Origin of the sequence: Staphylococcus sp. HMSC057A08 (genome assembly GCF_001812925.1) — a bacterium.
GTDB lineage: Bacteria > Bacillota > Bacilli > Staphylococcales > Staphylococcaceae > Staphylococcus > Staphylococcus hominis.
Genome location: NZ_KV810854.1, coordinates 303,553 through 351,211 on the forward strand (window position 1 = coordinate 303,553; position 47,659 = coordinate 351,211).

38 protein-coding genes and 1 riboswitch (1 of these 39 cut by a window edge) are annotated in these 47,659 nt (G+C 30.6%); of the genes, 13 read left to right on the top strand and 25 right to left on the bottom strand.

Features of this window, described 5'->3' with window-relative positions; all coding sequences use genetic code 11:
• On the bottom strand, positions 1-1,100 hold the 5' portion of the coding sequence (locus tag HMPREF2881_RS06110; protein WP_176744869.1) for an aspartate kinase. Its footprint begins 106 nt before the window's first position; 1,100 of the gene's 1,206 nt are visible here — the first part of the coding sequence; the start codon lies at positions 1,098-1,100; its stop codon lies beyond the left edge, outside the window.
• 77 nt (positions 1,101-1,177) lie between these two features.
• A riboswitch (Lysine riboswitch) is annotated at positions 1,178-1,353 on the bottom strand.
• 272 nt (positions 1,354-1,625) lie between these two features.
• Positions 1,626-3,230 (bottom strand): ABC-F family ATP-binding cassette domain-containing protein, encoded by a 1,605-nt coding sequence (locus HMPREF2881_RS06115; protein ID WP_002449802.1) that lies wholly within the window; start codon positions 3,228-3,230, stop codon positions 1,626-1,628.
• Between the two features lie 148 nt (positions 3,231-3,378).
• Here HMPREF2881_RS06115 and cvfB point away from each other — a divergent pair, with 148 nt between their 5' ends.
• The 6 genes from cvfB to phoU all read left to right on the top strand — a co-directional run bounded on the left by cvfB (position 3,379) and on the right by phoU (position 9,155).
• Positions 3,379-4,275, top strand: a complete 897-nt coding sequence (gene cvfB / locus HMPREF2881_RS06120; RefSeq protein WP_002449860.1) for an RNA-binding virulence regulatory protein CvfB — start codon at positions 3,379-3,381, stop codon at positions 4,273-4,275.
• Positions 4,276-4,509: 234 nt separating this feature from the next.
• On the top strand, positions 4,510-5,460 hold the full coding sequence (locus tag HMPREF2881_RS06125; protein WP_002449750.1) for a PstS family phosphate ABC transporter substrate-binding protein: 951 nt from the start codon (positions 4,510-4,512) through the stop codon (positions 5,458-5,460).
• A 182-nt stretch (positions 5,461-5,642) separates the two neighbouring features.
• Complete coding sequence (gene pstC, locus HMPREF2881_RS06130; protein WP_002449801.1) at positions 5,643-6,569, top strand: phosphate ABC transporter permease subunit PstC; 927 nt, start codon at positions 5,643-5,645, stop codon at positions 6,567-6,569.
• A 1-nt stretch (position 6,570) separates the two neighbouring features.
• Positions 6,571-7,491: a phosphate ABC transporter permease PstA gene (gene pstA, locus HMPREF2881_RS06135; protein WP_002449903.1), complete on the top strand. Its 921-nt coding sequence runs from the start codon at positions 6,571-6,573 to the stop codon at positions 7,489-7,491.
• A 77-nt stretch (positions 7,492-7,568) separates the two neighbouring features.
• Positions 7,569-8,498 (top strand): phosphate ABC transporter ATP-binding protein PstB, encoded by a 930-nt coding sequence (gene pstB, locus HMPREF2881_RS06140; protein WP_002449852.1) that lies wholly within the window; start codon positions 7,569-7,571, stop codon positions 8,496-8,498.
• Positions 8,499-8,504: 6 nt separating this feature from the next.
• Entirely contained in the window at positions 8,505-9,155 is a 651-nt protein-coding gene (gene phoU, locus HMPREF2881_RS06145) for a phosphate signaling complex protein PhoU (RefSeq protein ID WP_002449706.1), read from the top strand.
• Positions 9,156-9,254: 99 nt separating this feature from the next.
• Here the strand turns inward: phoU and pepF are convergent, their stop codons facing one another.
• The gene (gene pepF, locus HMPREF2881_RS06150) at positions 9,255-11,063 is read right to left on the bottom strand and encodes an oligoendopeptidase F (protein WP_002449848.1); all 1,809 of its coding nucleotides are present in this window, start codon (positions 11,061-11,063) and stop codon (positions 9,255-9,257) included.
• Positions 11,064-11,230: 167 nt separating this feature from the next.
• Between pepF and HMPREF2881_RS06155 the strand changes: the two genes are divergently transcribed.
• Entirely contained in the window at positions 11,231-11,575 is a 345-nt protein-coding gene (locus HMPREF2881_RS06155) for a hypothetical protein (protein ID WP_002449774.1), read from the top strand.
• A 78-nt stretch (positions 11,576-11,653) separates the two neighbouring features.
• Here HMPREF2881_RS06155 and HMPREF2881_RS06160 read toward each other — a convergent pair whose 3' ends face one another.
• From HMPREF2881_RS06160 to HMPREF2881_RS06210, 11 genes are all read right to left on the bottom strand, one after another.
• Positions 11,654-12,667, bottom strand: coding sequence for a siderophore ABC transporter substrate-binding protein (locus HMPREF2881_RS06160; RefSeq protein WP_002488546.1), 1,014 nt, complete (start codon positions 12,665-12,667; stop codon positions 11,654-11,656).
• Positions 12,668-13,869: 1,202 nt separating this feature from the next.
• Positions 13,870-15,129: an aminoacyltransferase gene (locus tag HMPREF2881_RS06165; protein ID WP_002449855.1), complete on the bottom strand. Its 1,260-nt coding sequence runs from the start codon at positions 15,127-15,129 to the stop codon at positions 13,870-13,872.
• An 18-nt stretch (positions 15,130-15,147) separates the two neighbouring features.
• Positions 15,148-16,410 carry an aminoacyltransferase gene (locus HMPREF2881_RS06170; protein ID WP_070653677.1) on the bottom strand — a complete coding sequence of 421 codons (1,263 nt, stop codon included), beginning with the start codon at positions 16,408-16,410 and terminating at the stop codon, positions 15,148-15,150.
• 343 nt (positions 16,411-16,753) lie between these two features.
• Positions 16,754-17,488, bottom strand: coding sequence for a tryptophan synthase subunit alpha (gene trpA, locus HMPREF2881_RS06175; RefSeq protein WP_002449850.1), 735 nt, complete (start codon positions 17,486-17,488; stop codon positions 16,754-16,756).
• Positions 17,481-18,695 (bottom strand): tryptophan synthase subunit beta, encoded by a 1,215-nt coding sequence (trpB, locus tag HMPREF2881_RS06180; protein WP_002449727.1) that lies wholly within the window; start codon positions 18,693-18,695, stop codon positions 17,481-17,483. The genes trpA and trpB overlap by 8 nt, the downstream gene beginning before the upstream one ends.
• Complete coding sequence (locus HMPREF2881_RS06185; RefSeq protein ID WP_002449778.1) at positions 18,676-19,326, bottom strand: phosphoribosylanthranilate isomerase; 651 nt, start codon at positions 19,324-19,326, stop codon at positions 18,676-18,678. Before HMPREF2881_RS06185 ends, trpB begins: the two co-directional genes overlap by 20 nt.
• Complete coding sequence (gene trpC / locus HMPREF2881_RS06190) at positions 19,323-20,102, bottom strand: indole-3-glycerol phosphate synthase TrpC (protein ID WP_002488522.1); 780 nt, start codon at positions 20,100-20,102, stop codon at positions 19,323-19,325. The genes HMPREF2881_RS06185 and trpC overlap by 4 nt, the downstream gene beginning before the upstream one ends.
• Positions 20,103-20,104: 2 nt before the next feature.
• Positions 20,105-21,109 carry an anthranilate phosphoribosyltransferase gene (gene trpD / locus HMPREF2881_RS06195; RefSeq protein WP_049417590.1) on the bottom strand — a complete coding sequence of 335 codons (1,005 nt, stop codon included), beginning with the start codon at positions 21,107-21,109 and terminating at the stop codon, positions 20,105-20,107.
• Positions 21,054-21,683: an anthranilate synthase component II gene (locus tag HMPREF2881_RS06200; RefSeq protein WP_002449807.1), complete on the bottom strand. Its 630-nt coding sequence runs from the start codon at positions 21,681-21,683 to the stop codon at positions 21,054-21,056. Before HMPREF2881_RS06200 ends, trpD begins: the two co-directional genes overlap by 56 nt.
• Complete coding sequence (locus HMPREF2881_RS06205; protein WP_002449722.1) at positions 21,680-23,089, bottom strand: anthranilate synthase component I; 1,410 nt, start codon at positions 23,087-23,089, stop codon at positions 21,680-21,682. Before HMPREF2881_RS06205 ends, HMPREF2881_RS06200 begins: the two co-directional genes overlap by 4 nt.
• A 487-nt stretch (positions 23,090-23,576) precedes the next feature.
• Complete coding sequence (locus tag HMPREF2881_RS06210) at positions 23,577-24,611, bottom strand: M42 family metallopeptidase (RefSeq protein WP_002488519.1); 1,035 nt, start codon at positions 24,609-24,611, stop codon at positions 23,577-23,579.
• Positions 24,612-24,746: 135 nt separating this feature from the next.
• Here HMPREF2881_RS06210 and HMPREF2881_RS06215 point away from each other — a divergent pair, with 135 nt between their 5' ends.
• Positions 24,747-25,838, top strand: a complete 1,092-nt coding sequence (locus HMPREF2881_RS06215) for a prephenate dehydrogenase (RefSeq protein WP_002449728.1) — start codon at positions 24,747-24,749, stop codon at positions 25,836-25,838.
• Between the two features lie 51 nt (positions 25,839-25,889).
• On the opposite strand, the gene HMPREF2881_RS06220 is transcribed toward HMPREF2881_RS06215, so the two are convergent.
• Positions 25,890-27,152 carry a Y-family DNA polymerase gene (locus tag HMPREF2881_RS06220; RefSeq protein ID WP_002488509.1) on the bottom strand — a complete coding sequence of 421 codons (1,263 nt, stop codon included), beginning with the start codon at positions 27,150-27,152 and terminating at the stop codon, positions 25,890-25,892.
• Positions 27,153-27,300: 148 nt separating this feature from the next.
• On the opposite strand from HMPREF2881_RS06220, the gene HMPREF2881_RS06225 reads away from it, so the two are divergent.
• Positions 27,301-27,486: a 2-hydroxymuconate tautomerase gene (locus tag HMPREF2881_RS06225; protein ID WP_002488535.1), complete on the top strand. Its 186-nt coding sequence runs from the start codon at positions 27,301-27,303 to the stop codon at positions 27,484-27,486.
• Between the two features lie 78 nt (positions 27,487-27,564).
• Here HMPREF2881_RS06225 and HMPREF2881_RS06230 read toward each other — a convergent pair whose 3' ends face one another.
• Positions 27,565-28,548, bottom strand: coding sequence for an LCP family protein (locus tag HMPREF2881_RS06230; RefSeq protein ID WP_002488549.1), 984 nt, complete (start codon positions 28,546-28,548; stop codon positions 27,565-27,567).
• A 140-nt stretch (positions 28,549-28,688) separates the two neighbouring features.
• On the opposite strand from HMPREF2881_RS06230, the gene msrA reads away from it, so the two are divergent.
• Complete coding sequence (gene msrA, locus HMPREF2881_RS06235) at positions 28,689-29,204, top strand: peptide-methionine (S)-S-oxide reductase MsrA (RefSeq protein ID WP_002449832.1); 516 nt, start codon at positions 28,689-28,691, stop codon at positions 29,202-29,204.
• Positions 29,205-29,241: 37 nt separating this feature from the next.
• Here the strand turns inward: msrA and mprF are convergent, their stop codons facing one another.
• The 6 genes from mprF to parE form a co-directional block, all read right to left on the bottom strand.
• Entirely contained in the window at positions 29,242-31,764 is a 2,523-nt protein-coding gene (mprF, locus tag HMPREF2881_RS06240) for a bifunctional lysylphosphatidylglycerol flippase/synthetase MprF (protein WP_002449787.1), read from the bottom strand.
• 205 nt (positions 31,765-31,969) lie between these two features.
• A complete protein-coding gene (locus HMPREF2881_RS06245; RefSeq protein WP_002455368.1) occupies positions 31,970-33,199 on the bottom strand; it encodes an AI-2E family transporter in 1,230 nt (409 codons plus the stop codon).
• Positions 33,200-33,262: 63 nt separating this feature from the next.
• Positions 33,263-34,117 carry a glucose PTS transporter transcription antiterminator GlcT gene (glcT, locus tag HMPREF2881_RS06250; RefSeq protein ID WP_002455369.1) on the bottom strand — a complete coding sequence of 285 codons (855 nt, stop codon included), beginning with the start codon at positions 34,115-34,117 and terminating at the stop codon, positions 33,263-33,265.
• A gap of 129 nt (positions 34,118-34,246) precedes the next feature.
• Positions 34,247-35,707: a glutamine transporter AlsT gene (locus HMPREF2881_RS06255; protein WP_002488512.1), complete on the bottom strand. Its 1,461-nt coding sequence runs from the start codon at positions 35,705-35,707 to the stop codon at positions 34,247-34,249.
• 209 nt (positions 35,708-35,916) lie between these two features.
• Entirely contained in the window at positions 35,917-38,316 is a 2,400-nt protein-coding gene (parC, locus tag HMPREF2881_RS06260; RefSeq protein ID WP_002449738.1) for a DNA topoisomerase IV subunit A, read from the bottom strand.
• Positions 38,313-40,301, bottom strand: a complete 1,989-nt coding sequence (gene parE / locus HMPREF2881_RS06265; protein WP_002455371.1) for a DNA topoisomerase IV subunit B — start codon at positions 40,299-40,301, stop codon at positions 38,313-38,315. The genes parC and parE overlap by 4 nt, the downstream gene beginning before the upstream one ends.
• A 216-nt stretch (positions 40,302-40,517) precedes the next feature.
• On the opposite strand from parE, the gene plsY reads away from it, so the two are divergent.
• Complete coding sequence (plsY, locus tag HMPREF2881_RS06270; protein WP_037555986.1) at positions 40,518-41,126, top strand: glycerol-3-phosphate 1-O-acyltransferase PlsY; 609 nt, start codon at positions 40,518-40,520, stop codon at positions 41,124-41,126.
• Between the two features lie 159 nt (positions 41,127-41,285).
• On the top strand, positions 41,286-41,585 hold the full coding sequence (locus tag HMPREF2881_RS06275; protein WP_002449780.1) for a HesB/YadR/YfhF family protein: 300 nt from the start codon (positions 41,286-41,288) through the stop codon (positions 41,583-41,585).
• Positions 41,586-41,633: 48 nt separating this feature from the next.
• On the opposite strand, the gene menI is transcribed toward HMPREF2881_RS06275, so the two are convergent.
• From menI to HMPREF2881_RS06290, 3 genes are all read right to left on the bottom strand, one after another.
• Positions 41,634-42,104 carry a 1,4-dihydroxy-2-naphthoyl-CoA hydrolase MenI gene (gene menI / locus HMPREF2881_RS06280; RefSeq protein ID WP_002449842.1) on the bottom strand — a complete coding sequence of 157 codons (471 nt, stop codon included), beginning with the start codon at positions 42,102-42,104 and terminating at the stop codon, positions 41,634-41,636.
• 195 nt (positions 42,105-42,299) lie between these two features.
• Positions 42,300-45,005, bottom strand: coding sequence for an aconitate hydratase AcnA (gene acnA, locus HMPREF2881_RS06285; protein WP_002449723.1), 2,706 nt, complete (start codon positions 45,003-45,005; stop codon positions 42,300-42,302).
• Positions 45,006-45,376: 371 nt separating this feature from the next.
• Complete coding sequence (locus HMPREF2881_RS06290; RefSeq protein ID WP_002449918.1) at positions 45,377-47,023, bottom strand: glycine betaine uptake BCCT transporter; 1,647 nt, start codon at positions 47,021-47,023, stop codon at positions 45,377-45,379.
• A gap of 215 nt (positions 47,024-47,238) precedes the next feature.
• On the opposite strand from HMPREF2881_RS06290, the gene mscL reads away from it, so the two are divergent.
• A complete protein-coding gene (mscL, locus tag HMPREF2881_RS06295; protein ID WP_002455375.1) occupies positions 47,239-47,595 on the top strand; it encodes a large conductance mechanosensitive channel protein MscL in 357 nt (118 codons plus the stop codon).
• Positions 47,596-47,659: the final 64 nt, after the last annotated feature.

Genomic DNA, 47,659 nt, shown 5'->3' on the forward strand with positions numbered 1-47,659 from the left:
ATATTAGAATTAATTAACGTAATAAATGCTTTTGAAGCTACACCAGACATATCACGCATTCCTGAACCAATTAATGAAATTTTGACGTACGCTTCATTAATTTTATAATCTAATGCATCAAATGTTGTAGAAAGTTCCTCTAAGATACTTGAAATTTGTTGTACATCACTATCTTTAATAGAAAAAGATAGTTGTAAACCTTCAACATTTACGATTTGAGAAATCATATCCACATTAACTGAACCTTCATCTAAAGCAGTAAATAATTGAGTTAGAAGTCGATTATCTGGAAGAGGATAACTAATTGTTACATGCATCATATGTGTATCTAATGCAACTCCAGTTACGGCTTTTTTTTCTAATATTTCTGTTCTTGGCATAATCCATGTTCCTTTCACATTTGATAACGTTCTACCTAAATACAAGGGGATATCATAATTTTTAGCAAGTTCTACACTTCTTGTTTCTAACACACCAGCACCTAAAGCGCTCATTTCCATCATTTCTTCATAAGACACATAATCTAAACGTTTTGCCTCACTCAACATTCTTGGATCAGTAGCATAAACGCCATCAACATCAGTGTAAATTTCACAAGGGATTTGATTACTAGCTGCTAATGCAACAGCAGTCGTATCTGAACCACCACGACCAAGCGTAGTTAACTCTAATTCGTCGTTCACTCCTTGGAAACCTGCTACAACTAAAACATCCTTGTCTTTAAATTCCTTGTTAAATGTTTCAGGATTAATTTCTGCAATTCGACTTTTTAAATGATGACCTACTGTTTTGATACCTGCTTGATATCCAGTCATAGCTCTAGCACTTACGCCAATATCATTTAATACCATCGACAAATAAGAAACTGTTTGTTGTTCACCAGTTGTTAATAATAGAGCAAGTTCTTCATCTTTTGGTGTTGTTGTAAGATGAGAAACATTTTCCATTAATTGATCTGTTGTTTTGCCCATAGCACTTACGACAACAATAAGTTGTTCACCGTCATCTACACGGCGTTTAAGCATTTCTGCAATATTTTTTATCTTTGTAAAATCGGCGACAGATGAACCACCGAACTTTAAAACACGTCGTTTCAAGATTTTACCTCCTAGAATTTAGGGGCACACGTCATAAAAAAGAGCAAGTTCGGAATGTGCGAACTTGCTCGTAATTTATATACAAGTGATGCACTCCATTATTAAATAATAATGACAAACTCTCAGCTCTTAACCACAAAGTCCAACGAACGCTTACTGCGGTTGCAATTCGTTTCGGCATCGCACCCTTTCTATATTAGCCGTGGCAGACAGTATTCTAATATATACTAATGATTGATGCGCCTCATCAATTTCTTATTCAATTACTATGTTTTTAATTATACATAAGCACCTTTTAACTGTAAACCGATTTTTGTGATTTTTTGAAATAAACTGAAAATTATTAAAGTAATATTACTGTTAAAGAAAAGAGATAGTAATAATAAGTAATTTGTGTAAATAATAACAATAATTCGAAAATAATAATATTTTATAAAAAAACTGTCGATAAAGTTCGTTATTTATCGACAGTTTTATACATATTTTAAATTTTAAAAATAGAAGATACCTTATTAAAATCCTGTTATTTTATTTTTGTAACACACCAATTTCTTTTAGATATTCTTCATATGGCAATTCTTTAGATAAACTACCTGGTTGGTTTAAGTCAATCACACGATTAGCGATTGTATTAATAAATTCAAAATCATATGAAGTAAAGATAATTGATCCTTTGAATGAAGCTAATCCATCATTAACAGCTGTAATGCTTTCTAAATCAAGATGATTCGTTGGCTCATCAAGTAGTAAAACATTGGCACTTGAAAGCATCATTTTACTTAACATACAACGTACTTTCTCTCCACCTGATAATACACTTGCTTTTTTCTTAACTTCTTCACCGCTAAATAGCATACGTCCTAAGAAGCCACGTAAAAATGTTTCAGTTTGTTCATCTTCAGGAGCATATTGACGTAACCATTCAACTAAATTCATATCTACGCCTTCGAAGAAATCAGAATTATCTTTAGGGAAATAGCTTAATGAAGTTGTCACTCCCCATTTAAATGAACCTTCATCTGGTTCCATTTCACCAGCAAGTATTTTTAATAGGGTAGTTTTAGCAATTTCACTATCGCCAATTAAAATAGCTTTATCATTTGGATTCATAGTGAATGAAATATTATCTAAAACTTTTTCACCATCAATTGTTTTTGAGATACCATCAACTACTAATAAATCGTTACCAATTTCTCTTTCTGGGGTGAATTTCACATAAGGATAACGTCTTGAAGATGGTTGAATATCATCAAGTTCAATTTTCTCTAATTGCTTCTTACGACTAGTTGCTTGTTTTGATTTTGACGCATTCGCAGAGAAACGAGCAATGAAGTCTTGTAATTCTTTAATTTTTTCTTCTTTTTTCTTGTTTTGTTCTTGAGCCATTTTTTGAGCAAGTTGACTTGATTGATACCAAAAATCATAGTTACCAACATAGACTTTGATTTTGCCAAAATCTAAATCTGCAATATGTGTACATACATTATTTAAAAAATGACGATCATGAGATACGACAATGACAGTATTTTCAAAGTTAATTAAGAAATCTTCTAACCAACTAATGGCAGGAATATCAAGACCATTGGTAGGCTCATCGAGTAATAAAACATCTGGATCTCCAAATAAACTTTGTGCCAATAATACTTTTACTTTTTGATTATTTTCTAACTCTGACATTTGCTTATCATGTAAATCTGGGGTAATACCAAGTCCTGATAGTAGGGAAGCTGCATCTGCTTCGGCATTCCATCCATTCATTTCAGCAAATTCACCTTCTAATTCAGCTGCACGAATGCCATCTTCATCACTGAAGTCAGGTTTCATATAAATTTCGTCTTTCTCTTTCATCACTTCAAATAGACGTTCATGACCTTTTATAACTACATCTAATACACGTTCATCTTCATAAGCAAAGTGATCTTGTTTTAATACTGCTAAACGTTCATCTTTCCCAAGAGAAACATGACCCGTTTGTGAATCAATTTCTCCAGATAAGATTTTTAAGAAAGTAGATTTACCTGCACCATTCGCACCGATAAGTCCATAACAATTACCTTCAGTAAATTTAATATTTACATCTTCAAATAGTTTACGATCACCAAAACGTAAACTTACATCCGTAACTTGTAACATTCATTTACTCCTTTATTCATCGTTTATCTAACGCAAAAAATTATATCATATAATGTTCCTATATTCGACCTTATATCATTTATGTCAATGATACTTTACAAAACTCATGTTATAATACTTAGAAATACACTGCTTAAAGGAGACAACTATGGCATTAGACAAAGATATCGTTGGTTCAATTGAATTTCTAGAAGTTCTTGGATTGGAAGGCTCTACTTATTTATTAAAAGGTCCAAATGGTGAACAAGTGAAGTTAAATCAGTCAGAAATCAATGAGGAAGATGAATTCGAAATTGGAGAAGAATATAGTTTCTTCATTTATCCAAACCGTTCAGGTGAATTATTTGCTACTCAAAATATGCCTGATATTACAAAAGATAAATATGATTTTGCAAAAGTATTAAAAACAGATAGAGATGGTGCAAGAGTAGATGTTGGTTTACCAAGAGAAGTGCTTATTCCATGGGAAGATTTACCTAAAGTTAAATCGTTATGGCCTCAATCAGGAGATTATGTATTAGTCACATTAAGAATCGATAGAGATCATCAAATGTTCGCGCGTTTAGCTAGTGAAACAATTGTGGAAAAAATGTTTACACCTGTATCTAATGATGATATGCAAAATCAAGTATTAAAAGCAAGACCTTATCGTTTATTACGTATCGGTACTTTTTTATTAACTGAGGATGGTTACAAAGTATTTGTACATGAGTCTGAACGTAAACATGAGCCAAGACTAGGCGAAGCTGTAGAAGTACGTATTATCGGGCATAATGAAAAAGGTGAATTGAACGGTTCATTCTTACCACTCGCACATGAACGTTTAGATGAAGATGGTCAAGTCATCTTTGATTTGTTAGTAGAGTATGATGGTGAACTTCCATTTTGGGATAAATCAAGTCCGGAAGCAATTAAAGAAGTATTCAACATGAGTAAAGGTTCATTTAAACGTGCAATTGGTCATTTATATAAAAGAAAAATTATAAATATTGAAACTGGAAAAATTACATTAACTAAAAAAGGTAAAACCCTTATTCAAGAATAATGAGTTCATGAAAAACGAGTTTCTTCTATATTATATAGATAGTTCAAAACCATTGAAAGGTAACACTTTCGATGGTTTTTTTATGGGTTTTATTTATATAAAACATAAGTTTTTTGATAAATTAACAAAATATTTACAATTACTCTATTTTACATTAACAAAAAGTATGTAATATAAGCATTGTAAGAAATACATATAACATTTTGGGTTATCTATAATTAGGAGGATGTTTTAATGAAGAAATGGCAATTAGTTGGTACAACTGTTTTAGGTGCTACTGTTCTTTTAGGCGCATGTGGCGGTGGAAATAGTGGCGGCAGTGGTTCAGGAGATGGAAAAGACCTTGAAGGTTCTGCAAAAGGTGAAGGTTCATCTACTGTTGCTCCAATCGTTGAAAAATTAAATGAAAAATGGGCTAAAGATCATCCAAGCGCAACTATTTCATCTGGTCAAGCAGGTACTGGTGCTGGTTTTGAAAAATTCATCGCTGGTGAAACAGACTTCTCACAAGCTTCTAGACCTATCAAAGATGAAGAAAAACAAAAATTAGAAGACAAAAACATTAAATATAAAGAATTTAAAATTGCACAAGATGGTGTAACTGTTGCTGTTAATAAAGATAATGACTTTGTAAAAGAATTATCTAAAGATCAATTGAAAAAAATCTACAGTGGCGAAGCTAAAACTTGGAAAGATGTAGATTCTAGCTGGCCTAACAAAGAAATCAAAGCTTTCTCTCCAAACTCAAGTCATGGTACTTATGACTTCTGGGAAGAAGAAGTTATGGATAAACAAGATATCAAAGCTCAAAAAAATGGAGATACTAACGTTATCGTTCAATCAGTTGAGAAAAACAAAGAAAGTATTGGTTACTTCGGTTATAACTTTTATAAACAAAATAAAGATAAATTAAAAGAAGTTAAAATTAAAGGTGACGATGGTAAATCTGTAGAACCTACTAAAAAGACTATCCAAGATGGTTCTTATCCTTTAAGTAGACCATTATTCTTATATGTTAAAGAAAAATCATTAGAAGATAATGATGTTATGAGAGAATTCTTGAAATTCACTTTAGATGATAAAGGTAAATCAGCTGAAGATGCTGGATACGTTGCTTCACCAAGCAAAGTTTATAAAGATGAAATTAAAGAATTAGATAAATACAAAAAAGATTCTGACAAATAATAATCATTATTAATATAAAGGGCTGGGAATTAACAACTCATGTAAATGTTACATGAGTTGTTCAGGATATATACATGGGTGATTGTTAAAGTGTTTTAAATTAATTTGAACTCATTCGTTACCTGATAATTTCCTGCTCTTTTTTAAAATCTATTGGGAGAAATAAAAAGAGAGGGTTACATATGGCTTCTAACACTAATGTTAGAGAGATGATAGCTAAAAATAACGCTAAAAAAGGTGGATTTTCTGATAAAATCGTGCCAATTATTTTAGGAATTATTGCTGCCATCTCTATTTTAACAACTATCGGTATACTATTTACGTTAATCACTGAAACAATCACATTCTTTACACGTGTTTCAATTACTGAGTTTCTTTTTACTAAAGATTGGAGCCCTACAAGTTCTGATCCTAAATATGGTATTTGGGCTTTAATTCTTGGTACTTTAAAAATCACTTTCATTGGTACTTTAGTGGCTGTTCCTATCGGATTAGGGGCTGCAATCTACTTAAGTGAATATGCAAGCGATAAAGCAAGACGTATTATTAAACCTATTCTTGAAATCTTAGCTGGTATTCCAACTATCGTATTCGGTTTCTTTGCTTTAACTTTTGTAACACCTTTATTAAGAACATTTATACCTCAACTCGATAGTTTTAACTCTATCAGTCCTGGTATCGTAGTTGGAATAATGATTGTTCCAATTATTACAAGTATGAGTGAAGATGCAATGGCTTCTGTACCTAATAAAATGCGGGAAGGTGCTTTTGGTTTAGGTTCAACTAAATTTGAAGTGGCAACTAAAGTCGTATTACCAGCTGCCGCTTCTGGTGTAATTGCTTCAATTGTACTTGGTATTTCTCGTGCTATTGGTGAAACAATGATCGTATCATTAGCTGCAGGTAGTTCACCGACATCATCTTTAACATTAACAAGCTCTATTCAAACAATGACAGGTTATATTGTTGAAATTGCTACAGGTGATGCGACATTCGGTTCAGATATTTACTATAGTATTTATGCAGTTGGCTTCACATTATTCATTTTCACATTAATTATGAACTTAATTTCATACTGGATATCTAAGCGTTATAGAGAGGAGTATTAATATGACAGCAACGACTGATCCAAGAGCTAAAGGTTTAGTTGACAAAAATAAAGTCGAAAAAAATCTATCTAGTCGTGATAAAAAAAATAGTCTTAATAAATGGCTATTCTTTGCATGTATTGTATTTGCTTTAATCGTTCTTGCCGCACTACTGATTCAAACACTTGTAAAAGGTGTAGGACATTTAACACCTGAATTCTTTACAAGTTTCTCATCTTCAACACCATCACAAGCTGGGATTAAAGGCGCATTAGCTGGTACATTATGGTTAATGATTACTATTATCCCAATTTCTATTATCTTAGGTGTTGGTACAGCAATTTATCTTGAAGAATACGCACGCGATAATATGTTTACAAGTTTCGTTAAAATTTGTATTTCTAACTTAGCTGGTGTCCCTTCAATTGTATTTGGTTTATTAGGTTTAACATTATTTGTACGTGGCGCTGGTATTGAATCATTATCTTTAGGAAATACTGTTATCGCTGCTGCTTTAACAATGTCATTACTTATCTTACCGATTATTATCGTTTCAAGTCAGGAAGCGATTCGTGCCGTACCTAATTCTGTAAGAGAAGCATCTTATGGTCTAGGTGGAAACAAATGGCAAACAATTAGAAAAGTGGTTTTACCCGCTGCTTTACCTGGTATTTTAACGGGATTTATTTTATCACTTTCACGTGCATTAGGTGAAACAGCACCATTAATCTTAATCGGTATTCCGACTATTTTCTTAGCAGTACCATCTGGTTTATTCTCAATGTTTACTGCTTTACCAACTCAAATTTATACTTGGGCTAAAATGCCACAAGCTGAATTCCAAAACGTGGCATCAGCAGGTATTATCGTATTACTTGTTATCTTATTATTAATGAACGGTTTAGCAATTTTCTTACGTAATAAATTTTCTAGAAAATATTAAGCATTTTATTATTAAAGTTATTTGGGATAGAGAGAAAGGTTTCTGCTTTCTCTCTTAAAATAAAAGGAGTTTTATATATGGCAAAAATCAATGTAGATGAAAAGAAAAAGAACGTTGAAGATGTTGTTGATCAACACTCAAATCACACTCATCCAACAAACGACACACAACATAACGACAATCAGTCGCAAAAGACAACAATTGTAACAACTAATAATGAAAATAAAAAAGATATTAAACCTGACAGTGAAAGAAAAGTAGTTTATTCAACTCAAAATTTAGATTTATGGTATGGTGAAAATCATGCTTTACAAAACATCAATTTAGATATCTTAGAAAATAATGTCACTGCGATTATCGGACCTTCTGGCTGTGGTAAATCAACGTATATTAAAACATTAAATCGTATGGTTGAATTAGTACCATCAGTTAAAACTGCGGGTAAAATTTTATACAGAGGACAAAATATTTTTGATAGCAACTATTCAAAAGAAAAACTAAGAACGAATGTAGGAATGGTATTCCAACAACCAAATCCGTTTCCTAAATCAATTTATGACAATATTACTTATGGTCCAAAAATCCATGGTATTAAAGATAAAAAATTACTTGATGAAATTGTTGAAAAGTCATTACGTGGTGCTGCAATTTGGGATGAATTAAAAGACAGATTACATACAAATGCGTATGGATTATCAGGGGGACAACAACAACGTGTTTGTATTGCTAGATGTTTAGCAATTGAACCAGATGTTATTTTAATGGATGAACCTACGTCTGCATTAGATCCTATCTCTACTTTAAGAGTTGAAGAACTTGTTCAAGAATTAAAAGAAAATTATTCTATCATTATGGTTACACACAACATGCAACAAGCTGCACGTGTTTCTGATAAAACAGCATTCTTCCTTAATGGTTATGTAAATGAATATGACGATACTGATAAAATCTTCTCTAATCCTTCAGACAAACAAACAGAAGATTATATTTCTGGTCGTTTTGGTTAATGCTTAATGAAAATTATTAGACAAAAATATGAAGGCCAATTGGACGATTTAATTAAAGAACTTCGTCGTCTTGGTCTTCGTGTTTATTCAAATGTTAACAATGCTATTGAATCATTGAGTGAAGATGATAGAAACTTTGCTAGACACGTTATTGAAAAAGATAAAGAAATTAACAAATTTGATTATGACATTAACGAACAAGTAATCATGTTAATTACGAAACAACAACCCATTGCTACTGATTTAAGAATGATGATAGCAGCTTTAAAAATTTCTACTGATTTTGAAAGAATGGGGGATAATGCTGCAAATATCGCTCATATTCGACTAAGAGTAAAAATTACAGATCATTATGTCTTAACACGTTTAAAAACAATGGGTAAACTTGCATTATTAATGTTAGAAGACTTAAATACTGCTGTTAAAAATGAAGATTTAACATTGATTAAAGAAATTATCGAACGTGATAAAGATATTGACGATTTATACGTGAATATTGTTAACACAACTTATCTAATTGATAATGATCCGTTTGTAGCTGGACAAGCGCATTTAGCTGCACGTAACTTAGAAAGAGTAGGGGATCATGTAAGAAATATAGCAGAAAGTGTTTATTATTACTTTACTGGTGAACATTTTGATAAATATGATCGTTAAACTACTTTATAGTTGATAGTTTTATTCAAACTAAAAAAATCAAAGTAAAGGAGTGAGACACTATTCATTTTGAATAGTGTCTCACTCCTTTATAATACATTAATTATGTTCGATTTCATTTGTAAGTATTTCTACTTCATCTACTAATTCTGAAATATACGCAATAGTAGATTTAAGTGGGGCATTTGTTGTTATATCAACGCCTGCTACTTTTGCAAGTTCAACTGGATTTTTACTTCCTCCAGCTTTTAACGTTTCTAACCATGCATCGACTGCTTTTTGTCCTTCTTTTTTAATTTTTTGAGAGACCACTGTGCCAATAGTTAATCCAGCTGAATACGTATATGAATATAATCCCATATAATAATGTGGTTGTCTCATCCAAGTTAATTCCATTCCATCAGTAAGTTCAACCGCATCACCAAAGAATTGTTCATAAACATTTCTCATTAACTTATTAAGAACCGGTGCTGTTAAAGATTCACCGTTATCAACTTTTTTATATACTTCTCTTTGATATGCTGCTTCTAGTAAATGCGTGACCATATTATGATAATATGTGCGAGATATGATTGAGCCAATCACCCATCGTTTAAAACGTGCATCATTACTATTACTAAATAAGTAGTTTGCCATTAGCATTTCATTCATTGTAGAAGGCGCTTCTACAAAATACATAGATGCTTCTGAATCTAATAAATGTTGATGTTTTTGTGACAATGTAAAATGACCAGCGTGACCCAATTCATGCGCTAATACGAAGGTTTCTGCCATTTTACCTGTCCATGAAATAAATACATATGAATGCGTAAAATAAGGGCTAGCACAATACGCGCCAGTATCTTTACCTTTATTTTGAGCAAAATCAATCCATTGATGATTATAAGCATTATCAACCATTTTAATATAGTCATCGCCTAAAACACCTAAAGCACCGTGAATATATTGTTTTGAGTCTTCTATTGAAATATCTGGTTCATAACTTGGATCAACTGATATTTTTAAATCTTCAAATCGCATTTTATCTAAGTTATGAATTCTTTGCAGTATTTTGGCATATTTTTGCATCACAGGTGCTAAATCACTCATGATGACATCAATTTGTCTATCATACATTTCACGTGTAACTTCTTGTTCTTGTAGTAAATAATCTATAACAGAATCATAGCCTCTTAAATTAGCCTCAATTTTTTCTTGTTGCACATGTTGATTATATGTTGCAGCTGTTGTGTGTTGATATTTACGTAATGCATTACTAAAAGCTTCGAAACTTTTACGTCTAAACTCTGGATCTGAACTGTCTTCATATTCGTTTTCAAAAGTTGCATAATCTAAAGGATACGTTTCATGATTATGTTCAAACGATTCAAACGCAATATCAAGCATTTTAGTTGTTCCATAGAGTTCATAAGCACTTTGAAAAGTAGGTGACAAACTAGCAAGCACTTCTTCAACTTCTGAAGATAATTGATAAGGTTTACGTTTTATTAATTTTTCTAGATAATGAGGACTATTGAACTGTTCTTTTAGCTCTTTTAATTTATCATCAGAGAGTATCATTATTTCAGATTCAACAAATGATAATAAACTAGATATCTTACCATAAGATGTTGATAGTTTGGCATTTAACGTTTGCGCTAATTCATTTGTAGTATCGACACTTAATCTAAGTTCAGCATAATTACCTAATCGATCAAATTGTATAAGTAAGTCTTCATATTCTTTAAGCGCATCTAGAATAATTTTAGTTTCTGATAAATTATTTTTATATTTTCGATTAAATTGATCGGATTTCTCTAATACATCATTTAAAGTATTATAAAATGCTTCATCATTCGTAAATAAATCTTCTAAATTCCATTTTTCATTATCTGGAACATGTTTTCTGAGTGGTAAGCCTGTGTTCATTTTATTCACTCCTAAATAGTTAGTCTCATATATATTATACATAATATTATTTGTAAACTCAGTTTTAAGCCTTTAGTCTGAGTCATTTTAATAATTAAGAAGGTATAATTATTTATAAAAGTATTGTATATTACATATTATAAAATATAAAAGTTGAGGCGTTTTTTATGACGATATTTGATATGCCAAATTATCTTTGGATTACAATCGTAGCAATGATGATATTAACTGTCTTTTGTACATTGGTACTGAAAAAATGGTTTTCAGCAACAGTAATTACCTTCGTTGTTTTAGCAATATTAGCTTTCTTTATTCCTAATTTTTATAATATAACGTTCCAGCCTTTATTAGGCTATGCGGCTTTTCTTGCCATTATAAGTTTAATGATTAGTTTCCTTTTATGGTATTTTACAAGAGGATGGCGCCGAGAACGTAAAGAAAAGCAATTGGAAAAAGAGATGAAAAAATATGATCACGACGAGTACATGTATCGCCGTCGTGATAGAAGATAAATATAAGGGAGTAGGATAGAATTCATTTTGAATTCGTTATCCCACTCCTATTTATATTATTAATGGTGTATAACATGATTATTTTTTAAAGGCTTTTTCAATTTTATTTAATTGATGAATAGTTGTTTCAATACCACCTTCACTAAAATACCAAGCGTTAGCTTCAAATTGATATACTTGGTGATTTTTTATTGCTTTCATATCTTTTATCACTTTATTATTTAAAGCAGAAGGTAACGTTTTGTCATCCGCATTTTTAGTTCGATTAATTACAAACAATTTATTAGGATTAATTTTATTTAAATACTCATTAGTAACTATATTACCAGCTGAATTTGCTTTCATTTTAGGATCAGCGTGATTAATTCCTAAATCTTTATTTAAGAAGCCCCCGAATCTACCAGTTGGTCCGAAGACACTAATGCCTTTATCATCAACATTTAAAAGTAATACGGTATCATTATTCATTACTTTTTTAGTCTCTTTCACTTCTTCACTTAATTTATGATTAAGCGCTTTTGCTTTTTCTTCTTTTTTGAAAATTTTACCAAACAATGTCGTATGTTCTTTAATTGATGAAATATAATGATCATTATCGGGACTAACAAATAAAATTTTAGCATTAGGCGCCGCTTTTTTCATTTCATCTATTGTTTTTGTATGTGATTGTCTAAATGAAGCAAAGATAACATTAGGCTTTGATTTAGCTAATTCATCATAATTAGGTCTTCCAGGATTGCCTAGATTTGTATATTTACTGTTTTTAAATTCCGAAAGGGAAGAAGGTAAGAATGAAGCACCTTGTCCTTTAGCAATAGAAACTATTTTATCTTGAAGTCCCATTTGTTGCATAATATCTAACGCGCCATAATCTAGTACTGCTACACGTTTTGGATTAACTGGTACTTTAACTGTTTCTGTTTTATTTTTGCCTCTACTATGTGTATGATTCTTATCCTTAAATTCATATGTATTTTTTACTGTAATGGTATTTTTACTAGATGAAGAATTTGAATCCGATTGCTTATTACATGCTGATAAAATTAAAATAACTGATAAAATTAATAGAATATATTTAAATAATTTTTGCATTTTCTTACCTCCTAGAGAACATTATAATAGAAAATGATAATCATTATCAATTAAATATTTACGTTTTATAACATTATTTTACCTAAAATATTACATATTCCTTTTATATTAGTAGTGATTTCTTTAATACATGTATTAGACTTAAAATAAGTGATCTTATTGATTATTCGATAATTTTAAAAGGAGTATATTGCTCATAATATTGGAAAGGTATATTTAATAAAATCGTCTTAATAAACGATAATCAAAATTATAAGAATGGATCATTTTTTATGATATAAAAGTCATTCTTTGAAATAATTGTTATTATAAATCATGGTCCATTATCATCGATAGACCGTAAATTGATAAGGTAGAACAGGTAATAAATTATTTATCTGCAAAAATAATTTGATATCTTACATTATGTAAACTAAATAAGCATTCAATAATTGATTCATTATCAAAATATATTGTGTCATAAATACCAACACTAGATTCATATTAGTATTTTCTACGTTATATATAACGTAGTTGATTTTTATTATAACAAATTATAACTAAGTCAATCGTTTTAGATAGATCAATGTTAACCAAAGAATGATAACTAAAATGTATCATTAAAGTGTCATTAAAATAGAATAGGTCCCCTAATTGTTATACACATAACTTCCTATAATATATATTATGTAAACTAAATTGTTGAAATCTGTATTTTTATATGAATATCTTCAATTTAAGCTTTTTAACAAAATACAGATATTTAAAGTTTTAATATATTCCTTAACTCATTTACATATGCCCATGCATTCTAATTTTATGAGTATTTATTTAAAGTTATTATTTTTCTACAGTTCGGTAATCAATATCTAAAGTATTGAATCATGGTTGTCGACATTACGATTCATACAATCATTCTTAATTATTTGATAAATCAATCAAAGCGGAATGATTTCTATTAGATTAGTTATTTGATGATATAATAACTATGTATTTATCATTTGAATTATAAAACACTATAAAATTTATTTTTTATAAAATATTAAAAATAAATTTCTTTTGATGTATCATTGATAAAAATGATTGATATGCTATTATTAATTTGTAGGATGCAACTTGTATTTACAACTTAGAATTTACCTACACTATTTATAATTAGTCTCTATCACTAATTATAAAAAAGCATACTGGCAAGATTGCCAATATGCTTTTTATTCTAATTGTTATTTTTTAATCTTCTTACGTATACGATTCAATGTTTTAAATAGCCAATATTTAGGTTTATTAATTGGTTTATAGAAGTCTCCAATTAACTCCTCGATATACACATTAAACCCTCTTTTAAAGCGATAAACACCATAATCTTCACTATTTTCAGTAAAATCACCAGATAAACCGTAAAAATTATATCGATCATATCCATGGTCAAAGCAATAATTCATCATAAACCAATGCATCATGTATGGTCCCATATAATTATTGTATTTTTCTGATGAGCCACCTGAGAAATAGTTTACTTCATAAGCATTTGCAAAGTATACTCCAGAAGCTAAGTTTAAAATTTGTCCATCAGTTTGACGTAATTCACTTGCATGTAAGAGCTCTTTTTGGTCATGTTCTATTTGTTTATCTAATTCAGCAATTTTTTTCAGCTGTTTGTCACTTTTATTGTCTTTAGACATCATTTGATCACGACGCGTTTCTTTATCATTTAAAGAGGTTTGCAATGATTTAATATAGTCATCTAAATCAATATATGCTAATGGCACTAATGCTTTATCGCCGTATGTATCTATAAAATTATAAAAATATTCATCTGTTTTTGAAACAAAACCGGTACGTGCTTCTGTTTCACGATACAAGTCTAAGAAAATGTTTAGTTCATCTCTTTTAAGAAATCTTACTTTTACTCCATAGTTTATCGCTTTATTTATATTTCTTTTACGTTGACTATCAAACTGCTTTTTCAATGATGCAGGTGTTTCACCTTTTAGATAATTTACACCCATCCATCTCACTTGACTAGAGCGATCATATTTCGTAGTGAAACCATGATGTTCGTAACCATGTGATTTAAATAAATTAACTAAAGCATCATTTTTTTCGTGACCTTCAACCGGATTGATATCTTTATCATAAATTTGATAAATCCAATATGGATCAAGTTTTACATATAAACATTGATGTTGGTGTAGGTATTTTTCTAATTCTCTTAGGTAAAAATCAACAAGACCTAAATCGGAATAATCCATCACCGGTCCACGATTTGAATAGTATACATAACTTCCCATAGTTGGAATTTTTGAGAAAAGACTTGCAGCAATCACTTTATTACTTTCATCTTTTACGCCTAATAACACAACTTCAAATCCGTCATTTTCTCTAGTTTTTATATTTTCAGTAACTTGAAAGTAATGACTCTCTAATGATGGATTTTGTACGAAGGTTTCATATTCTTTAACTGTTAACTCTGTAAATTTCATATTCGCACTATCCCCCTCTTAATTCAATCTTTTTTTAATTTTTTTAAGTGTTGTATATAGTGAATACATTGGTTTATTTATAGGTTTAACGAAATCACCAACATATTCAATTACATCTGCATTAAATCCTTTTTTAAATTTTACAACACCTGCATCTTCAGCATCATCTGTAAAATGACCACTAATCCCATAAAAATTATAACGGTCAATGCCATGATCAATTGCATAATTAATCATAGTCCATTGAACTGCATAACTTCCAGCGAAGTGTCTATATTTATTTGACGTTCCACCTGCATAATATACAACTTCAAATGGATTAATAAAGAAGAATCCAGCAGATATTGGTAATTCGTTACCATGTTCTAATTGAAGTTGTGTTGCTTCATCAATTTTTTGCTCATTTGCTTTTAATTGCTGTTCTAAATTTATTTTTTTATTTTGTGCTTTTTTGTTATCTGGTCGTTTTTCAATATCTTTTAGAGCTTTGTTTAAGTCTTTATTTAATGTCTGACGTTCTGCATGAAGTTCTTCAAGATATTCATCAAATTTTATATATGCGAGAGGTACTAATACTCTATCTTTAAAATGATCAAATCGATTATAGTAAAAACTATCCTCTCTATCAGAAAATTCTTTAGTCTCTGATGTATCTTCCATAAATGATCTGAAAATAGGTAATTCTTCTTTAGTAAGAAATCTTACTTTAACACCATTTTTTTGGACTTTTTTAGTATTTCTTTTTCGTAAACTATCCATTCCATTTAATACATCTTTAGCAGTTTTATCCTTTAAATTTAAAACTGAATGGAACCGAATTTGTAATATTGGATCAAATCCTGTTGTAAACCCTTCGTGTTGATATCCTAATTGTTTCATTTTATCGAAGAACCAATCATTCCCAGCATTTCCTGTAATATCACCATCATAATTACGATATTGATAAGGCAAATAAGGGTCTATACGTACATATAAACAATATTGTTGTTTTAAATATTTACTTAATTCGTTAAAGAAAAAGTGAACGAGTTCTTTGTTTTCATAATCAATGACTGGACCACGATTTGAATAAAAATATTTAAAAATTTTCATAACGGGTACAGCAGTTAGCATACAAGCAGCAATGACTTCATTATCTTTATTTTTAATTCCTACTAAATGAGTTTCAGTTTTCTCAGCAACTTTTAACTCATAATTTTCAGTCATCTGTGTAAAATGGCTATATGGCATTTTTTCAGTAAAATCGCCAAATTCTGTAGCTGTTAAATTTGTAAACTTCATTATCTCTATAACTCCTAATTTAGAATCTTTATTTAATTTGAGTTGACTAATTTTAAAATTTTAGCTTATGTATATGTTGTGAATACGCATCGGTCTAATCTCAATAAGTATACACTAGATAAGGTTAAAACTAAAATATAAACCTGTATACACTTCCAATTAACCTAAATGCGCTTAAATTCTTGGCTTCTATCTTCTCCAAATAATAAGAGCTGAAAAAGAATGATTTTCAGCTCTTAAATTCATATCTAATTTCATTTTAAATCAATTAATACTACATTGCTACTAATTCTTAAGTATTTCATGCTATGAATACTTTAAATAGCTTTTATTTTATACTATGCTAATAGTTATTTAAAATTTGTCTAATCTCCCTTAAGTATTCTCCTGTTTGATTTAAGTCATCATTTTCAAATCTTCGAACGATTTCACTTCCAATAACAACACCATCTACATCTTTTACCAAATCTTTTATATGGTCTGTAGTTCTTATTCCAAATCCTGCTACAACTGGAAGAGCTGTAAAAGATTTAATCATTTTTATCTGGTCTTTAAGCTTTGGATGAAACGTTCCATCTTCTCCTGTAGTAGCATTCATCGTTACAGTATAGATAAATCCTTCAGCATGTTTTGCTATATTTTGTATACGATTTGTATCTGCCGTCATTGCTATTAATGAAATTATTTTTACTACTCTATTATCATTTAATTGTTGTTTTAATTGTTCTATTAATTCAAATGGTAAGTCTGGAATAATTACTCCATAAACACCAATATCATCGCATTTTTTAAAAAAGGCTTTTTCTCCATAACTTAAAATAACATTATAGTATGTCATTAGGACATATTTACAATTAATTTCGTTTTGATGTTTATCTAACTCATCAAATATATAGTCGATTGTTATATGATTTTGAAGTGCTTCATGACCAGCTTTCATAATGATAGGTCCATCAGCTACAGGATCTGAAAATGGAATACCAATTTCTATAATATCTGCTCCACTTTTATCAAGTAATTTTACATTTTCTAAAAATTGTCTATTACCCATGATATAAGGAATAAATAATTTACTCATTTTTATCCTCCTTTCTTTGTTGGATATATTGTTGAATCGTTTCCATATCTTTATCTCCACGTCCAGATATTGTCACTACTAATATATCGTTTTGTTTCATTTGAGGTGCTAATTTTTCTACATAACTTAATGCATGTGCACTTTCTATAGCGGGGATAATACCTTCTATTTTGGTGAAGCGGACAAGTGCTTCCATTGCTTCTTCATCGCTAGCACATTCATAGGTTACTCTTCCAATATCATGATAATATGAATGTTCAGGTCCAATACCTGGGTAATCTAATCCTGCTGAAATAGAATGTGCCAATTCAATTTGTCCATGTTCATCTTGGATTAAATACATTTTTGATCCATGAAGCACACCAGCCTTTCCTTTCCCTATCGCAAGTGCATGTTGATTAGTATCCTTACCTCTGCCAGCTGCCTCCACCCCGTATAATTTCACATTATCTTTGATAAAAGGATAAAATGTTCCTATTGCATTAGAGCCTCCTCCTACACAAGCAACTACTGCATCTGGCAAACGATGTTCCTTCTCTAATAGTTGTGATTTTATTTCTTGACCAATTACACTCTGAAAATCTCTAACCATTGTTGGAAATGGATCCGGTCCTAAAGCTGATCCTAATAGATAATGTGTATCTTCTACGTGACTTACCCAATACTGTAGCGCTTTATTAACTGCGTCAGATAAAGTTCCTTGACCTTCATCCACAGCTTCAACTTTAGCTCCTAATAATTCCATTCTAAATACATTAAGTTGTTGCCTTTTGATGTCTTCTCTTCCCATAAAAACAATCAATTCCATATCAAATAATGCAGCCACTGTGGCACTTGCAACTCCGTGTTGTCCAGCTCCCGTTTCTGCAACAAGTTTATGTTTACCCATTCGTTTAGCGAGCAATGCTTGACCTATGGCATTATTGATTTTATGGGCACCAGTATGATTTAAATCTTCTCTTTTTAAATAAATTTTAGCCCCACCTAATGTTTCTGTGTATGATTTCGCATAAGTCAATGGTGTTTCTCTCCCAACATAATCCTTTAAATAATATGCTATCTCTTGTTGGAATTTAGGATCACTTTTGGCTTTTTTATACGCTCTCTTTAATTCAATGATAGCTGGCATTAATGTTTCCGGTACATATTGTCCTCCGTACTCACCAAAAAAACCTAGTTCATTTGCTTCAGTTTGTATCTGTTTCATATTCTAAGCTCCTTTTAACGTAATTTATAATTGTTTCCATTTTCAATTTATCCTTGCATTCATTTGTCTCTATACCACTGGATATATCATAGCCTTTATGTGATAAATTTAGCTTTTCAATCTGTTGAATAGCATTTATGTTTATTCCTCCTGCAATAAGATAAGGAATGTCTTGGCTTACTGATTCTAATATTTTCCAATTAAACGTTTGACCCGTACCACCCAATTGAATTGAAGGAGTATCAATAATAAATAAATCCACCCATGGCTTATATTGATTAATATCTCTATTCAAATTTTCTGTAGCCGGCAACGCTTTAATTATCTTAATATTCTTAAAATTCAATTTAACTTTTTGGATTAATTCAATTGCTTCATTACCATGAAATTGAATGGCATTCACATTGGTTTGTTGCAACAATGTATTTAATTCTTTATATGTAGGATTCACAACAACTATAACTCGATGAATGTGCTTTGCTACAAATTGATTTAAATAGTTAATTTGTTCTATATTTAAATGACGTTTACTTTTTGGATAATGAATAAAACCTATCATGTCTATGTCTAAGGAATTGACTTTTAAAATATCACTTTTTGTTTTAAAACCACAAAATTTTAGTATATTCATTTCTCTTTATTTAGTTTTAATGAAGGTAATAACGATGATATATTATTACTATTCATTAAAGCTCCTCCCACAAGTAATCCGTCTATTCCACTACTTACAATTTTTTTTACATCATTTAAAGTTGTAATACCACTTTCAGAAATATAGTAATAACCTTCTTTTTTCATTTCCAAAATGTCATTAGTATGTTCTACTTTAGTAATAAATGTTTTTAAATCTCTATTATTTACTCCAATGATTTTAGGTTTAATTTGATATGCGCGTTCTAACTCTTCTTTGTTATGGACTTCAACTAAGACTTCTAAGTTTTGAGACATTGCATAATGATATAAAGACTGAAGTGTATCATTGGTTAAAATATTTATTATTAATAAAATAATAGAAGCTCCAGCTCTCTTAGCAAGATCAATTTGAAGCGGATCAATGATAAAATCCTTACATAATACTGGTAAATGTGTGAGTTGTGTTAACGTTTGTAGACGTTCAAAACTTCCTCCAAAATATTTTTCATCGGTTAAAATTGAAATAGCATTTGCTCCATGATTTTCATATTTAGCAATTTGATGCTCTAAGTTAATGTCCTTGAATGCTTTTACAGAAGGACTTTTAGATTTTATTTCTGCAATAATACTCAATGTTGATTCTCTTTTCAAAGTGGTTTCTAGAGCTGACTTATAAGATACATCAACTTTTTTAATATGTTTTATTTTATCAGTATAATACCCATCACTTAGTAATTGTTTTTTATACTGTACAATCTCATCTAATATTGTCACTTTTATTCCCCTTTCATCAACTGATATTGTTTTAAGGCTTTGCCACTATCAATTAAATCTTTTGCTAAATCAACGCCCTTTTTAATACTATCCACTCTATTTGATATATATAAGGCTAATGCTGCATTCAGCACTACGACATTTCTTTTAGGGGAATGATCTTTTCCACTTAATATATCAATGGTAATGTTTTTATTTTCTTCAGGTGTACCACCTTGAAGTTCTATATTATTCGCATTAGCAATGCCGTAATCTCGTGCATTTAAAACATAATGTGAAATAGTTCCATCTTCATGCAATTCATATATTTCGTTATCCCCAGATAACGTTGCTTCATCCATTCTATTCGCGCCATGAAGTACGATACCTCTTCGTCGTCCTAAATCTTTCATAGTTTTAATAATCATGGATAATTGGGAAGCATCGTATACCCCCATTACTTGATAATCTAATTTAAAAGGATTGATTAATGGTCCGACAATATTGAAAATAGTTGGTTCATGAATGAGTTTTCTAATAGGTTGAATATATTTCATAATTGGATAAGATTCCATAGCACTGATAAATGCTAAATGCGTTTTAGATACTTGTTTGGCTACATTCGCTACTTTCGTAGTAGGAATGTGTAATTGTTGTAATAAATCGGTACTTCCAGAATTAGATGTAATGCTTTTATTTCCATGTTTAATGACTGGAACATCTGCACTTGCTACTACAAATGATACTGTCGTTGAAATATTGAAACTATTTGATTTATCTCCTCCTGTTCCACAAACACATATACTTCCTTTGTATTCAGGTTGAGTTGAATACATCGTATGAATAAGACTTTTCACTATATAAGTTAATTCTTTTTGTTGTATCGACTTATTTGTGAAAGCTTGTAATAACTTTACTTTATCTTGAGTATGACATTCTGGATTGATGAGATATTGAATAAATTCAGTAGTTTCATGTTGTGAGAGTGTTACATGGCTTTGAATTTGGTTGAGTAATGTTAAGGTCATCATATTTACCTCTTTCCTTTACGATATCGATAAAATTTTTAATTATTTGTTGTCCTTGGTCTGTTGCAAACGACTCGGGATGATATTGAATACCAAAATGTAATCCATTTTTTGTTTCATAAGATTGAATGCAATCTTTTGTTCTTCCAGTAATTATTAATTGTGATGGAAAAGAGATTTCATCACTTATTAATGAATGGTAACGCATTATATTAAATTGATTTGCTAAGTTGTTATATAATTTAGTTTGTTGAATAACTGTTAATATATCGACTTTACCATGCATGACTTTTTCACCTTGAATAACATGGCCACCGTAATAGCATGTTATTGCTTGTGCACCTAAACATACGCCCAATATCGGTAAAGATTTATACCTTTCAATAATATTTAATAGATGGTTACTATCTAAAGGATGACCAGGTCCTGGAGATATGATGAGACCATCACTTTGGTTAACGTAATTAAGCACATCTTTATCATCTGGATATTTAACAATGACGTCGTCTAATTGACTTACTATATCAACTAAGTTATATGTAAATGAGTCATAATTATCAATGATTAAAATCATGGTGTTACCTCCAATAAACTTTTTGCTTTTAATAATGTTTCTTCTAATTCTTTTTCTGGTACTGAATCATAAACCACCCCACATCCTGCTTCGACTTTCACGGTAGTATCATCGATTAACATTGTTCTTATTGCTAAGGCAAAATCTAAATTCTGATTGCAATTAATGTAGCCTACACCACCACTATATAGGCCACGTTTATATGGATATGTCTCATATATACGCCTAATTGCTCTAAGTTTTGGAGCTCCTGAAACAGTTCCTGTAGGTAATAAATTAGCAATTACTGTCATAGGAGATAATTCTCGCTTAATCTCACCTCTTACTTCGCTTACAATATGCATGACATGTTCATATTTTTCAATTTTCATTAATTTTGTAATTTTTGAACTACCGGTTCTACTGACTCTATGTATATCATTTCTGCCTAGATCAACAAGCATTCGATGTTCGCTTAATTCCTTTTCATCACTCAATAATTGCTCTGCATTTTGCTTATCTTCTTTTATGGTTTTACCTCTTTTAATTGTTCCAGCGATTGGATTCGTAATGACCGTCCCATCTTGTACAGCTACAAAACTCTCTGGAGAACTGCCTATAATAATTTGTGTAGTCATATTAATATAGTACATATATGGACTTGGATTACGTCTTTTTAAGTTTTGGTATAATTGATAACTTAATTGTAATGTATTATTTTTAAAATAATGATTGTAGCTATATATTCTAGATGGTACAACTTGAAACATATCGCCTTCTTTTATAAGTTCTTTCAATTGTTTTATAGTATTTATAAATTCATCATCTGATACATTTGGCATGATATTTGAAGGCGTAGGAGGATGAATATAATCATCTGTATAAGCTTTAATTTGAGATAGTGCCTTTACTCTATTTTTTACTCTTTCTTCTAAATCTTTCTGTTCTACTTCTGAGAATTGATTTGTAGCAATAACATATAATTCATCTTTATAATGATCAAATACATATACATCTTCTATCATGTGAAATTCAATATCATTGCTGTCCTTAATTTCTTGTATAGATTGCTGTTTTAACATTGGAAATTCATGTCTTATTAAGTCAAAACTACATGTACCAATAAAGCCAGATACAAATGGTAAATGTTTTAATTTTTCATCTGTAATCTGAATATTAAATTGATTGATATAATCTTTTAAGTATTCATAAGACTTTTCAGTAATTTCAATATTTTGTTTTTTTGTTTTTATCGTTAGTAAGTCGTTGTTTAACACAACAGAACCATAGCTTTCGAATGCTACAATAGAATATCTACCTTTAACTTGTTTTTGACTGGTACTTTCTAAAATAATTTTATTTTTCTTTAACTTTCCTAATACTTCGGGTGTAATATTAGCTCTAAGTATTTCATAATATATTTTCATTAAGCTTTAGTCCTTTCTCAAAAAAATATCAGCATCCTTATTTAAAAGGACGCTGACGCGCGGTACCACCTCAATTAACTAAATATTTTGAATTATCAAAATATTTAAAGTTCACTCATTTTTCATTTAATTTTTTATAAGTATAAACCCAATTTCATTATTAGTGATGTTAGTTTTCATCAACCACTAACTTTCTATGATTATCTAGCTAATAATTACTATATTTATACCAAAAAGACACCACGATTACGTTCCATAGATAAGGACGCGTTACCGTGGTGCCACCTTAATTAACATTACATGTTCACTTTACTGTTATTAAATTTAACCTTCTAAGTCCAATTCAAACATATGCTGTGCTAATTTACATCATCCATTAGCTTTCTATTTGCTACATCACATATCTTCTACTCAATTCTCAGAATTATTAAAATGTTATTATAATTCAGTATAATACATAAATAAATCTTCCTTGTCAATATTTATTTCAATTTATTGATGACAAGCAATAGGCATATAATAAGTTTTGAGCGGCATGTATAGAATCAATATGTGTTCGTTCCAGTGCATGAGAGGACTCAATACCAGCTCCAAATAACCCATGTTTAATATCTGCTCCTGCTTTTAATGCTGCAGACGCATCTGACGTATAATAAGGATAAATATCTATTTTATACGGAATATGATTAAATTTACATAAGTTTACTAGATGTGTTTTTAATTCTTTATGATAAGGTCCAGACGCATCTTTAGCACAAATAGATACTGTATATTCGTCAGAAGATTGTCCTTCTCCAAGTGCCCCCATATCAAGAGCAATAAATTCTACAATTTTATTAGAAATAGATGCATTCGCTCCATATCCTATTTCCTCATTATTAGAAATATAAAATTGAATAGTATGGGGTAATTTAATTTGTTCATTTTTTATTCTTTCTAATAAATCTAATATCATTGCTACACTTGCTTTGTCGTCTAAGTGTCGGGATTTAATAAATCCAGATGATGTTATTTCTGTTCTTGGATCAAAGCTAATAAAATTACCTACTTCTATTCCTAAATCTTCTGTCTCTTGCTTAGAAGACGTTTTTTCGTCTATACGGACTTCCATGTGTTCAATATCTCTTGGGATTTTTTCATTTTCGTGATATACATGAACACTTGTTTCATGTAAACATATTGTCCCAGTGTACGTTTCGCCAGAGTCTGTTTCAATCTGACAATATTCTCCTTCAATCGCATTATATTTAAACCCACCAATTAAATCAATTGTTAAACGACCGTCTTCTTTAATTTCTTTTACCATTGCACCTAAAGTATCTACATGAGCAGTAATACAACGTTGACGCTCATTATCTTCACCCTCAACTGTGATAATTAAAGCACCTTTATTTGTTAATTGAGTTGAATATCCTAAATGTTCTACTTTTTGTTTTACATAGCTTATTGCTTTATAAGCATTTCCCGAAGGACTATTAATATTAGTTAAGTTTTGAATTAATTCTAATATTTTTGATTCCATTCAACTTCCTCCTTTAACAATTTAAATATATTTTAACTTAGATAAATAGCGAACTCTAATGAATAGTATTGTTTAAAATGAATGACTCATTTAAAATATAGATATTCTGAATATTTAGAAATAAGGAGGGCTCATATGAAAAATATTTTATTTGTTGGTTTAGGATTAATCGGTGGAAGCTTAGCTAGTAATTTAAAATTTTATCAACCTGATCTTATAATTTCTGCCTATGATACTGATGTAACTCAATTAGATAAAGCAATGTCTATTGGTATAATTGATAAAAAGATTAATGATTATGCACTTGGTGTTAAGGAAGCGGATATTATTATCTTTGCTACCCCAGTTCACCAAACAGCAATATATCTAAATTCATTACCTAATTATGAAACCAAATCACATTTGATTGTAACGGACACAGGCAGTACAAAGCTTATCATTCAAAATTTTGAAAAACGTTTATTAGAATCAAATATTCATCTTGTTAGCGGACATCCAATGGCTGGTAGCCATAAATCTGGTGTGCTTAATTCTAAAAAGCATTTATTTGAAAATGCATGCTATATTTTAGTTTACGATGATGAACATAATACACAAGCAGCTAAAACATTACAAGACTTGCTCTCCCCTACACAAGCTAAATTCATTGTTACTAATGCAAAAGAACATGATTACGTAACGGGGATTGTCAGTCATGTTCCACATATTATTGCCTCCAGTTTAGTACACTTGAGTTCAAGCCATGCAAAAGATCATGCTTTAGTCAAACAGCTTGCTGCTGGTGGATTTAGAGATATTACAAGAATTGCAAGTAGTAATGCTGAAATGTGGAAAGATATCTTACTTAGTAATAAACAAAATATCATTAGTTTACTAGAGGATATGCAAACTAATATTAAGGATATGATAGTTAAACTTAAAAATGAAGAAGAACAACAAATATATCAATTCTTTGACGAAGCAAAAATATTTAGAGACCAATTACCTCTTAAGCAACATGGTGTAGTGAATGTTGGGTATGATTTATATATTGATATTCCAGATAAAACGGGTATGATTAATGAAGTTACTTCTACACTTAGTTTACATAATATTTCTATAAGAAACTTAAAAATTTTAGAAGTTCGTGAGGATATTTTAGGTGCTTTACAAGTTACCTTTAAAACTCCAAAAGATCGTGAATTAGGTATTATTGCTTTAAACGAATTTGATACGTATATTCCATAAAAATGGAAGTGGGCCAAAATTCAAAATGAGTTTTGACCTACTTCCGTTGTTTTACATCTTATGACCTGCCATCAATCCTAATCTATTATGTTTTGTTCCAGATGCAGTATAAGAAATTGCTTTTGAAACAATGCCTTTGCCATATTTTCTTTGTAACGTATCAATCGTTTTAGCTAAATTTTCATCTCTTTGTCTTTTATATTCATTTACAAATAAATTTAATTGTCGATTTTCTTCATGAATGAACTGTGTTAGTGAAACACTTAACGTACGATACAAAGCGTGTTTATCACACAACTGATTCGCATAATCATTAACGACTTTAAATATATCTTGTTCTAGATTTGTAGCATCAGTTAAAGTGTGTTGTTTATGTATTCCTCCACCTTTAGTATATCCAAATGAAAAATGTATAGTACGTGCTAATTGCTTTCTTTCTCTTAATCTACAAGTAACATCTTCAATCAACTCTTGCATAACAATTTTTGCTTCTTTAAATTGATAGTCTCTCATCAAAATTTGGCTTTTACATATAGCTGGATTATTAATTTTACTTTTTTCTCTTATTTTACTTTGATCTATACCGTTAGCATGTAAATGCATATCAGTGCCTAATATACCAAAGTCTTTCTTCAAATATCTATGAGGATAATGTGCTAAATCACCTATTGTAATAATTCCTTTTTTATTTAACTTTATTTCTGTTTTTTTATTAATTCCCCAAAATGATTTCAATGGTGAAATACGCCATAATTTATCGGGTATGTCATGATACCGCCACTCAGTAATACCTTCTTTTATGTGTTTAGCTTCGATATCCATAGCTACTTTACTAAGTAACAAGTTAGAGCCAATACCTATCGTACAGTATATTCCTGTCTTATCTAATACTTCCTTTTGGAAACACTTAGCAAAAGAATATACTGTAGTATTAAAAAGATGATAGCTATTTGTTACATCCATAAAAAATTCATCAATACTATACTGATGTAAATCTTCCCTTGGAACATATTTAAGAGCAATTTTAGAAATTTCTAAAGATATTTCTAGATATCTTCTCATACTTGGATTAATAATATAAATATCATTACGCTGTGGAATTTCAAATAATCTAGATCCAGTTTTAATGCCAAGTTCTTTTAATTTAGGTGTTGCTGCCAAAACAACAGATCCTTGTCGCTTAGTGTCAGCAACCACTGCTAATTTTGTCGTTAAAGGATCTAACCCTTTTTCAATACAAGACACACTAGCATAAAAACTTTTCTGATCTACACATAGTATGTCTCTATCTTCAAGTAAATTATAATCATACATATCAATCCCCTCCTTAGATAATTCAATTATATAAGAACATTTGTTCCCTTACAATATTAAAAAGAACAAATGTTCTGTTTAAATATCTTGAAGTTCATTTTTTAAAAATGATATACTAAGCACATAATTATATAAGGAGGAAAACATCATGCCGATTGTAAATGTAAAATTATTAGAAGGACGCTCAGATGAGCAATTAAAAAACTTAGTCACTGAGGTTACAAATGCAGTGGAGAAAACAACAGGCGCAAATAGAGAAGCAATCCATGTAGTTATTGATGAAATGAAGAAAAATCACTACGGTGTAGATGGCGTGAGAAAATCAGAACAATAATATTATAATCTTTAAAGTTTACATAATAATATTATTGTAGTTAAAGAGATAAGAAATAAGCAGGCCAAAGTGGCCTGCTTATTTCTTATCTTTTAAAAATGACTCTATTGCTTTTTTATTTTTCTCTTTATCAATATCTAATGCACTACCATCGTTATTAGTATTAATATTTTGATAAGAATTTTTTAACGGTACAGTTAGTGTTTCCACATTTTTATCGCCTCGTATTCCAAAACTTAGTCCTGTTTGGAAAATAGCTGAGTTTGGCATATCTGTATTAATATATCCTCTCAATATACCCGCTACTTTAGGTAATTTCACGATTGTACTTGGGGTAATTAATTCTTTCTTAAGTGTTTGCATAACTTGTTGTTGACGTCTCACGCGTCCAAAGTCCCCCTCTGGGTCATGTCTAAATCTAGCATAACCTAATAATTCTTTACCGTTTAATCGATGATGTCCTTTTTTCAATGAAACCTCAATATTTTCTGACATATCTTTTTCAACATCAATTGGCACACCATTAGGTTCTAATTCATCAATCATTTTTTCAAAGCCAGTGAAATCAATGACTGCATAGTATTCAGGATTAATACCTAAATTTTTATTTAATGTTTGTCTCAATAACTCTGGTCCACCAAGTGAGTATGCAGCGTTAATTTTATATTTGTCATAACCAGGAATTTCAGCATAAATATCACGCATAATTGACATCATTTTCATTTTTTTCTTAATATAGTCATACTGTACAACCATAATAGAGTCAGTTCTTGATTTTCCACCATTAGCTTGGTCAGCACCGAGCATTAATATTGTGATTTTCCCGTCATTTTTAACGGCTCCATTAAATTTATGAATTTTAATATCTTTTGCATGTTCTTGTGCATATTTCATCCCACTTTGATATCCATGAACGACATACGTAATCATTACAATAAGTAAAACTACAATAATCAGTATTACAAAAGGTAATTTTCGAAGTTTTTTCTTCTTGCGTCGTTTAGAAGGTATCGTTGTCCCCGATTGCCGTCTTAATATTGTATTATCCTTCTCTTCTGTCATATTTACCTACCTTACACTCTTTAAAATCTTCAAAATAATATTCGGATATACTATAATATATAAATAAGTTATATAAAATACCTTAAAAAATCAAGTGTTTTCAATAAATATTACAAAGGTGTTAGGAAAGGATGGCATAAATGAATATTAATACAGCATACTTTGCAGGAGGCTGTTTCTGGTGTATGACAAAACCGTTTGATCAATTTGAAGGTATTGAATCAGTAACATCAGGTTTTATGGGGGGATCAGTTAAAAATCCAACCTATGAACAAGTAAAAAGCGGAACTACTGGACACTATGAAACTGTTAAAATAGAGTATGATGTTGCTTTATTTTCTTATCATAAATTATTAGAAATATTTTTTTCAGTCATTGATCCATTAGATGCTGGCGGTCAATTTCAAGATAGAGGGTCACAGTATCAAACAGCTATTTTTTATACAAATGATGATCAAAGAAAAGTTGCGATTAATTATATCAAAGATTTAGAACAAACGATGCATTCTGATAAAGCCATTGCTACTAAGGTTCTTCCCGCTTCAAATTTTTATAAAGCAGAAGAATATCATCAAAATTTCTATAAAAAAAATCCTGAACGTTACGCACAAGAACAGCGAGATCGCGCAAATTATGATCCTCGTTCTAACTCATAATAAAAAAGATATCCGAAAACAATTTCGGATATCTTTTTTATTTATGTCTAATCACTCGCATTACTTTTAACATACTGTACCATAGAGAACTATCTTTTCTATATACCAAAAATCGCGGTTCCCACTGAGGACTATATTTTTCTTTATATCTTCGTAACCCCTGAAAACGATATAAACCATTAAAATGTTCAAACACACGTCCCGCAATACGTTCTCGTAAATAAGAATAATCGAGTTGACCTACATTTGATAAGGTAGCCATACCCATGTTAAAAGCTTTATACCCTTTTTCTTTACCCCATAATAACATATGTAGATATAATCCATCCATTAGAGGTAAATCTAATTCAGGTAACCAACGAATTAAATCTACTGAAATTGCTTCGTTATAGTATGTTGGCATTAATGTACAAAAAGCAATAATCTTACCTTCTTCATTTTTCATAATTCCAATTGGCGCTTTATCTAAGTACTGTTCTGTAAATTGACCAACAGAAAAATGCATTTCAGTACGTCCATCGAGCCACTTATCACTTACTTTTCTAAGCTCTTCTATAAACGCTTTAGAAAATGGTGGTTCTATAATTTCAAATTTAATATTTAAATCATTAAATTTATTCAGTGTTGCTCTAAAACCACGTCGTTTTTTTCCAGAAGTAGTAAATTGTGTTAAATCAATAATAGCCTCTTCGCCTAATTTAAAAAATTGATTTCCAAAATTATGATACAACGGCATAAAACGATCAGATACTTGATAGAAAATGACATCATAACCTAACTTTTCAGCATAACTATAGAAATCATCCAACAATGATTGGAATGATGCTGTATTTCCAATTGGATCTCCCAATACGACCAGCGCATTTGATTTATATCTATACATAAGAAAGGCTTGTTCACTGTCATGCATAAATACATCTTTATCACCACTATATATCAAATGACTTAAATAATTCCCTCCATATGTTTCTATAATTGATTTACATTGAGAAAATTCTTGGAATTGATGTGGGCGTTCAAAGCGACGACCAAATAACCATGCAATACCAACAATTAATAATATAACAACTACCACAGTTAACCAGAAATAGTATTTTAATAATGACGTATCCATTTCCAAGTGATATAAATCTAAAGCATATAAGGTTTCAGAAATAATGAAATGATTAATATATAAAACAATCACACTAATGACTAAGGTAAATATTAAGTTTTTTAATCTAAATGGACGTTTAAATACTTTCGCACGTCGATAAGCTAAAATAAGTAAGATAAAAATAATGATGAGCCATGTAAGTAACATGATAGAAGCATACGTATATAACGTTGCAAGAAATATTAAAACAAGTGAAATCATTGAATAAATAATTGCTCTCTTACTTTGCTTATATATTCCCCTTACATTAACAAGTAATATTAAACATGCACTTGTATGAATAGACAACATGATATAGTAAATAAAATGATCTGCATCATATAATCCATCATACACAATCGTCACATTATTAATAAAGAAAATAAAACTTGTTAATAGTGCGAGAATAGATAAAGCAAATGCTGGGATTTTTGAAATAATATCTTTTTGATAAGACAGTATGAATGAGGTAATATCTTTAGCGGGTACAAAATATTTAGACTCTTCAAAGTACTTACGCGCAGAATTGCCAAATTCAAACGTAGATAGAATTAAAGCAATAATAACAGGTACAAAATAATAAGCAAAACGATATAACAGTAAGGCAATCAATATTTTTTCTTCAGGAATATCTAAGGATTTTAGTCCTAATAAAACAACTAAATCAAATGCTCCAAATCCACCTGGAATAAAACTAATTAGTCCAGATAATGCAGCAATAATAAAAATACCAAGTAATGTTGTAAAAGCTACATGAATATCAATAATCCATGCCGACAAGTAAAGTACAACAGCAGCGGCTATCCATTCAATACTTGAAACAAGCGTGCAATATATTCCTACCAATTTATTATGTTCAGTAACCGGTTTAACGACTGTATACACTATAAAAATAGGTAAAAATAAAGCGACTACGTACAATACCCATTTTACAAAACGTACTTTATCAAGAATATGAGAAGCATCGAAAATATGAAGTACGACTAAAATAGATAAGAAGCTTAAACCAGTTAACATTGAAACTAATATGATTGAAATAGCGTGAAGTAATCTTTTTCTATCAGAAGTATAATTTTTATAAATAAATGTTCTAAATCCTGCGCCTATAAATCCACCAAATCCAACAATAGCATTAAATGCATTAATAATATAACTCAAACGAAATACTTTGTTCAGTGGTATACTCAACTTTAAAGTTTTAACAAGAATGACATCATATAAACTTAAAAGTAGCATTGATGCGCCACCACATATAAATAAACCAATTAAAAACCATCGATTGATTTTACTAAATGCTTCTAATGTTTGTTTGAAGTTAATATGTGACAATTCATGATATAAAGTAGCAACTACTACAATAAAAAGTGTGACAGCAAATACCACTTTTAATATAGATATCAATCTATTTTTATGTTCTTCAGTCATTATTCATTATTATCCTTTACATTATATTAATATAAAATATATCATATCATATTCTAGGTATATATCTTTAGACTATTGAACTAACATAATTGTAAGATAAAAGGTAGTGGAGGAGAATTCATCGCTCTACTTTACAACGATGACTATCACTATATTAAAAAGCCCGAGACAACTCATTATGTCTCAGGCTTTTTAATATAGTGATTTATTCTGCTTCTGTGTAATTTTTATGTTCTTCTTTTTTAATCTCATATTGACCTGCATCGTCACCATAGTATTTATTGTAACGACGTTTAAATAATAAGAAGATATGAGAAACTAATACTTTTAAAATAGCGTAGCCAGGAATACCTAAAATAACTCCTACAATACCTAACAAATTACCCGCACTTAATAAAATAAAGATAATTGTTAGCGGATGAATTTTTAACGTTTTTCCCATAATATTAGGAGAAATAAAATGACCTTCAATAAATTGAACCAACGTCCACACAATAATCAATTTTAATAACATAAATGGTGAAGTAATAATCGCAATAATAATTGCCGGAGAAATTGCAATTGTTGGTCCTAAGTATGGGACTACGCTCGTTACTGCAGCAATTGAAGCTAGAACTAATCCATAATCTAAACCAATAATAGAATAACCAATAAACAATAAAATACCAATACAAAATGATACGATAATTTGGCCTTGAATATATGAGCCGACCTGTACACTCATTTTTTCTAATAAATCATGATAGTCTTTTCTAAATTTAGGCGGCACAATTTTAGTTGTATAATCTCTAAATTTAGTTCCATCTTTCAACATAAAGAATAATACAAATGGAGTAGTCGCAATCACAACACCAACATTCACAACAGCTTCTGCAAATGTTCTAATTTTAGTTCCAAATCCACTAAAATAATCTGACGTTAACGATGGAATCTTTTTAGAAGTAGAATCAAGCCAGTCCTGAATTTGATTATAAAATGAAGATAAAATAGACATATGTGTCACTTTATCAATAGCTCTATTAAATTTTTCAATATATTTTGGGAAGTTATTTGCAAGTTGTTTAATTTGATCACCAATCACAGGAATTAATAAATCGATAATTAATGTTGCTCCTCCAATAATCACTAGAAAGACTATTGTAATTGCTAATAATCTTGGAATATTATACCGTTCCATCAAATTAATCACTGGATTTAACAAATAATACAAAATAAGCGATAAAATAATTGGCGCTGCAATAGTATTAAAGATAATGACAAAAGGCTGAAAAACATAAGAAATTTTGTCAAAGATGAATATAGTAATACCAAGTAATACTAATGAAACTAGCGCAAATAATAAATCTTTACCACCTAGAAACTTCATAAAGCGTGTTTCAGAAAAGCTTAGCTTATTAGCTTTCTTTCCTTCAACTTTATTGTGGTCCATTGACATATCATTTTCACCGTACCTTTTAATCTAAAATAAAATAATCTATATTATATCATACCATGTAGCTTATTCATTTTGTGTGTTATTTTGAGATTGAAAATGATAAATATGCAAAGCTAAATAAACAATTTCTGAATCATCTACATCAATATCTAGATTTTTTTGAATAACTTTAGAAATCTTATATGCTGTACTGTAACAATTAGGGTAATATGTTTTGACCATATTGATAAATTCATCTTGTGCATGAACATATTCCTTTTTATTTAAACGACGAATTAGAAATTGAATATGTCTAATAAATCGTTGATATTGGACCGTTCGAGGATTTACAGGATACCCTATATCATTTTCGATAATTAATACACATTTACTTATCATTTTATTAATTAAAGATATTTCACTCATAGGTAAATCTTCTTTATTTGACGCAATATGCAATGCTATAAAACCTATTTCATCCTCAGGAAATGTGACATCTAATTTTTCATTTAATCTCTGTATAACTTGTGTGGCAATATCATACGCCTCACTATATAAATGTTTAGTTTCCATTGCAAAGGGATTACTAATTATTTGATTTTGTTTTAAGCGTTTATATGCAAAAATAATATGATCGGTTAAGGCAATAACTAGTTGTTTATCATCGTTCATATAGATTGTACTTGTAATATAGTTAACTGATTCAATAATTGCTTGTAAGACCTCTTCATCAGCTATTTCAACTAGAGATTTGTAATACTCTTGTTGTTGTTTTTGATCTAATTTATACACTTTCTCAATAGAAGCATTATCATCTACGACCATTCCAGGCTTTTTATTAAAACCAATACCTTTACCAATTAAAATAACTTCTTGATTACTATTGATGCATATGATGACGTTATTATTTAAAATTTTTGAAATATGATATTTACTCATCATTATCATCCTTTTTTTACTATTAAAATTATATAGTTAAACATTATATTTGAAAAGTCGTCCTTTTAAAAAACACTTCTTTCTCGCATTACTCTAAAAGATGGAGAAAAGAAGTGTTGATTTAAATTATTAATGTTTTTTAGATATTTTATCTTCATGTCCCCAAGATTCAATACCAAATAAATTAATCTCAAGGTTTTCTGGTTTAAATACAGGTTTTAAACCAGCACGTTTTTGTTGAATGTAATCTTTCATAACAGCAAATGCAATATTTGAAAGACCTATAATGGAAACAAGGTTTACAATGGCCATTAATCCCATAAATAAGTCCGCTGTACTCCATACGGTTTCAGTTTTAACAACTGCTCCTGTAAATACTAATACAACAACTAAGCATCTAAAAATAAATAAAATTGCTTTGTTTTTAGATAGAAATTCTATATTAGATTGTCCGTAATAGTAATTACCAACTACAGAAGAAAATGCAAATAGAGTAATCGCGACAGTTAAGAAAATACCGCCCGGAGAACCAAGATGTTCATTCAATGCAGATTGTGTAACTTCTACACCTTGTGGCGCTTTTTCACCAAATTTTAAGCCTGAGTAAAGTAAAATCATAATAGCTGTTGCTGTACAAACAAGCATTGTATCGAAGAAGACACCTAAAGATTGAAGTAATCCCTGTTTTACTGGATGTGGTACAGCAGCAGTAGCAGCCGCATTGGGGGCTGAACCCATACCTGCTTCGTTAGAGAATAAGCCACGTTTTACACCTTGTAAAATCGCTGTACCTACTGCGCCACCTGCGACTTGTTCCATTCCGAATGCACTTTTAATAATTGTACCAATCATTGGAATAATTTGATCAAAATTCATTAGTAAGATAACTAAAACAATACCAACATAAACGATAGCCATTATTGGAACAATTAAAGATGATAACGTTGCAATACTACGTACACCGCCGAAGATAATGATTGCTGTAATGACAGCCAAAATAATACCAGTAATGACTGGACTAATATGATATTGGGTTCTTAAAGATTCAGCAATAGTATTCGATTGAACTGTGTTAAATACAAATGCAAATGTAACAGTAATTAACACAGCAAATGTAATACCAAGCCATTTTTGATTTAAACCTTTGGTTATGTAATAAGCTGGACCTCCTCGGAAGCCACCATCTTTATCATGAACTTTGTAAACTTGTGCAAGTGTTGCTTCTATAAATGCACTCGCAGCTCCGATAAATGCGATAATCCACATCCAAAAAACTGCCCCAGGGCCACCTAACACAATCGCTGTTGCTACACCAGCAATATTTCCTGTTCCAACACGAGAACCTGCACTAATAGCAAATGCTTGAAAAGGTGAAATACCTTTCTCTCCATTTTTCAGAGTTTCTGGTTTTTCGACTAATGCCTTAAACATTTCAGGTAGCATTCGTAGCTGAACAAATTTAGAACTAATAGTAAAGAAGATACCTACTGTCAATAGTAAACCTATTAAATACTGTGACCAGATTAAATCATTTCCAACTTGGACGACGGATTTAAACCAATCAGGTATTAAACTATCAAAATCTCTCAATTAAATCCCTCTCATCAAAATTATTGTTATGATATACATTACAAGAGATTTATATTGTGGTATTAAAGATCAAAATGTACATATTTCTCATGTAATCACTTTGATATACTTACCAACAATATAAATCTCTTGTGAGTTATAAATAATTAAATATTAAATTAATTTTATCATCTTATGAATTACTTGAAAACAAAAATTTTAAAATCATATTAATTTATTATCATTGATTTTACATTTCCAAATTCATTTGTATCAACCACAAATGAACCATTTGTATATTGTTCAGAAAGATGAATACGAGAAATTTCACCTGTTTCAGCATGTTTATCTGAATAAAGTGTATAGTATGTTTCATCTCTGACAACATGTGCAGCTACAATACGATGAGGATTTTTTTTCAATTCTTTTAAAAGTGTAATACCTCTTTGTGCGCGTTTGGCATCTTGTAATATATCTTTAGCAATACGTTTTATTGCTCCTCTTTGCGTAGCCATAATGATTGAATTATTCTTATCAACAGTATCAGTCATAATAACGTAATCTTCATCTTTTAAATTGATAGATTTCACACCAGCCGCTCTTAATCCTGTATCTGAAAGTTCTTCTGTAGAATACGTTAATGACATGCCTTTATGTGTAATAACAGTAATCATTTGTTCTTGAGTTATGCGAAGTACATTTACCACTTCATCTTCATTTTTTAACTTTGTTGCAATGAGTGGCTTATTAAATCGCGTGGTTTTAAATAATGATTGATTACTTTTTTTAATCATGCCATTACGAGTTGCAATAATATAAAAAGCTTTACCATCAAATGTTTTTTCGTTAAATACATCTATAATTCTCTCGTTTTCTTCTAAAGACACAATTTGCGATACATGCTGACCTAACTCTTTCCATCGCACATCTGCAATTTTATGAATTGGAATAAAGAGATATCTTCCTTTATTCGTAAATACTAAAGCTGTATCTTGAGTATTTACAGTTTGGTATTTGAGTAAACTATCTCCCTCTTTTAAACCTACTTCTGTCACACCACTTGCATTAAAGCTACGTGTAGACGTACGTTTTATATATCCATGTCTAGTCATACTTAAAACAACTTCTTCACTTGGTACAATAACTTCTTTATCAATTTTAATTTCTGATATTTCCGCTTCAATTGAAGATAAACGTGATGTTTTAAAACGTTTTCGAATCTCTGTAAGCTCTTTTTTAATAACATTTAATAATGCGTCATGATTATCAAGAATATTTCGGTACTCTTCTATTAATGTTTGTAATTCTTCATGTTCTTCTTCAAGTGCAACAATATCAGTATTAGTTAAACGATATAATTGAAGCATTACAATGGCTTCTGCTTGTGCTTCAGTAAAGTCAAATTCTTTTACTAAATTATCTTTTGCATCTTTTTTATTTTTAGAATGACGAATTAGCGCGATCACTTCATCTAATATAGATAAAGCTTTCATAAGACCTTCTACAATATGCATACGCTTTTCAGCATGATTTAAGTCATATGTGGTACGATTAGCTACAACTTCAATTTGATGGTTTAAATAGCTGTCAATAATTTCACGTAGACCCATTAATTTTGGACGTCCATCACTAATAGCGACCATATTGAAATTATAAGTAATTTGCAAATCAGAGTTTTTATATAAATAGTTTTTAATAGACTCTGAATTAACATCTTTTTTTAATTCAATAGCAATTCTTAAACCTGTACGATCTGTTTCATCACGTACTTCAATAATACCATCTACTTTTTTATCAGCACGAAGCTCATCAATACGTTTCACAAGTGAATTTTTATTCACTTCATAAGGAATTTCTGTCACAATTAATTGTTTACGTCCATTTCTTAACGCTTCTTCCTCTACTTTTGAACGAACAACAATTTTTCCTTTTCCTGTTTCATAGGCTTTCTTTATACCATCAATGCCTTGAATAATACCGCCCGTTGGAAAATCAGGACCTTTAATATATTTCATTAATTGATTTACTGAAATATTAGGATGATCAATATATTTTAATGTTGCTTGAATTACTTCATCTAAATTATGTGGAGGAATATCAGTAGCATATCCTGCCGAAATACCAGTCGAACCGTTTACTAGTAAATTTGGAAATCTTGCTGGTAACACCATAGGTTCAAGTGTTGTGTCATCATAGTTTGGTACAAAGGACACTGTTTCTTTATTAATGTCACGAACCAACTCTTCAGAAAGTTGACTTAATTTCGCTTCTGTATAACGCATCGCAGCAGGTGGATCATTATCAATACTACCATTATTTCCATGCATTTCGATTAATACATGACGCAACTTCCAATCTTGGCTTAAACGTACCATTGCATCATAAACTGAAGAATCACCATGTGGATGATATTGACCAATAACATCCCCAACTGTTTTCGCACTTTTACGGAAATTTTTATCATACGTATTGCCACTGCTATACATAGCAAATAAAATTCTACGTTGTACAGGTTTTAAACCATCACGCACATCTGGTAACGCACGTTCTTGAATAATATATTTACTATATCTTCCAAAGCGATCGCCAATAACATCTTCAAGTGATAGGTCTTGAATTATCTCACTCAATTGACTTCCTCCTCATCATCTTCTTCAGTATCTAGTATTTGAACTTCTGTATTATCTAAAATACTTTGATCTTCTTGCATGCCAAATTCAACATGATTTTCAATCCATTCACGTCTTGGTGCAACTTTATCTCCCATTAATGTTGTTACACGTTTAGAAGAACGTACTTCATCATCGATTTGAACTCTAATCAACGTTCTTGTCTCAGGATTCATTGTAGTTTCCCACAATTGTTCAGGATTCATTTCACCTAAACCTTTATAGCGTTGTAAAATAAAACCTTTACCTAATTGTTTTTGAAGTTTTTCCAATTCATCATCTGTCCAAGCATATTCTACTTTTTTAGATTTCCCTTTACCTTTTTCTAATTTATATAACGGAGGTAATGCAATAAAAACACGACCTGCTTGAACAAGAGGTCTCATATATTTGAAGAAAAATGTTAATAATAACACTTGAATATGGGCGCCATCTGTATCAGCGTCAGTCATAATAATAACTCTATTATAATTACTATCTTCTAATTTAAAATCATTACCAACACCAGCACCAATGGTATGAATAATTGTATTGATTTCTTCATTTTTGAAAATATCTTCAAGTTTTGCTTTTTCAGTATTAATCACTTTACCTCGTAAAGGTAAAATAGCCTGGAATTTTCTGTCTCTCCCAAGTTTAGCTGATCCCCCTGCTGAATCACCTTCGACAAGATATAATTCATTTTTCTCAGTATTCTTACTTTGAGCAGGCGTTAACTTTCCTGATAATAATGTATCTTTACGTTTGTTTTTCTTACCAGAACGTGCATCTTCCCGTGCCTTACGAGCCGCTTCTCTTGCCTGTTGCGCTTTAATAGCTTTCTTCACAAGTGATTTAGATAATTGCCCTTTTTCCTCTAAGTAATAAGGTAATTTTTCAGAAACAACAGAATCTACTGCACTACGCGCTTCAGATGTACCAAGCTTAGATTTAGTTTGTCCCTCAAATTGCAGTAATTCTTCTGGAATACGTACAGAAATCACTGCTGTTAATCCTTCTCTAATATCATTACCATCTAAGTTTTTATCTTTATCTTTAAGTTCATTGATACGACGTGCATAGTCATTAAATACGCGTGTCATTGCTGTTTTAAATCCTACTTCATGAGTTCCGCCATCTTTTGTACGTACATTATTAACAAAACTTAATATACTTTCAGAATATTGATCATTATATTGAAAAGCAACATCTACTTCGATTCCATTTGCAGCACCTGTAAACGTCGTAACATCATGTAATACTTCTTTACCTTCATTGATATAACTTACAAATTCTTTAATACCTTCTTCGTAATGATAAACATCTTCACGTTCTTTTCCATCACGTAGATCTTTCAAAGTAATTTTTAAGTTTTTTAATAAGAATGCAGATTCTTGTAAGCGCTCACTTAATGTATCAAAATTAAATGACGTTGTTGCTTTAAAAATACTTGAGTCTGGTTTAAATGTAACTTTTGTACCTGTTTTCTTAGTTTTTCCCGCTTTCATTAAACCAGAAGTTGGAATACCACCGTCTTTAAAAGATTGCTTATAAATTTGTCCATCTCGATGAATTTCAACTTCTAGCCATTCACTTAAAGCATTAACTACGGAAGCACCAACACCATGAAGTCCTCCAGAAGTTTTATATCCCCCTTGTCCAAATTTACCTCCAGCATGTAATACAGTAAAAATAACTTCTACAGTAGGTTTACCAGACGCATGCATACCAGTTGGCATACCTCTTCCATTATCTTCCACTGAAATACTATTATCTTCATTGATTGTTACATCAATTTCATTACCATAACCATTTAAAACTTCATCGACGGAGTTATCGACAATTTCATATACTAAATGGTGTAATCCACGTTTATCAGTCGACCCAATATACATTCCTGGACGTTTTCTAACTGCTTCAAGTCCTTCTAATACTTGAATCGAATCATCTGAATAATGATTTGTCATTTTTGTTGCCAATGCGTTCGCCTCCTACAAACGTACGTTCGTTTTTTTAACTTTACAATAGTTATTCTTATATAAAACGCATTAAAATGCAAGTATGAGTTATATAAGATACGTATTTAACTTAATATATAAGACGTTTTTTCAATTTTTAATCGTTGTCAGGAATACTTTGTGATAAAATATACCTACATTATATAAGGGATGTGTAAACAAATGATGATGATAGTTCTCATGTTGATTTTAAGCTATCTCATTGGAGCTATTCCAAATGGTTATGTTATAGGAAAAGTTTTTTTAAAAAAAGATATTAGAGAATTTGGAAGCGGTAATACCGGTGCCACAAATAGTTTTAGAGTTTTAGGAAAACCAGCTGGATTTATCGTTACTTTTTTAGATATATTTAAAGGATTCATTACTGTATTTTTCCCATTATGGCTCCCAGTGCATGCGCATGGACCAATTAGTACATTCTTCACACATGGATTAATTGTCGGTATTTTTGCAATAATTGGTCATGTTTACCCTATTTATCTTAAATTTAAAGGGGGTAAAGCTGTAGCCACAAGTGCCGGAGTTGTGTTAGGAGTTAATCCAATCTTACTTTTAATCTTAGCAGTCATATTCTTTGGAATTTTATATTTAACAAAGTATGTGTCATTATCTAGTATTATTGCGGCAATCAGCTGTGTGATAGGTTCATTAGTTATTCATGATTACATATTATTTGGAATGAGTGCTTTTGTATCAATCATTTTAATTTTTAGACACCGTTCTAATATTGTTAGAATTTTTAAAGGTGAAGAGCCAAAAATCAAATGGATGTAAAATGGATGTTTCTTGCACCAAATGTGAAGATTCGGATTTAGTTCTATTAATTAAATATGATAAGCAGTTCATGTTTAATAGTGAGAACAATATGTTTTAGTTCAAGCAATTATTACATTATAAATATAATAATAATTAATATAAAGGATGGGTCATATAATGAAAATCAAATTGACTGATGAAGCAGTTGAATGGTTTAAAAATGAATTAGATTTACCTGAAGAGAATAAAGTCTTACAATTTTATGTGAGGTATGGTGGAGAATTTCAACTTAAACAAGGTTTTAGCCCAGCATTTCGTGTGGAACCGAGCAATGACGTTGAGATAGGTTATCATGAAAACTATAATGATTTAATTATTGTAGTTTCAGAAGATGACTTATGGTATTTTGAAGATCATGAAGTTCTAGTTGAAAAAGTAGACCATGAAGACGAAATTGTTTATTCTACAACTAATTAAAAAAAGACCATAAGTATCTAATATTTACAGATATTTATGGTCTTATATTTATATATTCAAATCGCTGCGTTGTGTGATTTCTAATTCCTTACCTTCGTTATTCAATGCTTCGACTTTACTATATACCTGATGCCATTCTGGAAAATAACGATCTAAACGAATTGGTCTGAAATCACTTGCTTTAATACATAATAGCTGCGTGGACCCTGTAGTAGCTAATTCACCTTTTTCATTATATACTTCATAACAGTACGTTGAACGCAATCTTGAATAATGTTCTACCCATGTTTTCACTTTAACTTTTTCAGGATAAAAAATGGATTTCTTATATTGAACTTGTAAATCCACGACGGGTGAGATAATTCCTTCTTTTTCCATATCTGCATAACTAAAACCTAATTTACGAATATAATCAGTACGAGCAACTTCAAACCATGTAGCATAATTCCCATGATAAATTACTCCCATTTTATCTGTCTCTTGGTATCTCGCTTCAATTTCAGTCATACTATAAATCATATTTATGTACCTCTTTCCAATTAAGTTCACTTTCAATATTAACATAAAAAAGTTACTTGCTATAGAATTCCCCATTTACTACTTCTACTATTGAAATAGCTCAATGACACAAATGAAGAAAAAATCCTTAGATGAGATTGCCATCTAAGGATTCAAAATACATTCAAATTTTAAATATTTTTTCGAATAATTGTATTATTGAGCAAGTTTATTTCTTAATACCATTTGTAGAATGCCACCGTGACGATAATAGTCGATTTCAACTTGTGAATCGAAACGAACAATGACATCAAAATCAACCACTTCTCCACTTTCTTTTTTTGCATGAACTTTAATAATATCATGTGGTTGTACATCTTCGTTAATATCTACAGAAATCTCTTCTCTACCATTTAGACCAAGTGAATCAGCTGATTCTCCATCTTTAAATTGTAATGGTAATACACCCATCATAACTAAGTTAGAACGGTGAATACGTTCATAACTTTGTGCTATTACAGTTTTAACGCCTAATAAATTAGTACCTTTAGCAGCCCAGTCACGTGAAGATCCCATACCATAATCGTTGCCTGCTAATACTGCTAAGCCAGTGCCATCTTCTTTATATTTCATTGCAGCATCATAAATTGGCATAATTTCATCAGTTGGCCAATATGTTGTAAAGCCACCTTCTGTACCTGGTGCTAATTGGTTTTTAATTCTAATATTCGCAAATGTACCACGCACCATAACTTCATGGTTACCACGACGAGAACCATATGAGTTAAAATCACGAATAGGTACGTCATGATTTAATAAGTATTTACCTGCTGGTGTATCTTTACCAATAGCACCTGCTGGAGAAATGTGGTCAGTTGTAACTGAGTCACCAAATTTACCCATTACACGTAAATCTTTTAATGGTTCAATGGTACCTGGTTTTTTTGATAAACCTTGGAAGAATGTTGGATTTTGAATATATGTTGAATTAGGATCGAAGTCATATAATGGAGAGTCAGTAACATCAATCTCATTCCACATTTCATTATTGTTGTATACATTTTTATATTCTTCTTTAAATAATTCAGGTGTTACAACACTATCTACTGTATCAGCAACTTCTTTAATTGAAGGCCAAATATCATTTAAGTATACATCTTGACCATCTTTAGCTTTACCAAGTGGTTCATTTTGTAAATCAATATCAACTGTACCAGCTAAAGCATACGCAACGACTAATTGAGGTGAAGCAAGATAGTTCGCTTTTACTAATGGATGAATTCGACCTTCAAAGTTACGGTTACCAGATAATACAGAAGTAACTAATAAATCTTCTTTAGCAATAGCTTTTTCAATTTCTGGCAATAGCGGTCCAGAGTTACCAATACAAGTTGTACATCCATAACCTACTAGATTAAATCCTAAATCATCAAGATATTTTTGTAATCCCGAATCACGTAAGTAACCTGTCACTACTTTTGAACCTGGTGCTAGTGATGTTTTAACATATTCAGGCACTTTTAATCCTTTTTCAACTGCTTTTTTCGCAACTAAACCAGCACCTAACATAACGTAAGGATTTGATGTGTTTGTACATGAAGTAATCGCTGCAATTGCAATGTCTCCTGTTTTCATAGTTGTTTCAGAGCCATCGTTAAATTGAATATGGGCTGATTTATCAAATTCGCTTTGATCCAAACCATGACCTTGATTTCCAGCAGGAGCTGTTACAGATTTTTCGAATTCTTTTTTCATATCACTTAAGAAAATTAAATCTTGAGGACGTTTAGGACCAGATAGTGAAGCTTCAACTGTCGATAAATCTAAATTAATTACATCTGTATATTGTGGATCTTCCTTATCTGATGTAAAGAACATATTGTTTTGTTGTAAATAAGCTTTAACTAACTCAACATGCTCTTCAGAGCGACCAGTTAATTTCATATATTTAAGTGACTCTTCATCAACTGGGAAGAAACCACATGTTGCACCATATTCAGGCGCCATGTTAGCAATAGTCGCTCGATCAGCTAATGGTAAATCGGCAACACCAGGACCAAAGAATTCTATAAATTTACCAACTACACCTTTTTTACGTAGCTCTTGAGTTACTCGTAATGCTAAGTCAGTGGCAGTTGATCCTTGAGGTAATGAATTAGTTAAGCGTACTCCAATCACTTCAGGAATTGGGAAATATGATGGTTGACCAAGCATACCTGCTTCAGCTTCAATACCACCAACACCCCAGCCTAATACACCAATACCATTTATCATAGTAGTATGTGAATCTGTACCAACAAGTGTATCTGGGAAAGCAGTTTGTTCACCGTCCACGTCTCTTACATGAACTACCTTAGCTAAATATTCTAAGTTAACTTGGTGTACGATACCTGTTGCAGGCGGTACAGCATTATAATTATTAAATGCTTTTGTAGCCCAGTTTAAAAATTGATAACGTTCATAGTTTCTTTCAAATTCTAATTTCATATTGCGTTCTAACGCACGTGGGTTTGCATAGCTATCTACTTGTACAGAGTGATCGATGACTAAATCAACCGGTACTTCTGGATTAATTTTATTAATATCTCCACCTACATCATTCATAGCTTTACGTAATGAAGCTAAGTCGACAACCGCAGGCACCCCTGTAAAATCTTGTAAGATTACGCGAGAAGGTTTGAAAGGTACTTCTCCTTCATTACCTTCTTTACCAAAATGGGCTAATGCTTTAATATGATCATCTGTAATAACAAAGTCATCTTCTTGTCTTAATACTGATTCTAGTAGAACACGAATAGAATAAGGTAACTTACTAATTTTAGTTAAACCTTGTTCTTCAAGACTTTTTAAATCATAATATGTATATGATTTACCTCGAACTTCAAATGATTTTTTTGCTTGTTCTTTAATGTTAGAAGCCATTTGATTATCCCCCTTGAATATTAAAAATTCATAATTATACTTCTTTAATTAAATTGTATAATTATATGTTTTTTAAAACAACTATATATCACTAGAATTTGAGTGATTTGAATTTTGGTTTTATAATCAGTTAATATAAGAAATACTTATCATAGTACATTTAAACTATAAGTATTTTTTATTAAATGAGAATTTTTTTCAATAAGCTAAATGAAATAAAAAGGAAAGTAGAATAGAAATTCATTTTGAATTTTTGGCTCCAATATCAACATATATTGGATGTGGATTTTCTTTTGAAAGTCTTTATATTTCGATCTAACCATATTAAAAAACGCCTAAGACAAATAAGTTGTCTTAGGCGTTTTTTTTAATTATTGTTCTGCTTTCTCTGCATTACGTCGATTTTGACGTTTTTCTAATATATCAGATTCATAGTCTTTTTGTTGATATTCAATATATTCTTTTAGTCTATGTTTATTAGGCTGTAATGTTAATCCTAAGAATTTGCGTTCTTGGTTAGCATCTTTATAGAAACTAATCATCATTAGTATGACCACAAAGGAGAATGGTAATGCACTAATAATTGCAGCACTTTGTAGTGCGCCTAATGCTTCTGCGCCATCTCCACCACCTGCTAAGAGTAAGATGAAGGCAATAAGAGATTGTGCAATACCCCATGTTACTTTTACCACGTTAGATGGTTCTAATGAGCCATATGTTGTTTGCATACCTAATACAAATGTTGCTGAATCGGCTGATGTAATAAAGAATGAACCGATTAATACAAGTGCAACAAGTGATAAAACCATTCCTAAAGGTAAATGATTAAATACGCCAAAGAGTTGTGTTTCTGCTGACATCTTGAATAGCTCAGAATGTTTTTTACCCATTTCAATACCTAATACGCCAAATACACTGAACCATAAGAAACTTATTAGAGCTGGAACAAGTAATACACCTGAAATAAATTCACGAATTGAACGTCCTTTAGACACACGCGCAATAAATACACCTACGAATGGGCTCCAGCTTAACCACCAGCCCCAATAATATAGTGTCCAAGAAGACATCCATTCTCTTTTTTGAGAATTTAATGCTGCTGTATCAAAACTGTTGAATAAGAATGTATTGAACAAACTACCAATTGAACTTGTAAACATGTTCAAAATTAATACAGTCGGTCCAACAATTAAAGCAACAATCATTAATATTGTACCTAAACCAATATTGGCATTACTTAAATATTGAATTCCTTTACTTAGACCAGACCAAGCACTAATAATAAATAAAATTGTAACAACAACAATAATAAGTGATTGAACCCATACATTATTTGGGACGCCAAATAAGTAATTTAAACCACCGTTAATTTGTAATGCACCCATACCTAATGATACAGCTACCCCTACTACTGTAGCGAATACTGAAAGTACATCAATAATCGTACCAATAGGTCCTTCTACTTTATCTCCAAGCAATGGGCGTAATGTTCTAGAAACAAGTCCTGGTTCATCTTTTCTAAATTGAGCGTATGCTAAGGCAAGAGCTACGACACCATAAACTGCCCAAGCATGAAATCCCCAATGGAAGAAAGTAGAACGAAGTGATTCAGTAAAGGCTTCTGTCGTTTTTGGACTAGCAGTTGGTGGTGCTGCGAAGTGTGACATAGGTTCTGCTGCACCATAGAATACTAAACCAATACCCATACCTGCACTAAATAGCATGGCAAACCATGAAATCGTATTAAACTCTGGTTTATCATCAGGTTTGCCAAGTTTTAATTTCCCAATTGGACTGAAAATCAAAAAGACACAGAAGAAAACAATAATAGTTGTAAGTATTAAATAATACCAACCAAGTTTATCAGTAATCCATCCACTTATTGAACTAGTAATTGAATCGAATTGTTCCGGTACAATTGCCCCAATTAATACAATAATCGCTACGATAATCGCACTATAAATAAATACCGGCGAAAATTTCTTTCCTTTCTTACTTGATTCAGAAGAAGAATTCATAACTAATATAACTCCCTTCATCGTAATATTAAATTTTTTCAAAATGAAAAATACACAATTAATTATAAAAATAATTAATTAATTTTTCGGTAAACCACTTTAATATAATAACAAACGTTTTAATCTTAATCAAATTTCATTAATTTTAATATTTACTAATTTATTTATGTTTTGTATGATATATTATATAAAAATTAAATAAATAGGAGATTACTATGCTAAAAGAATTTAAAGAGTTTGCATTTAAAGGAAATGTTTTAGATTTAGCAATTGCTGTAGTTATAGGAGCAGCATTTAATAAAATTGTATCATCCTTAGTAACTTATATTATCATGCCATTGATTGGTAAACTGTTCGGTTCGGTAGATTTTGCTAAAGATTGGCAACTTTGGGGCATTAAGTATGGTCTTTTCATTCAGTCAATTATTGATTTTATTATTGTTGCTTTTGCATTATTTATCTTTGTTAAGATTGCCAATACAATTATGAGAAAAGAAGAACCAGAAGAAGAAATTGATACAAATACGGTATTACTTACAGAAATTCGAGATCTTTTAAAAACAAATAAATAAATCCAAAGAGTCCGGGACATAAAGTTTCTAGATAAGTGAAAAAAGACAATTTCTATTGAAATAA

Bases quoted from the DNA above. Each gene is read 5' to 3' on its own strand.
- HMPREF2881_RS06115 (WP_002449802.1), bottom strand. From the start codon at position 3,230: ATGTTACAAGTTACGGATGTAAGTTTACGTTTTGGTGATCGTAAACTA.
- cvfB (WP_002449860.1), top strand. From the start codon at position 3,379: ATGGCATTAGACAAAGATATCGTTGGTTCAATTGAATTTCTAGAAGTT.
- HMPREF2881_RS06125 (WP_002449750.1), top strand. From the start codon at position 4,510: ATGAAGAAATGGCAATTAGTTGGTACAACTGTTTTAGGTGCTACTGTT.
- pstC (WP_002449801.1), top strand. From the start codon at position 5,643: ATGGCTTCTAACACTAATGTTAGAGAGATGATAGCTAAAAATAACGCT.
- pstA (WP_002449903.1), top strand. From the start codon at position 6,571: ATGACAGCAACGACTGATCCAAGAGCTAAAGGTTTAGTTGACAAAAAT.
- pstB (WP_002449852.1), top strand. From the start codon at position 7,569: ATGGCAAAAATCAATGTAGATGAAAAGAAAAAGAACGTTGAAGATGTT.
- phoU (WP_002449706.1), top strand. From the start codon at position 8,505: ATGAAAATTATTAGACAAAAATATGAAGGCCAATTGGACGATTTAATT.
- pepF (WP_002449848.1), bottom strand. From the start codon at position 11,063: ATGAACACAGGCTTACCACTCAGAAAACATGTTCCAGATAATGAAAAA.
- HMPREF2881_RS06155 (WP_002449774.1), top strand. From the start codon at position 11,231: ATGACGATATTTGATATGCCAAATTATCTTTGGATTACAATCGTAGCA.
- HMPREF2881_RS06160 (WP_002488546.1), bottom strand. From the start codon at position 12,667: ATGCAAAAATTATTTAAATATATTCTATTAATTTTATCAGTTATTTTA.
- HMPREF2881_RS06165 (WP_002449855.1), bottom strand. From the start codon at position 15,129: ATGAAATTTACAGAGTTAACAGTTAAAGAATATGAAACCTTCGTACAA.
- HMPREF2881_RS06170 (WP_070653677.1), bottom strand. From the start codon at position 16,410: ATGAAGTTTACAAATTTAACAGCTACAGAATTTGGCGATTTTACTGAA.
- trpA (WP_002449850.1), bottom strand. From the start codon at position 17,488: ATGAGTAAATTATTTATTCCTTATATCATGGGTAATAGACAATTTTTA.
- trpB (WP_002449727.1), bottom strand. From the start codon at position 18,695: ATGAAACAGATACAAACTGAAGCAAATGAACTAGGTTTTTTTGGTGAG.
- HMPREF2881_RS06185 (WP_002449778.1), bottom strand. From the start codon at position 19,326: ATGAATATACTAAAATTTTGTGGTTTTAAAACAAAAAGTGATATTTTA.
- trpD (WP_049417590.1), bottom strand. From the start codon at position 21,109: ATGACCTTAACATTACTCAACCAAATTCAAAGCCATGTAACACTCTCA.
- HMPREF2881_RS06200 (WP_002449807.1), bottom strand. From the start codon at position 21,683: ATGATTTTAATCATTGATAATTATGACTCATTTACATATAACTTAGTT.
- HMPREF2881_RS06205 (WP_002449722.1), bottom strand. From the start codon at position 23,089: ATGAAAATATATTATGAAATACTTAGAGCTAATATTACACCCGAAGTA.
- HMPREF2881_RS06210 (WP_002488519.1), bottom strand. From the start codon at position 24,611: ATGGAATCAAAAATATTAGAATTAATTCAAAACTTAACTAATATTAAT.
- HMPREF2881_RS06215 (WP_002449728.1), top strand. From the start codon at position 24,747: ATGAAAAATATTTTATTTGTTGGTTTAGGATTAATCGGTGGAAGCTTA.
- HMPREF2881_RS06220 (WP_002488509.1), bottom strand. From the start codon at position 27,152: ATGTATGATTATAATTTACTTGAAGATAGAGACATACTATGTGTAGAT.
- HMPREF2881_RS06225 (WP_002488535.1), top strand. From the start codon at position 27,301: ATGCCGATTGTAAATGTAAAATTATTAGAAGGACGCTCAGATGAGCAA.
- HMPREF2881_RS06230 (WP_002488549.1), bottom strand. From the start codon at position 28,548: ATGACAGAAGAGAAGGATAATACAATATTAAGACGGCAATCGGGGACA.
- msrA (WP_002449832.1), top strand. From the start codon at position 28,689: ATGAATATTAATACAGCATACTTTGCAGGAGGCTGTTTCTGGTGTATG.
- mprF (WP_002449787.1), bottom strand. From the start codon at position 31,764: ATGACTGAAGAACATAAAAATAGATTGATATCTATATTAAAAGTGGTA.
- HMPREF2881_RS06245 (WP_002455368.1), bottom strand. From the start codon at position 33,199: ATGTCAATGGACCACAATAAAGTTGAAGGAAAGAAAGCTAATAAGCTA.
- glcT (WP_002455369.1), bottom strand. From the start codon at position 34,117: ATGAGTAAATATCATATTTCAAAAATTTTAAATAATAACGTCATCATA.
- parE (WP_002455371.1), bottom strand. From the start codon at position 40,301: ATGACAAATCATTATTCAGATGATTCGATTCAAGTATTAGAAGGACTT.
- plsY (WP_037555986.1), top strand. From the start codon at position 40,518: ATGATGATAGTTCTCATGTTGATTTTAAGCTATCTCATTGGAGCTATT.
- HMPREF2881_RS06275 (WP_002449780.1), top strand. From the start codon at position 41,286: ATGAAAATCAAATTGACTGATGAAGCAGTTGAATGGTTTAAAAATGAA.
- menI (WP_002449842.1), bottom strand. From the start codon at position 42,104: ATGATTTATAGTATGACTGAAATTGAAGCGAGATACCAAGAGACAGAT.
- acnA (WP_002449723.1), bottom strand. From the start codon at position 45,005: ATGGCTTCTAACATTAAAGAACAAGCAAAAAAATCATTTGAAGTTCGA.
- HMPREF2881_RS06290 (WP_002449918.1), bottom strand. From the start codon at position 47,023: ATGAATTCTTCTTCTGAATCAAGTAAGAAAGGAAAGAAATTTTCGCCG.
- mscL (WP_002455375.1), top strand. From the start codon at position 47,239: ATGCTAAAAGAATTTAAAGAGTTTGCATTTAAAGGAAATGTTTTAGAT.